The organism is Streptomyces albidoflavus (assembly GCF_000719955.1).
Classification (GTDB): domain Bacteria; phylum Actinomycetota; class Actinomycetes; order Streptomycetales; family Streptomycetaceae; genus Streptomyces; species Streptomyces albidoflavus.
Window position 1 is genome coordinate 108617 of the sequence record NZ_JOII01000011.1, and the last position, 48696, is coordinate 157312.

The window sequence follows — 48696 nt, forward strand, 5'->3', positions numbered from 1 at the left end:
AGTACAGCGGGGGCAGGGTGCCCATCGCGAGGAGCGGGCCGAGCGGGGAGAGCGGGAGGAGGACGCCGATCACCGCCAGTCCGAGGGCGGCCCGGTGGACGGGCCCGGTGGACCGGCCCTCGGCGGCGTGGCGGCCGCCGCGCAGGATGACCATGACCAGGGCCTGGGTCAGCAGGTTCTCGGTGAACCAGCCGGCGTGGAACGCCTCCTGGGAGGCGTGGGTGTCGTGGGTGGTGAGGGCGAGGACGCCGAAGGTGGCCACGTCGGCGGCGGCGTTGATCAGGCCGAACCCGGTGATGAACCGGAGGAAGCCGCGCGGCCGCAGCCGGATCGGGCGGCGCAGCACGGCGCGCGAGGGGCGTTCGTAGGCGAAGGCGAGCTGGGCGGCGTCGAAGCAGAGGTTCTGGACCAGCACCTGGGCCGGGAGCATCGGCAGGAACGGCAGCAGCAGGGCGGTGGCGAGCATCGCGAAGACGTTGCCGAGGTTGGAGGAGAGGGTGATCCGCAGGTAGGTGCCGATGTTGCCGCCGCTGTGGCGCCCGGCGGTGATGGCCCGGTCGACGGCGGCCAGGTCCTTCTCGGCGAGGACCACGTCGGCGCTCTCGCGGACCGCGTCCACCGCCCCGCGCGGGCAGAGGCCGACGTCGGCGGCGTGCAGGGCGGGCAGGTCGTTGACGCCGTCGCCGAGGAAGCCGACGGTGTGCCCGCCGGCCCGCAGCGCGGCGACGACGCGGGCCTTGTGCCCGGGCCCGCACCGCGCGAAGACCGTCGTCCGCCGGGCCACGGAGCCCAGTTCGGCGTCGGTGAGCCGGTCGGCCTCCTCGGCGGTGAGGACCTGGCCGGGGTCGAGGCCGAGGTCGCGGCAGACCTGGGCGGCGGTGCCGGGGTGGTCCCCGGTGAGGATCTTGACGCCGACGCCGCGCCCGGCCAGTTCGCCGAGGGCGTCGGCGGCGGTCGGGGCGAGGGCGTCGCCGAAGGTGAGCAGGCCCCGGAAGGTCAGGCCGCGTTCGTCGGCGTGGGTCCACTCGCCGGGCCGGGCGTCCCGCTCGGCGACGGCCACCGCGAGGAGCCGGGAGCCGGCTGCGGCCTCGGCGGCGGCGAGGCCGAGCAGCCGCTCCCGCTCGTCCGGGCCGAGGGCGCACCGGTCGAGGACCTGCTCGACGGCGCCCTTGACGACGAGGGTGTGGCGGCCGAGCCGGCCCGGGGTGCGGACGACGGCGGTGGACAGGCGCCGGACCGGGTCGAAGGGGAGCGCGGCGATGCCCTCGGGCCCGTCGGCGGCCTCCTCCCCGGCGGCCTCCAGGACCGCTTCGTCCAGGGCGTCCGGGACCGGCAGGTCGGCGAGGTGCAGCGTCCACCAGGCGTTGGCGGCGGCCCACCGCAGCACCTCGGGGTCGTCGCGGCCCTCGGCGTCCAGGGCGCGGGTGACGACGGGCCGGTCCTGGGTGAGGGTGCCGGTCTTGTCGAGGCAGAGCACGTCGACGGCGCCGAGGTCGTGCAGGGCGGGCAGCCGGGTGACGATGACCCGGTGCTCGCGGGCGAGGCGCGAGGCGCCGCGCGCCAGGGCGGTGGTCACCACCACGGGCAGCATCTCGGGGGTGAGCCCGACCGCGACGGCCACCGCGAACGGCAGCGTCTCCAGGCCGCGCCCGTGCAAGGCCGCCCCGGCGACCAGCACCAGCGGCGGGGTGAGCAGCATGAAGCGGATCAGCGTCCAGGAGATGCCGTGCACCGACCGGTCGAAGGCGGTGAACCGCCGCCCGTCGCCCGCCCGGTGGGCGGCGGCGAACCGGGTGCCCGCGCCGGTCGCGGTGACCAGCGCGGTGGCGCTGCCGTAGGCGACGCTGCTGCCCTGGAAGCAGAGGTGCGGCGGCGCGAACGGGCCGGGCGGCGGCGCCCCCGGCTCCTGCACGGCGTACTTCGCCACCGGCGCCGACTCCCCGGTCAGCGCCTGCTGATGGACGCTGAGCCCGGTCGCCCGCAACAGCCGTACGTCGGCGGGGACCAGGTCGCCGGGCCCCAGCCGGACCACGTCACCGGGGACCACCTCGCCGACCGGGACCTCCCGCGCCTGTGGCGCGGCCTCGTCACCGGCCCGGCGGACCACGGTGGCGGTGGTCGGGAGCAGGGCCCGCAGCAGGCCGACGGAGCGGTCCGCCCGGTGTTCGCCGGTGACCCGCAGGACGCAGCTGACCAGCACCAGGGAGCAGATCACGGTGGCCGTGCCCCAGGCGGCGACGACGGCGGAGAGCACGCCGAGGCAGAGCAGCACGGTGGTGAAGGGGTCCCGCAGGCTGCGCAGCAGGCGGCGGCGCCGGGTGATCCGGCGCCGCGCCGGCAGCGCGTTCTCGCCGTGCCGGGCGAGCCGCCGGGCCGCCTCCTCCTCGGTGAGGCCGCGCGGGCCGCTGCCGTGGGCGCGCAGCAGCTGGAGCGAGGTGAGCCGGGTGGCGTCCGGCGGGGCGGGGGGCTCGGGGGCGGGCGGCTGGGGTGGTACGGGTGCGACCGCCCGGCAGGCGGCCGCCCGCTCAGCCACCGGCTCCACGCAGGCGCCCGGGCCGGCCGGCCTCGGCGGCCTCCTGCTCGGCGAGCCGCCCGACCATCGACTGGACGACGGTGACCACGTCCGGGTCGTCGACGAAGTAGACCTGGCGGCGGCCCTCGCGCCGGGAGCGGACGAGTCCGGCCAGCTTCAGCTTGGTCAGGTGCTGGCTGACGGCCGGGAGCGCCCCGCCGACCCGCTGGGCGAGCCCGCTGACGTCGCTCTCCCCCTCGGCCAGCGCCCAGACGATGTGCAGCCGCGCGGCGGACGACAGGAGCCCGAAGGTGGTGGCCGCGGCGGCGAGCACCTCGCCGGACGGGTCCTGGAACCCGGTGTCCTGCGCCACTGTCGCCCTCCTTCTCCCGCCTCGCCGGCCCGCCACCCGGCGGCGGGGCCAGTCTAGGCGGCGCCTCCGACAGGCCGGGCCGCCGCCAGGTGCGGGCAGAGCAGGGCCGGGTCCGCCTCACCCCGCCCGCCGCACCACCCCCGCGAACCGCCCGGCCACCGCGCCCCACGCCTCCGCCGCCCCCGGCTCGTCCGCGAGCGCGTCCCGGTGCAGCGCCTCCCGCTCGTACCCGTACCGCCGCAGCCGCTCCTCGTTCCACCGCAGGATGCCGGCGGCCTCGGCCTCGGGGTGGAACTGGACGCCCCACGCCCGCTCCCCCACCCGGAACGCCTGGTACGGGCAGCCCTCGCTCTCGGCGAGCCAGCGGGCGCCCTCGGGGAGGCGGGTGATGGCGTCCACGTGGTTCTGGATCGCGGTGGGGCGGGGTGGCAGGCCGGAGAAGAGCGGGTCACCGGCGGAGTCGGGGCGCAGCCGCAGCGGGGTCGAGCCGAACTCGGGACGGCCGTGCTCGCCCCGCACCTCGCCGCCCGCGACCTGGGCGAGGAGCTGCCCGCCGAGGCAGATCCCGAAGTACGGGGTTCCCTCGTCCAGGGCCTGCCGGGCCAGCGCGCGGGTGGGGGCGAGCCAGGGCGCGCGGTCGTCCTCGTCGGGGAGGTAGCCGCCGCCGAGGACGAGGAGGGCGGCGTGGTCGAGCCGCCGGGGCACCGGTTCCCCGTCGTACGCCCGGACGAGGACCGGGGTGACCCCGGCCGCCGCCAGCCAGGGCGCCCACCGGCCGGGGCCGCCGCGCGGGAAGTTCTGGATGACCAGTGCCGTCGTCGCTGTCGCCGTCACGCCCGGGTGCCCCTTCGCCGCCGCATCGCCGCCGGAGCGCCCGGTGGCCGGCCGCCCAGTACACAGCGGCGCGGCCGGAGGAGTCCACCCCCGGCCGCGTGCGCCCCGGTACCCGCCACCGTCACAGGGCGGGCCGGTTCAGGGAGGTCCGCTCAGGCGGCGGGCCGGTCCGTGCGTTCGACGACGTCCGCCTGCTCGGGGCTGCCCACGAAGACGTGCTGCCGGGAGTGGCTCAGGAAGGCGAAGATCCACGACACCAGGGCACGCGCCTTCTGGCTGGCTCCGGAGAGCAGCGCCAGGTGGACGGCGAGCCAGACCAGGAAGGCGGCGGGCCCGCGCACCAGCCGCCGGCCACGGCCGAGTTCGGCGACGGCCGAGCCGCGCCCGATCATCGCCATGTAGCCCCGGTCCTTGTACCCGAACGGCTCGGTCGGCCGCCCGGCCCGCTGGGCGAGGATGTTGCGGGCGGCCCAGCCCCCCGACTGCTTGGCGACGGAGCCGAGCTGCGGCAGCCGCTCGTCCCGGTCGTCGGTGATGTTGGCGGCGTCCCCGAGCACGTACACGCCCTCGTAGCCGGGGACGGTGAGGTCCTTGGCGACGTCGATGCGCCCGCCACGGCCCTGCGGCATCCCCGACTCGCGCAGCAGCTTCCCGGCCTTCAGGCCGCCGGCCCAGATGACCAGGTCGGCGTCCATGGTGGCGCCGTCGGCGAAGCTGAGCCCGTCCTCGCGCACCTCGGTGACGGCCGAGCCGAGCTTGAGCCGTACGCCCCGCTCGACCAGCCGGCTGGCCGCGTACGCCTGGGACTTCTTGCTGAACCCGCCGAGCGTCCGGTCGACCATGTCCACCAGCGCGACCGAGCACCGCTTGGCCAGGTCGCCCGCGAAGAGCTTGGGGACGACGTAGTTGATGGCGTCGGCGATGGCCCCCGCGGTCTCCACCCCGGTGGGCCCCGCCCCGACCACGGCCACGTTCATCGACTTCTGCTCGGTGTCCTTGTCGGCCTGGTCGAGCAGGGCGACCAGCTTGGAGCCGAGCCGGGTGGCGTCGGTGGCGGAGTAGAGCGGGTACGCGTTCTCACGGGCGCCCGGGGTGTCGAAGAAGTTGGCCTCGGCGCCACAGGCGACGATCAGCGCGTCGTCGGCCTCGTACACGGTCCCGTCGGTGAGGGTGATGGTGCGGCGGCCGGGATCGACGGCGGCCACTCCGGCAGTGAGCACCCGGACCGACGGCTGCCTGCGGAAGATCGACCGCAGCGGCCTGGCCAGCTCGGACACCCCGATCTGGGCGGTGGCCAGCTGGTAGAGCAGCGGCTGGAACTGGTGGTACCCGTGCACGTCCACCAGCAGGGTCCGCACCCCCGCACGGCCGAGCTTCGTGGCGGCTTCGATGCCCGCGAAGCCGCCTCCCACGACGATGACCTCGTACGTCTCTGCCATGCCTTCACGCTATGCCCGCTCCCCCGGGGGTGCATTCCGGGTGACTTCGGAGAGTGAGCGGCCCGGCACCGTGCCGGGTCCGCCACGACGCCGGTGAACTGCGGCGCGCGGGTCCCGCCGCGCCGGGGAACTACCCCTCCCCGTAAGGCGTTTGAGGACTATGGAGACCAGAATGCGGAAGGGCTACCAAGGGACCGGACCCGGCGCGATCACCCCGGACGGATGCGCCGTCGAGCTGTACTCCCGGCTGCCGATCGGCACGGAACCGGAGATCATCGCGGCGGCGATTCCGCCCCGGGCGCACATCCTGGAGCTGGGGTGCGGCGTCGGGCGGATGACGCACCCGCTGGTGGAGCGCGGGTTCACGGTGACGGCGGTGGACGAGTCGGCGGAGATGACCGACCGCGTCCTCGGCGCCCGCACGGTGTGCAGCCCCATCGAGGAGCTGGAGCTGGGCGAGCGGTTCGACGTCGTCCTGCTCGCCTCGTTCCTGGTCCACGCGGGCGACGCCGAGGTCCGCCGCGGCCTGCTCCGCACCTGCCTGCGCCACCTCGCCCCCGGCGGCACCGTCCTCATCCAGCGCGAGGGCGAGGACTACCACACCGACGTCCCCCGCGAACGCGTCGACCCGGCCGGCTTCACCCTTCGCATCGCCTCCGACGAACCGATCGGCGACGGCGTCCACCGCGTCCGCTGCGAGTACCTCTTCCCCGACGCCGAATGGACCCAGACCTTCCTCTCCCGCCCGATGACCCGGCAGCAGTTCGAGGACGCCCTGTCCGAGGCGGGACTCCAGGTCGACAGGTACCTGACGGAGGACCGGATCTGGGTACGGGCGGTGGCGGCGCCGGGCGCGTCCCAGTCATGACCCCCGTCTGACGGGGCACGATGTCGGCATCATCGCGAGGCGGACGACGAGGAGTGCTCCCATGATCGAGGCCGAGAACATCAGGGACTGGCGGGACCACAACGTCGTGGACGCGGAGGGGAACAAGATCGGGACCCTGGAGTCGGTCTACGTCGACACGGTCAGCGACAGCCCGTTCATGATCGGCATCGTGATCGGCCTGCCGACCCGCCGGCGCATCACCTTCGCGCCCCTGGAGAACGCGGTCGTCGCCCCCTCGTACGTGAAGGTGGCGTGGCCCAAGCAGCTGGTGAAGGAGGCGCCCACGATCAGCACCGACGGGGAGCTCCTCGCCGAGGAGGAGCGGGGCATCTTCGACCACTACGGCCTGGAGTTCGGCGTGGGCCACAGCCGGCGGCTGGCCCGGCGGTGAGTCCCGGCCGGGGCCCCGGTGGCCCCGGCCCGGCCCGGGTCAGCCCTGGAGCTGCTTCGGGTCGACCACCTCGTCCGCCGGGGGCTCCTCGGCGTCGACCTTCTTGTTGTAGTCGGTGAGGGTGGTCTCGCCCGGATTCTCGCCGCCCTTGTTGACGGCCTTGAGAATGTACGGCTCGCCCTCGGTGGCGACGTAGAGGATGAATTCCTCACCGTTCTCGGCCTTCTTGGTGAGGGTCAGGGCGGATTCACCGTTGACCTCGGTCTCCTTGCCCTTCTTCATTCCCTTGCGTTCGGACTTGTCGCTGTCGAGGGCGGCGACGACGGCCTGCTTGTCGCACATTCCCTCGGTGCCGGCCTCGTCCGCGTCGGACTTGACCCACTTGCCCGCGAGCTTGTCGACGGCCTCGTCGGAGGAGGCGCCCTGGGCCTTGAGGATGTTCTCCCAGAACGCCTTGTCGGCGCGGACGTAGACGGCCTGGCCGACCTGGAGCACGTCGGCCTTGGCCTCGGGGCCGGTGAGGGTGCCGGTGCAGTTGTCCTTGTTGTCGACGCTGAAGTCGAGCTTCATCTCCTGGCCCTGCTGCTTGCCGGCGCCGGTGATGTGGACCGACTCGGCGTCCCGGGTGGCCTTCACGGCGGCCGCGGCTATCTCGTCGGCGCTCTTCCCGGCGAACGGGCCCTTGTCGTCCGAGCCCGCCGAGCCGCCCCCGCCCTCACCGCAGCCGGCCAGCACGGACACGCCGAGCGTGACGGCGCCGAACAGGACGAGAACCTTCTTCGCGGACATAGAAATCCTCCCGTGGAAATACTGCAAAGCGTGAGCACGAGCGTGAGCGTGAAAGCGCGGGGGAGCCGGTCCCGGAATTCACCGGGACCGGCGGAATCGCCCGCTGAAGCCCACCTGCCCGCGATGCACGTGAGGATTCCGGGGAAATTTCGTGCCGTCGCGATCGCGCCACGAACGAGCATGTCCGGCCAGCTCTCCGGAATTGCGGAATGAAATCCTCCGCCTATTCCCCCTCACCCCCGCCCGGCCACCACCTCCGTCGGCTTCGCGCATACGCAGAAGAGGTTGGACTCCGGGTCGGCGAGGATCACGTAGTCGTCCTCGGGGTCGTCCGTGACGTGCTCGACCGGGCGGGCGCCGAGCGCGGTGAGGCGGGCCACCTCGCCCTCCTGGTCGTCGGTGTAGAGGTCCAGGTGCATCTGGTCGCGGGCGGTGACCGGGGTCAGGGCCCGTTGCAGCGAGAGGTTGACCCGCTCCCCGTACAGGACGCGGAAGTCGTCGCCGGGGCCGGTGGAGGAGGGGGCGAGGTCGAGTGCCGCGCACCAGAAGCGGGTCATGGTGTCGAGATCGGCGCAGTTGATGACGGTGGAACCGAGTCGGATACCCATGGCGCCCCACCTTCCCCGCCCGGCGCGACACGACCGCGCAGCCGCGCCGGACGCCGCTCCGCCGTCCCCACGACCAGCCCGGCGACCACCGCGACCGCCCCCACCAGATGGCCCGCGCCGGGCGCCCCCGTCCCGAGCACGGCGGTGGTCGCCACGGCGCTCAGCGGCACCAACCCGCTGAACAGCACGGCCCGTTCGGCGCCGATGAGGTCCAGCGCGGTGAACCACAGCACGTACGCGACGGCCGTCGCCACCGCCCCCAGCCAGACCACCGCCGCCAGCTCCCCGGGCGTCGGCAGCACGTACGCCCCGGTGGCCACCACCCCGGCGAGGCAGAGCGGCACGGCGGCCGTGCAGGCGTACGCGGAGACCCGGAGCGCCCCCAGCGGCGCCACCAGCGGGGCCGCGACCAGCGCGAAGACGACCTCGGCGGCGAGCGCCACGACCGCGAGCGCCAAACCGGCCCCGCCGGCCGGCGCCCCCAACCCGTGGGCCGCCGCGACCCCGGCCGCGACCAGCAGCCCGGCCACGACGACCCGCCCGTTGGGCCGGGCGCGGGCCAGCAGCGGGGTCAGCACCCCGACCACCAGCGGGGCGGTGCCGACGACGACCCCGACGAACGCCGGGTCGGTGTGGTGCCCGGCGGCGGTGGCGGCGACGTTGAAGCCGACCATGCCGAGGCCCGCCAGGACCAGGACGCGCAGCCACTGCGCGGGGGTGAGCCGGGGCGCGGGGCCGGGCGGCCCGAACCGCCGGACGAGGAGGTGGAGGAGGACGGCGGCCAGCCCGAACCGCAGGGCCTGGCCGGCGAAGACGGGATGGTCGCGGAGGGTGCCGAGCACGGCGACGGAGCTGCCGGCCAGCGTCATGGAGAGCGCGGCGAAGGCGCTGCCTCGAATCATGCGCCGAAGCTAAGGTGACGCGGTGGCACCCCACGAGGACCAATCAACCGCCGGTGTAGGTGGACCAATTGAGGCCCTGACGGCGTCCGGGCTGCGCGCCCTCACCGGCGACGCGGCCACGCTGCCGGGGCCGGGCGGCCTCGGCGTACGGCTGGCGGCGCGGCTTCGGGAGCTGATCCGGGCCGGTGGGGCGCTGCGGCCCGGCACCGTGCTGCCGCCGACGCGGGCCGTGGCGGCGGAGTTCGGGCTGTCGCGGGGTGTGGTGGTGGCGGCGTACGAGCAGTTGGCCGCCGAAGGGTTCCTCGCGGGGCGGCAGGGGGCGGGGACGCGCGTCGCCGATCTGGGGCCCGGGGCGCGCCCCGCGCCGAAGGCCCCGCCGCCCGAGGAGGCCGCCCGGCCGGGCGTCCCGGACCTCGGCGGGTTCCCGCGCGGCCGCTGGCTCGCCGCCTACCGGCAGGCGCTGACCGCGATGGCCGACGGTGACCTGGGGTACGGCGACCCGCGCGGCCACGCCCGGCTGCGTACCGAACTCGCCGCGCACCTGCGGGCGTTCCGGGGCGCCGACGCCTCCCCCGACGGCCTGCTGGTGGTCGGCGGCGCCGCCGACGGCCTGACTCTGCTGGCGGACACGCTGGCCGCGGGCGGGCGCCCCCGGATCGCGGTGGAGGACCCCTCCAGCCCCCGCACCCGCGCCCTGCTGCGCCGGCGCGGCCTGGAGGTGACCGGCGTACCCGTGGACGGGGAGGGGCTGGCCGTGGACGCCCTGCGGGAGCCCGGACGGCTGGGGGCGGTGCTGCTGACCCCGGCCCACCAGTACCCGGCCGGGGTTCCGCTTTCGGCCGGGCGGCGGCAGGCGCTGGTGCGGCTGGCCCGGGAACACGGGGTCCTGCTGATCGAGGACGACTACAACGGGGCGTTCCGCTACGACCGCGAACCGCCCGGCTGCCTCCAGGGCCTGGCCCCCGACGTGACGGCGCTGCTCGGCTCGGTCAGCAAGACCCTGGCCCCCGCCCTGCGCCTGGGCTGGCTCCTCGCCCCGCCCGCCTGGGCGCCCCGCCTGGTCCACGACCGCGCCCTCACCCACCCCACCGGCCACACCCTCGACCACCTCGCCTTCGCCCACCTCCTCCACACCGGCGACTACACCGCCCACCTCCGCCGCACCCGCCGCCGCTACCAGTCCCGCCGCCTCCACCTCACCACCGAACTGGCCGCCGCAGCCCCCGGCTTCACCCCGCTCGGCACCCCGGGCGGCCTCCACCTCCCGGTCGCCCTCCCGCCGTGGTCCCGCGAGGCGGAGGTCCTGACGGCCGTACGCGCCGAGGGTTACGACGTCCAGGGGCTCGGCGCGTGCGCCCTCACCCCGCCGCCGCCGGACCGGCCCGGCGGCGGCCTCGTCATCGGCTTCGCGGCGCTGACCCCGGCTGCGATCACGCACCTGGTGGGCGTGGCACGGGCGGCCGGCGGGCCCCCGCCGTCACCCGGCGCGCCCCCTCCGCCAGGATGAGGACTCCGCCGGCCCCGCAGGCTCGCGCGCACCCCGTACCCCTTCGTGTGGCAGGCCCTGGCCGCCAATCCGCACACGCCGGCCGCCGCCCTCGTGGAACTGGCCGGGGCCCGCGACAGCCCCCACAACGACAACGCCCGGAAGTCGACGCCGCCGAGGTGGCCGCGCCCGGCCGCCCGCTTACCGCCTCCCCGGCGGGGAACACGCGAGGACGGAGGGGAACACGGCGGAAGGATGAGACATGCGCGAGGACATCAGGACCGTACGGCTCTTCGCCGCCCTCCTCGTCGCGATGGGCGTCTTCGGCACCGTCGCCGGCGCGATCGCCACGCACTCCGTACCGATCGCCCTCGGCGTGATCGCCACGCTGAGCGGGGTGCTGCTGACCGTCTTCACCTGCGTAGCCCGGCGGCGGGCCGCCCGTGTGCCCTAGGAGCCCCGCGCCTCGTCCAGCGGTACGCCCAGCCGCCCCGCGACGGCGCTGAGGGCGTCCCCCAGCGGCAGGGCGACGCGGGCGACGGCGTGCCGGTCGCCGCGGGTCGGGTCGCGGTTGACGATCAGTACGGGCTGCCCCGCCTGGGCCGCCTGGCGGACGAACCGGAGTCCGGACATCACCGTCAGCGAGGAGCCCAGGACCAGGAGCGCGCTCGCCTCGCGGACCAGCGCCCGGCACTGCTCGGCCCGCTGCGGCGGCACCGCCTCGCCGAAGAAGACCACGTCCGGCTTGAGGACGCCGCCGCAGACGGTGCAGGGGACCACCTGGAAGTCGCCGACCTGCGCGTCGGTGAGGTCGGCGTCGCCGTCCGGGTTGATCCCGGCGGCCACCGGCGCGAACCCCTGGTTGGCCTCCTCAAGGCGGAGTGCCAGCTCACGGCGGTCGCTGAAGTCGCCGCAGTCCAGGCAGACGACCCGGTCCAGGCGCCCGTGCAGGTCGACGACGCCCTCGCTCCCCGCGGCCTGGTGCAGCCCGTCGACGTTCTGGGTGATCACGCCGGAGAGCAGACCGTGCCGCCCGAACGCGGCCACCGCCCGGTGCCCGGCGTTGGGCAGGGCCCGGCCGAAGGTCCGCCAGCCGAGGTGGCTGCGGGCCCAGTACCGGCGGCGGGCGGCGGGGTCGGCGGTGAAGTCCTGGTAGGTCATGGGGGTGTGCCGGCTCAGGCTGCCGCCCTCGCCCCGGTAGTCGGGGATGCCGGACTCGGTGGAGATGCCCGCCCCGCTCAGGACCAGCACCCCGCCCCGCTCCAGGGCCTCGGCGACCGGCGCCAGGTCCGTGGTGCCCGGCGACGGCTCCTCGGTGGGGGTCCAGCTCAGGGTGGGTCGCATCCGCATGCCTCCAGGGTACGGAGGCGGCCCCGGTATCGCCGGGGGTGCGTTTCCGGCCGTAATCACTGACAGGTGCATGACCATGAAGCGGAAGCGGCAGAGGTCCCTTGGCCCGGCGCGGAGCCGAGCCCCCCTGACTGAAGGGACAGCCACAGCCATGCTGCACTCCCGATGGTTCAAGACGGCCGGCGCCGCCGCGGCCCTCACCCTGGCCACCGCCACGGCCGCCTACGCGACCCCCGCCCCCGCCCCGGCCCCGGACCTCACGGCCGCCGCGGTGACCCTCCGCTACGACGACAGCCGCGCCGCCGGCTGGGAGGCGGCCATCGCCGCCGGGGTCGCCAACTGGAACGCCTCCGTCAGCAACGTCCAGCTCGTCGAGGCCGCCCCCGGCACCCGCGCCGAGATCCAGATCATCGCCACCAGCGGCTGGCCCCAGGCCACCCTCGGCCCCGTCCGCCCCGGCGGCACGGCCAGGGTGGAACTCGGCAGCCAGGCCGTGACCGAGGGCCACGACAAGACCCGCATAGCCGCCCACGAACTCGGCCACAGCCTCGGCCTCCCCGACACCAAACCGGGCCCCTGCAGCCAGCTGATGTCCGGCTCCACCGGCGGCACCACCTGCAAGAACGCCACCCCGAACGCCACGGAACGCGCCCGCGTCCAGTCCCTGTACGCAGGCGGCTTCACGTTCCTCGTCCCGGCCGACGGACGGGTGCTGGTGGACGCGCCGTAACGGGGCGCCCCCACCGGACGACCCCCGCGCGCCCCGGCCCCCACCGCCCGGCCGGAGGCCGGGGCGCGCGAGGAGCACGGCCCCGCCGAGGCGGCGGGAGGCGGCCCGGGGGACGCCCTGTCCGGCCCCGCCCGGCCCGATGGGACAATCCCGGAATGGCAAATCCGCAAGTATTCTTCGACATAGAAGCGAACGGCACCTCCCTCGGCCGTGTCACCTTCGAACTCTTCGCCGACGTGGTCCCCAAGACCGCCGAGAACTTCCGCGCCCTGTGCACCGGCGAGAAGGGCAACGGCAGGCAGGGCAAGCCCCTCCACTTCAAGGGGAGCGGCTTCCACCGCGTCATCCCCGGCTTCATGTGCCAGGGCGGTGACTTCACCCGGGGCAACGGCACCGGCGGTGAGAGCATCTACGGCGAGAAGTTCGCCGACGAGAACTTCCAGCTCAAGCACGACACCCCCGGCATCCTGTCGATGGCCAACGCCGGCCCGCACAGCAACGGCTCGCAGTTCTTCATCTGCACCGAGCCCACGCCGTGGCTGGACGGCAAGCACGTCGTCTTCGGCAAGGTCGTCGACGGCATGGACACGGTCAAGGCCATCGAGTCCCACGGCTCCCGCAGCGGCAAGACCTCCGCGACCCTGACGATCAGCGACTGCGGCCAGATCTGACATCGCCCGGCAACCACCCCGGCCGACGCGGGCACGAGCGCGCGGCGGTCGGGGGGCGGCCGTTCAGCCGCCGGGGCTCATCCCTTGCCGACGTCCAGCACCGCACGCGCCTCGGGTACGTCCGCGAGCTGCTTGAGTCTCTCGGTCACCACACGGACGCGTTCAGTGGTCCGTTTACTGGCCACGTCTGAGGACAGCGAGATCACATGCCCGGCGATCACGGCCGCTTCCTCAGGCTCGTTGGCGTCGGCGTAGCTGGATCTCATCAACCTGTCGTACGCCGAAGCGAATCCCGCGCGTCCCTGCAAGAGGGCCAGCCGGTGCCCCTCGGGTGGCCTCCCGATGCCGGCCCCGACACGTCCGTCAGCCGCGAGCCCTGGCAAGCGCGACCAGACCGGCGAAGCTCTCTCGGGACAGGGTGAGGTGAGGGCCGTTCTGCACCTTGCTGTCCCGCACCAGGAACTCACCCGTGGCCAGGGCGTGGGCGGGGGCCCACTCGACACACTGGCCGCCGTCGCCACTGCTGTAGGAGGAAGCGGTCCAACGAGGGGTTTCGGTCATCACTGGGTCTCCTTCTGTGGTGGTCCGATCACGGCCACGGATGCCGCCGAGTAAGCATTCCCCTCACGCTGGAATACCGACACACACCCGACAGCAACCGAAAGCACCGCCGCACTCCGAGACGGAGGCGACGGCGCCTTCAGCACTGAACGTCAGCCGTGCGACTTGGCGAGCGCCACCAGACCGGCGAAGCCCTCCTGGGACAGGGCGAGGTAAGGGCCGTTCCGCACCTTGCTGTCCCGCACCAGGAACTCACCCGTGGCCAGGGCGTGGGCGGGGGCCCACTCGACACACTGGCCGCCTTCGCCGCCACTGTAAGTGCTCTTGACCCACTGGTCGGGCCGCAGCCCGTATGCCCTACTCATGTGGCGTACTCCTCCGAGATATCTCTGATGAGGGCCAAGGACTCCTCCGGGGCTCGCGCCGAGGCTCGAAGGTGTTCGTAGGCCGTGCGCGCGTCGTCCACTACGGCCGCCGAGTCCGACACGTGCCCCTGCCCTCCGGCCTCCGAGTACAGGACTGTCGCCCCGTCATCCGGTGTAAGCAGGGTAAACGGTAGAGACGAGGCCGGGGCACCCGCAGTGAAGGGCAGAACCTGGACTGTGATGTGAGGGTTTCCCGCGTCTGAGGCAAGGCTGCGAAGCTGCGCCGCCATAACGGCACGGCCACCCACACACGTACGCAGAACCGACTCGTGCAAGATCACCCACAGCATTGGCGGGGCGTCCCTCGTCATCACGTCGCGCCGGGCCAGCCGGGCCTCCACTCTGAGCTTGATCTGCTCCTCGGTCTCACGCGGGTGGGTGGCCCTGAACGTGGCTGCCGCGTACTCCGAGGTCTGCAACATGCCCATGATCAGAGCGTTGGAGTAGTCCTCGATGCGACTGGCCTGTTTCTCCAGGTTGATGTACGGGATGAACCAACCAGGGTGTCCGCCTTCGCTGATCCACGCCAGCAACCGCGAAAAGGAACCGGAGGTATTAAAGAACCGGTCGCACCCCTCCGCGAAGGCCGGAGACGGCATCGCCTTACCGTTCTTGGCCTTACTGACATAGGGCTCCTTGTAGCCGGTGAAGTCGGCCAGTTGCCGTTGACTGGCGCCCCGGTGGAGCAGCGCAGCCGCTAGCTCGCGCCCGAACCATTCGAGGCCGTTCGCGGGCTGATCGCCCTGACTGGGTGACGCATCGATCACGAGTCCCACTTCCACTCTTTCCAAATGCGTTGGAAAGGCTCCAGACCTGTTGAGCGTACCGCCGCCCGCGTCACTCTGTGTTCACTGTCGATAGCTCAACCACAACCCAGTGAACCGTGAGGACACCACTCTCATGACCCCCGAATCCCAGCCGTCCACCCCCACCAATGACCCCCCCACCCCTTGCCGCACCTGCCAGGAATTCACCCTCGCGGAAGCCGTCGCCAACGGTGAGCGGGACTGGAGCAAGGCGACCGACTGTCGAGTACTGCGCAAGCGGCACCAGGAGGCGGGCGAGTGCCTGGGCCGGGAGGCGGGGTGAGCGGTGTGGAGTCGGGCCCGCCGGAACCCGAGTTCAACCCGCTGCGGTACCCGCCCTGCGCCTGCCCCCTGCATCGCGCCGAGCGCGAGCCCGAGCAAGAGACGGATCAGGAGCCCAGGTCCGAGCCCGGCGAGGACTCCCCCTCCCTGCGCGAACTCCGCGCCCACGTCACCGAGGAGAACCGCCTGCGCCGCTGGCTGCGGGGATCGTCGTGAACGGGGGCGTCGAATATCTCGCCGAAGTCCACGCGGGTTCCGGCGCCGTCCGTTTCTTCCTCGGCGGGACTCTCGCCCCCACCCGACGCCTCGCACTCCGCTGGTTACGCCGCCAGGCACACCGCTTCGCGGACGGGCTCGACCCCGACCCGCGTACCGCGAAGGTCCCGGCCGGCGCCCTGCGGCCCGTACCGGCGTACGCGGGTGATGCCCCGGCCGAGCTTCGCCGTTGGGCCACCGATCTGGCCGAACAAGACCGCGCAGCCCAGCAGTTGGCCACCGGCTGCACCTACCTCTTCGTCGCCCGCGAAGAGGCGGCCTGGTACCTGCTCGCCGCCCGTCCCCTGCTCACCGCTCCCCCGGCTCCCACTCCAGCAGCCGCACCTTCGCCACCGTCCGCACATGTCTGCGCATCGCCGCCGCGGCCCGCTTCGCCTCCCCTGCCTCGATGGCGTCCAGGATGGCGTGGTGCTGGGCCAGTGACCGGTCGGGGCGGCCCGGCTGGCGGAGGGATTCGCGGCGGCTCTCGGTGATCTGGTCGGTGAGGGAGGCCATGAACTCGGCGAGGAGGGGGCTGTGGCCGGCCTCGGTGACGGCGGCGTGGAAGAGGCGGTCGCCCTCCTCGCCGTGGCCGCCGGAGGCGATCTCCCCGGCCATGTGGGCGAGGGCGGCGCGCAGGGCGGTGAGGTCGGTCTCGGTGCGGCGGGTGGCGGCGAGTTCGGCGAGTTTGGTCTCCAGGGCCTCGCGGGCCTCCAGTACGTCGGGGAGGCGGCGCCGGCGTTCGACGAGGCGCTCGACCGGTTCGTGGTCGAGGGTGTCGCGGAGCAGGTAGGTGCCGCCGCCGTGCCGGGTCTCCACCAGGCCCTGGACCTCCAGGACGACAACGGCCTGCTTGACGGAGGCGCGGCTGACCCCGAGGCGCTGGGCCAGGTCGCGTTCGGCGGGCAGGCGGTCGCCGGCGGCGAGGCGGTGCTCGGCGGCGTAGGCGCGGAGGCGTTCGAGAACCTGCTCGTAGAGGCGGGTACGGCCCATCGGGCGCAGCGCGTCGTCGGTCATGCGTAACCCCTGTCCTCCTGCTCCCCCGGGCGCCCGGAGCGTAACACCGGGGCCCGGGGCGGGCCTTGCGCCGGCCTTGATCCGTACCCGGTGGCCGAGTGGCTGAACCAATTCGTGCGCGACCCGTTGACACCCGGCGCGCCAGGGCCGAGCGTGGTCCAGCCACTGGGCCAATGAGGCGTTCCGCTTCGTCGGCTCCGGGTCCTTTCGGGCTCAACACCCCACTGGACCCCGTGACATGACCCATTGGGACCCATGGGACGGGAGCCCCTGATGTCTGCCGAACTACTCTCCATCCTGGTGCTGGCGGTGCTGTTCGTCGTCGGCACCACCCGCTCCGTGAACATGGGCGCGCTGGCCTTCGCCGCCGCCTTCGGGGTCGGCACGCTGGCCGCCGGGCTCGACGCGGACGGGATCTTCGCCGGGTTCCCCGGTGACCTGTTCGTGGTGCTGGTCGGCGTCACGTACTTCTTCGCCATCGCCCGCGCCAACGGCACCACCGACTGGCTGGTGCACGCCGGCATCCGGCTGGTGCGCGGCCGGATCGCGCTGATCCCCTGGGTGATGTTCACCGTCACCGGGGTGCTGACCGCGATCGGCGCGGTCAGCCCGGCGGCGGTCGCCATCGTCGCGCCGCTCGCCATGGGCTTCGCCGCCCGGTACGGCATCAAGCCGCTGCTGATGGGCGCCCTCGTCGTGCACGGCGCCCAGGCCGGCGGTTTCTCGCCGATCAGCATCTACGGCTCGACCGTCAACGGCATCCTGGAGCGCGAGGGGCTGCCCGGCAGCCCGATCGCCCTCTTCCTCGCCAGCCTCTTCGCCAACCTGGCCATCGCCGCGCTGTTGTTCGTCGCGCTGGGTGGACTGCGGTTGCGGGGGCGGGACTTGGGTGACCTGGGTGACGAAGAGGCCAAGGAGGCCAAGGAGGGCGCTGGCGGCTCCGGCGGGACGGGCGGGACGGTCACCGGCACCCGCGCCCGCACCACCCCCGACGCCGGCCTCCTGCGCCTGACCCCGGCCCGGATCGCCACCCTGGTGGGGCTGGTCGCGCTGGTCGTCGCCGTGCTCGTCTTCGACCTGGACGCGGGGCTGACCGCGATCACCCTCGCCGTGCTGCTCGCGGTGGTCTGGCCGGAGGACAGCAAGGCGGCGGTGGCCCACATCACCTGGCCGACCGTGCTGCTGATCTGCGGGATGCTCACCTACGTCGCGGTGCTCCAGGAGATGGGGACGATCGACTGGGCGGGCGAGCACGTCGGGTCGATCGGGATTCCGCTGCTGGCCGCGCTGCTCTTCTGCTACATCGGCGCGGTCGTCTCCGCCTTCGCCTCCTCGGTCGGGATCATCGGGGCGCTCATCCCGCTCGCCGTGCCCTTCCTGGAGCAGGGCGAGATCGGCGTGGTCGGGATGGTGGCGGCGCTCTCGGTGTCGGCCACCGTGGTCGACGTCAGCCCCTTCTCGACCAACGGCGCGCTCGTACTGGCCGCCGCCGAGGACACCGACCGCGAGCGCTTCTTCCGGCAGCTGATGCTGTACGGCGGGGCCGTCACGCTGCTGGCCCCGCTCGTGCTCTGGCTGGCGCTGGTGGTGCCCGGCCTCTGACCTGGGTAACCCTGGTCAGGAGGCGCCGCCTGGCCAGGGCGCCCCCGCCCGCCCCCGACCGGCGCAGCACCACACCCGCCCGACCCGAGGAGAACCACCCGTGACCTCGTCCGCCACACCCGAGACGGCATCCCTCTTCCCGGCGCTGCACACCCCGCCGGTCCCGCCGAAGCCCGCCCTCCGCTTCGGCGACCGCACCCTGGAGTACGGAGAGGTGGCCCGCCTCGCCGGGGCGCTCGCCCGTGAACTGCCGCTCGGCCGCCGGGTCGCCGTCTGGGCGACGCCGAGCCTGGAGACCGGCGTGGCGGTGGTCGCCGCGCTGCTCGCCGGGGTGCCCGCCGTACCGCTCAACCCGAAGGCGGGGGCGCGCGAGCTGGCGCACATCCTCGCGGACAGCGATCCCGCGCTGGTGCTGGCCGCGCCCGGTGAGGTGCTGCCCGAGGAGCTGGCGGGGCTGGCCCGCCGTGACGTGGCGACCGACCCCGAGGCCCTGCCGGGCGCCGTGGCGCTCCCCGCCGAGCCGGGGCCCGAGGCGCCCGCGCTGATCGTCTACACCTCGGGCACCACCGGCCCGCCCAAGGGCGTGGTCCTGCCCCGGCGCGCCCTGACCAGCACGCTCGACGCGCTTCAGGACGCCTGGCAGTGGACGGCGGACGACGTCCTCGTGCACGGCCTGCCCCTCTTCCACGTGCACGGCCTGATCCTCGGCGTCCTCGGCCCGCTGCGGCGCGGCGGCTCCCTGGTCCACCTGGTCCGCTTCTCCACGGACGGGGTGCGCCGGGCGCTGGAGGAGGGGGCGACGCTGATGTTCGGCGTCCCGACCATGTACCACCGCATCGCCGAGGAGGCCGCCGGGGACCCGGCGCTCGCCGCCGCCCTCGCCAGGGCGCGGCTGCTGGTCTCCGGCTCGGCCGCGCTCCCCGTCCACGACCAGGAACGCATCGCCGCCGCCACCGGCCGCCGGGTCGTCGAGCGGTACGGGATGAGCGAGACCCTGATGAACACCAGCGTCCGCGCGGACGGCGAGCCCCGCCCCGGCACGGTCGGCGTGCCGCTGGCCGGGGTGGCGCTGCGGCTGGTCGAGGACGACGGCAGCGAGATCGCGGAGTGGGACGGCGAGACGGTCGGCGAGATCCAGGTGCGCGGGCCGAACCTCTTCACCGAGTACCTGAACCGTCCCGACGCCACCGCCGAGGCGTTCGACGGCGACTGGTTCCGCACCGGCGACATGGCGGTCCGCGAGCCCGACGGGTACGTGCGGATCGTCGGCCGGCGCGCCACCGACCTGATCAAGTCCGGCGGTTACAAGATCGGCGCGGGCGAGATCGAGAACGCCCTGCTCGACTTCCCGGGCGTCCGCGAGGCCGCCGTCACCGGCGAGCCCGACCCGGACCTCGGCGAGCGCGTCGTCGCCTGGCTGGTCACCGACGGCGGCCCGGTCGACGCACAGGCGGTCGCCGACCACGTGGCCCGCCAGCTCGCCCCGCACAAGCGCCCCCGCGTCGTCCGCCACCTCGACGCCCTGCCACGCAACGACATGGGCAAGATCATGAAGCGGGCCCTGCATGGCTGACCGCGACGCCCTCACCGCCCGCGCCCTGATCGCCTCCCTCGACCCGGACTACGTCGAACTGGGCTTCTTCGGACCGGAGTTCACGGACGGCCCGCTGGAGTGGTCCGGCTACGGCGCCGCCCGCGAACGGGCCCGCGCACGCACCGGCGAACGCGAGTCCGTCGTCTGCGCCACCGGACGGGTGAGGCCGGGGCCGGGTGCCGCGCCCGCCCCCGAAGCCGTCCTGATCGCCTTCGAGTTCGGCTTCCTCGGCGGCTCGCTCGGCGAGGCGACCGGCGACCGCATCGAGGCGGCGTACGCGCACGCCCGCGCCCACCGGCTCCCCGTCGTCTCCCTGGTGGCGACGGGCGGCAGCCGGATGCAGGAGGGGATGCGGGCGCTGACCCAGCTCCAGCGCGTGGCCCGGCAGACCGTGCTGACCCGGCGGGCCGGGCTGCCGCAGCTCGCGGTGGTCCGCGACCCCACCACCGGCGGCGGCTGGGCCACCCTGGCGGCCGGTGCCGACGTGGTCCTCGCCCTGCCGGGCGCCCAGGTCGGCTTCGCCGGCTCCCGGGTCCGCCCGGCCGACGCCGACCCCTGGGCGTACACCGCCGAGGGCCAGCACGCGGCCGGGCACATCGACGCCCTCACCGAACCTGTCGACCTGTCGGACGTACTCGGGCGGTGGCTGGCCCTGCTCGCCGGCCAGGCCGCCCCGGCCCGCCGGGCCGAACCGCCGCACGCCCTGACCACCGGCCCCCTCCCGGCCGACGGCGCCGAGGCCGTCCGCCGCACCCGCTCCCTCGAACACCCCCGCGCCGACGCCTACCTGGACGACTACTTCGACTGGCGCGAGGAGATCCGGGGCGACCGTACCGGCGCCACCGACCCCGGTATGCGCTGCGGCTTCGGCCACCGCGACGGCCGGACCGTCGCCTACGCCGCCCAGTGCGGCACCGCCACCCGGCCCGCCGGATTCCGCACCGCCGCCCGCCTGGTCCGCACCGCCGACCGGCTCGGCATCCCGGTCCTCACCCTCATCGACACCCCGGGCGCCGCCAACGACGCCGCCGCCGAACAGGGCGGCGCCGGGCCCGCCATCGCCGACCTCTTCGCCGCCGTCGCCGAGGCCGAGGTCCCCGTCACCTCGCTCCTCGTCGGCGAGGGCGGCTCGGGGGGCGCGCTGGCACTGGCCGCCCCCGGCCACCTCTGGGTCACGCCCGACAGCTACTTCTCCGTCATCGCCCCCGAACTGGCCGCCGCCATCCTCAAGCGGCCCCCGGAGGAGATCCCGGCCACCGCCGACGCGCTGCGGCTGCGCCCGCAGGACGCGGTGGAGCTGGGGGTGGCGCGGGGGGTCGTGCCGGGCCCGGCCTAGCAACGCGCGCACGTGCGGGGCGCCCCGGCCGGACGCCCCGCACGTGTCTCCCCCGCTCCCCCGTGTCCCCCGTGTCCCCCGTATCCCCGCAGGTCAGATGGCGGGCACGGCCGCCCCCGTGTTCCGCATCAGCCGCATCAGCACGCGCAGGGTGGTCGCGTACTCGGCTTCGGAAATGCCCTGGTGCATCTCGGCGCCCCATTCGGGGGCCCGTGCCTTGAGGTCGGCGCGGGCCGCGTCGCCCGCCTCGGTGATCCACAGCCGGCCGTCGCCGTCCCGGGTCACCCAGCCGGAGGCGAGCAGGACCTCCGCCTCGGCGGCCAGATCGTCCTCGGGCCGCAGGAACGACACCATCGCGGACCGGAGTTCCTCGACGGTCCTCCCCTGCCCGTCCTCGGAGACGTCGTTCGCCGACAGGAACCGCAGCATCCAGAACCGGGGCTGCGTGAACCCCACCTCGGCCTGCTTCCGCCGCACGAACCCGATGGTCGCCTCGTACGCCAGCTTGGTCCAGTACGGGGCGGGCTGGGACGCCAACTGCGCGTCGGCGTACTGCACATCAGCGGTCACGGTGCTGTCCCCTCGTCACGGCGACCCCAGGTCGGGCCGACGCGACCCAACGTAGAACCTCGACCAAGGTTGAGGACAAGGGCGGCCGGAGAACGCCGTACCGACGGCGGGCTTGCGTCTCCAGCGGGTGGAGACCCGAAGGTGGGGGCATGGACGACCATCCCCTCCACCCCATCGGCGAGCTGTCCCGCCGGACCGGCACCCCGGTCCGGACCATCAGGTTCTACTCCGACGAGGGCCTCCTGCCCCCGGCCGGACGCTCCCCGTCCGGCCACCGGCTCTACGACGAGGCGGCGGCCGGGCGGCTGGCGCTGGTGCGGACCCTGCGCGAGCTGGGGATCGGCCTGCCGGCCGTCCGGAAGATTCTCGACCGGGAGCTGACGCTGCCGGAGGTGGCCGCCGCGCACACCAAGGCCCTGGACGCGCAGATCGCCGCCCTGCGGGTACGCCGTGCCGTGCTGGACACGGCCGCACGGCAGGGCACCGGCGCGGAGGAGATCCGCGCCCTGCACGAACTCGCCCACCTGTCACGGGGCGAGCGGAAGTCCCTCGTGGACGCGTTCCTCACCGCCGTCTTCGGGCCGGAACCGGGCCTGCCGCTCGCGGGGGTCGCCCGCACGCTGACCCCCGAGCTGCCCGACGAACCCGACGCCGCCCAGCTGCGGGCCTGGCTGGAACTGGCCGCGCTCACCCGGGACCCCGGTTTCCGCGCCCACCTCCGCGGCCTCTGCCAGGAGGCGGCCTCGGGGACGGGCACCCCGGGCGTCCCCCGCCCCGACCTGACCGCGACCGTCCGCGAGATCGTCGCCCCGGCCCTGGCGACGGGGCTCGCCCCCGACTCGCCCCGGGCCGAGGAGATCCTGACCGTCCTCCTCGCCCGCTGCGCGCCCCTGCCCGGCGGCGCGGAGGCGGAGCGGGTGCGGGGGCTGACGGCGAGGCTGGAGCGGTACGCCGACCCGCGCCGCGAGCGGTACGTCCGGCTCCTCGCCGTGGTCAACGGCTGGCCCCCGCCCAGCAGTACGCGCCCGGCGCTGACCTGGGCCACCGAGGCCCTGCGCGCCCGGCGCGGAACGGAGCCGGTCAGTCCGCGAGCAGCGACCGGTGCATGATGTGCAGCCCGACATACCCCTCGCCCGGATGCCGGAACCCCTCGGGCAGCGTGCCCAGCACCTCGAAGCCCAGTGACTCGTACAGCTTCACCGCGCGGGTGTTGGTCTCCACCACGGCGTTGAACTGCATCGCCCGGTACCCCTCGGCCCGCGCCCAGTCGATGGTGTGCGTGCAGAGCGCGCGGCCCACGCCCCGGCCGCCGTGCGCGGGGTCGACCATGTAGCTGGCGCTGGCGATGTGGCTGCCGTTGCCCATGTGGTTGCGGTTCATCTTGGCGGTGCCGAGGACGGTCCCGGAGTCGTCCACGGCGACCACGGTGCGGCTCGGCGCCTTCACCATCCACCAGCCCTCGGCGTCCTCGCGGGAGAGGTCGAGCGGGTAGGTGAAGGTCTCGCCCGCGCGAACGATGGACTCGAAGAACGGCCAGATGGCGTCCCAGTCCTCGGTGCGGGCCTCACGGATCAGCATCCGGCCATCCTCGCCGACGAACGACCAGGTGGTCCACGGTATTTCCCGGGCGGACACGGGCGTGCCCTTGACCTCGACTCCGCTTGAGTTTCTAGCTTCGGCCGGGCACGACGACCGACGCCGAACCGTTCCCAGGAGCCCGCATGCCTGCCACCGAGGCCGTCCCCGCCGCCTACCGCCACGCCGTCGTCCCGCACCTCCTGGTCGACGACGCCGACGCCGCCCTCACCTTCTACCAGCGGGCCTTCGGCGCCGAGCCGCGCTTCCGCCTCGACGGCGACCAGGGCGAGGTGGTGCACGCCGAACTCACCGTCGCCGGGGCCGTCATGATGCTCGGCGACGCCCGCGACACCCTGCGCTCCCCGGCCGCGCTCGGCGGCACCCCGGTCATCCTGCACGTCTACGTCCCCGACGTGGACGCCCTCACCGCACGGGCCACCGCCGCCGGGGCCGAGCTGCTGGAGGGCCCCGCCGACCAATTCCACGGGGACCGCACGGCCATGCTCCGCGACCCCTTCGGCCACCTGTGGATCTTCCTCACGCACCTGGAAGATCTCACCCCGGAGCAGATCGCGGAGCGCCTGGCCGAGGCGGACGGCACCGCCGGAGCCACCGGCTGACCTCGGGGAACCCGGTGACAGCACGGCGCGCGCTCCGTACGCTGGCCCACGGTCCGGCCCCGTCCGGGCCGTGCCGTGCCGTCCCGCCCGCCCCGGAGGAACCCGTGTCCGCCACTCCCGGCCCCCTGAGCGACGTCTCCCCGACCACCCTCGCCGACCTCCTCGGCCGCGAACAGGTCATGGACTTCGGGCTGCGGACGCTCTGGCCGACCCCGCCCCGGGTCGCGGGCCCCGCCTTCACCGTCCGCTGCGCCCCCGGCGACCAGCTGATGCTGCACGCCGCGATCTACCGGGCGGCACCCGGTTCGGTCCTGGTGGTCGAGGGCGGCGGCACCGAGTACGCGGTGGCCGGGGGCAACGTCTGCGCCGTCGCCCAGCGCCGGGGCATCGCCGCCTTCGTCGTGGACGGCGTCGTGCGCGACCTGGCCGAGATCCGCGCCTCCGGCTTCCCCGTCTTCGCCCGGGGCGTCGTCCCCAAACCCGGCACCAAGAAGGCGGCGTTCCCCCTGAACGAGGAGGTCCGCTGCGGCGGCGTCACGGTACGCGCCGGTGACCTGGTCGTCGCCGACGAGGAGGGCGTCGTCGTGGTCCCCGCCGCCCGGCAGGACGAACTCCTCCAGGCGGCCCGCGCCAAGAAGGCGAAGGAGGCGGCCCAGTCGCTCGACGCCTGGGAGACCGACCACTACGCCCGCATCCAGCAGGCCCTCGACGCCCAGGACTTCACCGGCTGAGGCCGGTCCCGCACACCCGAACGGAGCCCCGCATGCCGCTGCGCTGCGCCCTGCTGAACGACCACCAGGGGGTCGCCACCACGGCCGCCGACTGGTCCCCCGTCCTGGACCGCGTCGAGCTGACCTCCTTCCCGGACCATTTCGGCACCGAGGACGAACTCGCCGCCGCGCTCGCCGACTTCGACATCGTCGTCACCCTGCGCGAACGCGTCCCCTTCCCCGCCTCCCTCTTCGCCCGCCTCCCCCGCCTACGCCTGCTGGTCGCCTCCGGCATGCGCAACTCCGCGATCGACCTCGCGGCGGCCCGCGCCCACGGCGTCACCGTCTGCGGCACCGCCAGCTACTCCACGCCCCCCGTCGAGCTGACCTGGGCCCTCATCCTCGGCCTCGCCCGCAACCTGGTCGCCGAGAACACCGCCCTGCGCACCGGCGGCCCCTGGCAGTCCACCGTCGGCGCCGATCTGCACGGGCGCCGCCTCGGCGTGGTCGGCCTCGGCCGGATCGGCTCCCAGGTCGCCCGGATCGGCGCCGCCTTCGGCATGGAGGTCGCCGCCTGGAGCCCCAACCTCACCGAGGAGCGCGCCGCCGAGCACGGCGTCCGCCTCGCCCCCGGCCTGCCCGAACTGCTGGCCGACAGCGACGTGGTCACCCTCCACCTGAAGCTGGGCGAGCGCAGCCGGGGCATCATCGGCGCCCGCGAACTGGCCCTGCTGAAGCCCACCGCGTACCTCGTCAACACCTCCCGCGCCGCCCTGGTCGACCACGACGCCCTCCTCGCCGCCCTGAACGAGGGCCGCATCGCCGGCGCCGGCCTCGACGTCTTCCCCACCGAACCCCTCCCCGCCGACGACCCGGTCCGCACCACCCCCCGCCTCCTGGCCACCCCGCACCTCGGCTACGTCACCGAGCGCACCTACGCCACGTACTACCGCGAGGCCGTCGAGGACATCGCCGCCCACCTGGACGGCACCCCGGTACGCGTCCTCGGCTGAGCCCCGCCCGGCCCCTCACCCGGTCAGGTCCCGCAGGTGCGGCACCGCCCGGGTCAGTTCCCGTACGCCCCAGGCGATCAGCGCCACCCCCGCCAGCTCCGGCACCACCCACCAGCCGCCGCGCACGCTCTCCTCGAAGACCACGACACCGAGCAGGAGACTGATCGAGGCGTCCCCGATGGTCAGCGCCGGCTGCGAGGCGGCGAGCGGCCCGGCCTGCAGGGCGTTCTCCAGCAGCAGCACGGCTGCGACCCCGGTCACCGCGAACCCGTACGTCTGCCAGGTCGTGAGGAACGCGATGAACCCGTCGTCGGCGAGCGTGCCCGTGGCCGACTTGAGCAGCGCCGCCGTCAGGGCGTTCCCCACGGCGGCCGCGCAACCGAGCGCCGCCGCCCGGAACAGGGGCGACCGGTTCACCCGCGAGGCCACCACGGCCAGCGCCATCGCCCCCAGACACCCCACCAGCACCGGAATCCACCGCGTCATCGGCGCATCGGTACGCGCCCCCGCCGGCGCCGCCGCCCCCAGCACCGCGACCAGCCCCACCACCACCGCCGCCACCGCCCACCACCCCTCACGCGGCAGCCGCCGGTGCAGCAGCGGCACCCCGATCAGCAGCGCGAACGGCAGCTCCAGCACGAACACCGGCTGTACCAGCGCCAACGGCCCGTTGACCAGCGCCAGCGCCTGGAACAGGGCGGCCCCCACGACCCCCGCGATCCCCAGCAGCCACACCGGCTTCCGCGCCAGCTGCCGCAGCAGCCGCCACCCGCCGCCCGACGCCACCTCGGAGGCGGCCTTCCGCTGGAAGGCGGTACCGGCGGCATTGCTGGCAGCCCCGAGGACGGCGAAGAGGACGGCGAGGACGAGCATGGGTGATCCGTGCCCGGACGGGGGCGGCCCCTCCCCGGGCAGCGGGGATTGCCGCCGATCGGAGCAGGCGGCCGGGGCGGGTGCGCCCTCACCCCCTCTTGGAGACGAGCCGGCCCAGCGGGTGCGCCTCCCCGCCGAGCGCCCGCCGCACCGCCTCCCACTCCTGACTGCCAACGCCGAGGACGTGGCGCAGGTACGCCGTGGTGACCTCCTGCACCAGGGCGACCCGGGCCGGGTTCTCGTCGGTCGTCTCGGCCACCTCGTACCCCGAGATCCCGCCGAGGAAGTGCTCCGCCCCGAAGAGCGTCAGCAGACTCTTCTCGCCCGGACTCAGTACGTACGGATCGGCCGTCCACTCCGGCCCCCGCACGGTCAGCGGCGAGGCGTCCCGGTCGCCCGCGACCACCAGCGCCGGGGCCGTCATGTGCGCGAACTCCGGGCCCCGCAGCCAGGGCAGGTTCCCGGCCGCGAACGGCGTCAGGGCGTCGCCGCCCCGGCCCGCCGTGGCCAGCAGCACCCCCGCCCTGACCCGCGGGTCGGACAGGTCCTCCGCCCTTCCCGTCTCCGGGTCGAGGACGCGCAGCCCCAGCAGCACCCCCGCCGTCTGCCCGCCGAAGGAGTGCCCCGCCACGGCGATCCGCTCCTGGTCGACCCGCCCGGCCAGCCCCGGCACCTGCCCCACCAGCACATCGAGCCGGTCGAGCACCCGCCGCACATCCTCGACCCGGTACCGCCACAGCCCCGGCCGCCGCGGATCGTCCGCCGCCAGCCCCACCGTCTTCGCGTCGAGATGCGTGGGCTGCACCACCACGAACCCCCGCGCCGCCCAGTAGTCGGCCAACGGCCCGTACCCCTCCGACGACGCCCCGAACCCGTGCGCGAACACCACCACCGGCAGCCCCCCGCCCCGTGACGGGCGCCGACACCCGCACCCGCAACTCCTCCCGCCGCCCGGGCACGGACAACCCGAGCGGCTTCACGGAAACAACAGGAACCGGGACGGGAACGGGAACAGGGACGCTGTCCATATGAGCCACTTCTCTCCACCAGCGATCAAAAGGTCGGGTCGGTCTGTCCCGAGTTACGCTAAAACCTGACGCTGACGTCAGAGGCAAGAGAGGCACCGGACCCATGATGCGCATCGGCGAACTCGCCACCCGGACCCACGTCAGCGTGCGCGCCCTCCGCTACTACGAGGAACACGCCCTCCTCACCGCCGAACGCACCCCCAGCGGCCAGCGCCACTACCCGGAATCCGCCGTCGCCCGCATCCACCTCATCCAGCAGCTCTACGCCGCCGGCCTCTCCAGCCGCACCATCCGGGACCTCCTCCCCTGCGTCCTCGACGGCCGGGCCACCCCCGAACTCCTCCACCGCCTCACCGCACAACGCGACCACCTCACCACCAAGCTCGCCGCCCTCACCGCCACCCGCGACACCCTCGACAGAGTGATCGCCAACGCGGAGACCAGCTTGCGAACGGGGGAGGCGTGCGGCGGCGGGGAGTGACCGGCCCGCGCTCCGGGACTCGGGGCCGGGGCTCAGGGCCCGGACGGCCCCCGCATCTCGTCCAGGCCGACGCCTCGGCGAGGCAGATGCATCCACCCCTCGACCGGGGCCAGGGCCCGCTCGTCGCCGGGGGCAGGCCCCTCCGTCAGCCCGAGCGCGACCGCCCGCGCGACGACGGCGGAGATCAGCGCGTCCAGGGCATGGTCATCGGCCACACACCGCCCGCGGACCTCCCCGGAGAGGTCGAGGCCCAGTCCGGCCTCCAGAGCGGCGAGGACGCGGCCGCGCGCCGCCTCGGCGCCCTCGCCCTTGCCCTTGTAGGTCCCCTCGGGGGCGATGCCCCACATGATCAGCGCGTACGCCGGATACACCTCGGCGACGGCCCCGGAACCGTCACGCGGCACCGCCCGCCCCTCCTCGGCCAGCCGCGCCAGCAGACCGGCCCCACGGATCGCGAGGACGCCGAGCTTGTCGACGGAGACCGACAACGGCCGCCGCCTCCCCGCCCCCGTACGCTTCCACGCCACGTCGTCGGTGAGGCGGTGCGTGAAGGTGTTCCCGAGCCCCGGACGCCCGTCGGCGCACGCCTCGTGGTGCGCGAGCGCCGGCAACTCGGCGCCGCTCCGATGAGCGGCGACCAGCTCGGCGAAGGCGACCGGCCAGCCCAACGGCGCGTCGATCCCGCTCTTGTCCGCACTGCGCATCGCCGCCAGCAGATCGTCGTCATCCCTCGCCGGGAGCAGCTCGACCACGGCCCGCCGCCCCCACGTCACGCGGCACACCCCGGTCGTCCCGGTCCTTCCGGCCAGGTCCACCCCGACCGTCACCCGCGCTTCCCCACCGCCACCCACGCCCCGCTCAGCCCGCACCTTCGCTCTTGCCTTCGTCCTCGGCCCTGTCTCCGCGCAGGCGCCGCGCCCGCTCGGCGATGCCGCTCGCGAGCTTGTCCCGTACGGTCCCGGCCCGGTCCAGGGTCTCGTTGCCGACGGCCCTGGCGGCCGCCACGCCCATCGCCCCGGTTTCGAGCGCCCGGTCCCTTGCCTGCACGGCGGCCTCCCTCCACCGCCTCGCCTCGGTGTACCGACGCCCGGCCCGGTCGGCCACACGCTCCTGGAACTCATGGACGCCGACCACGACCTGGTTGCTCGCCTCGACCACGGCCGGGGACTTGGCCGGGTGCAGCAGCACCTTCGCGTTGGCCGCCCCGGCCGCCACGTTCATCCTGGTCACCAGCCGGTCGGTGCACCGCAGGATGAGCTCCTGCCGGTCCCGCCGGGCCTCCCTGAGCCCGAGGCGATGCCCGTTCAGCTCCTCCGGCGACACCTCCCGCACCCGGTCGAGTTCGAGCACCGCCACCGCGTCCTGCAACTGGAAGCAGCGGGCGAGGACAGCGAGCCACTCCCGCACCGCCGGCTCGGCCTCACGCACCGTCGCCGCGAGTTCCCCGATCTTGGCCTGCCGCTCCATCTTCTCCGCGAGCGCGTCCAGCTGCCGCAAGGCGTACGCCTGGGTCTCCGCGATCGTCGCCGGCCCGCCCTGCACCTTCGACCACGTGACCTCGTCGACCCCGCCCCGCTGCCGGCGCACGGTCATGGCCTCCTCGATGACGAGCCCCGTACCGATCATGCGGGACAGCACCCCGTCCTTCTGGGCCCGCAACACGTCGTCGACCTTGGCGTCGATCGCGTCGAGATACTCGGTGATCTCGTCCATGGCCTGCTCCATCGCCACCTGCGCCAGCAGCTTGGCGACGTTGGCGAGAGCGACCGGGCTCCCCACGACCGACCGGGACCCCCGGGCGAACTCGACGAACCCCTTGATCTGCCCCCGGTCCCCCTTCAGCACACCGGTACTGACCCCCGTCGCCGCACTCTCCCGCAACCCGTACTTCTTCACCTGCTCCGCCGACCCCGCCGTCAGCTTCACCCACCGCCCGGACACACCGGCATCCCCGTCCACCCCCTCCTTCACCACCGCGGCCCCGGCCCCGACCACCCCCTTGATCCACCCCGACCCGACCTTCCTCCCCACCAACCCCTCCGAGACAAGAAACCGCTCGACGTCCTCCCGCCCCCCGATCACCGCCAGCCCGTCACCATCACTGACCAGCTGAACCTCGTCCTTCATCGCCCACCCACCCGCTCCGGAGCTCTCCTGAACGAACAAGACTATCCACCCGAACCCAACAGGGGTCCCGTTCAGCCTTGTTGAACAACTCCCGAGAACGACAAAGGCCCAGATCAGAAATCCTCTGACCTGGGCCTCACCGGAGCCGCCTTCGGGATTCGAACCCGAGACCTACGCATTACGAGACCAAGAGTGATCGTGTTGCGTACTGCCTCGTCATGCTGTCCGGTGACGTTTATGCTGATCAGAGCATGTGCAGCAGGCTGACCTGTGCCACCCCGTGATGCCCCGCCCAAAGGCGTCTGTCCACCGGCTGTCCACCGGCGGGGAAGCCGAAAGGGTCACCGAGGGCACTGCGCGGCCGCAAGCGCAGCCTCTGACGAGACCAGACGGGCACATATAGGCGCTTGTCCGACCTCGACAAAAGCGCCTTTGCCCCCGAGTTCCTGAGCTTTCCTGCCGAGCGACGCCTGCACAAGCCAGAAATGTCGGCGACCCATTGCCAACACCCGCCCACCGACCTCCCCGAGATCGTCCGGCTGCTCGGGCTGCCGCCGTAGATCGAGCAATGCTACGTACAGATCAAGGACGAACGCGGCTGGGCCGATATCCAGGTCCGCTCCGACCTGCAACCCTTCGCGTTTCAGGGTATGTGACGCCGCCCTGCGGCGTATTACCAAATGGGACGCCATGGAGGGATCGAGTCTCCTGCCAGGGTTCGGGTGATGGCCGCGAGCTCAGTTCGTGGAACCTGCAGACCGACCTCATGGAGTTGCTTGGTCAGTTGTGCTTCCAGTTCGTGCAGGATCCTTCCCGCTACGACCAGGTGCTCCAGCGCTTTCGCCGTCAGCACGACGAGCTTGCGTCGGCCACCGGCGGGGTGCGGTTGGCGCTCGACGTATCCCCGCTTCTCCAGGTCGTCGAGGATCTGGCCAGCGGCTTGCTTGGTGACCCCGAGTTGCTCGGCGAGTTCACTGCTCGTTGCGCCGGAGCCGCGGAGCACCTGAAAAACCAGACCGTGCATGGGGCGGAGTTCGGCGTAGCCGGCGGAGTCCAGGCGGCTCACGAACTCGGAGAGGACCAGTTGGAAGGCCATTCCGAGCAGGAAGGTGAGCTCGGTGCGCTCAAGAGGGTCGTTGGTCTCCATCGGTTCATCTTGACACACGCCTGTAAAGTAGCTTTACTCGCTGCAAGTAAAGAAGCTTTACACAGGAGGATCCATGTACGTGGTCAGCGAGAGCGAACAGCGGACGACCACCACGCCCGCCGGTGCGATGTTCGGCCTGGCAGGCCCGAGCCAAGGTAGTGCCGAGGTCAGCACTTGGCGGGTGGAACTCGGCGCGGATACATCCACCCCGGTGCACATCATCGACCGTGAGCAGGTGTGGATGCCCTTGTCGGGTGAGTTCGAGGTCGAGGTGGACGGCAAGACCGAACAGGTCAAGGCCGGCCAGGCACTCGTTCTTTCCGCCGGCGCGGTACGGCAGCTCAAGGCCGTCGGCGGCCCTGCTGAGGCGTTGGTCACCATGGTTGTCGGAGGTAAGGCCATGATGCCGGGCAGCGACAAGAAGATCCCGCTTCCCTGGGCGGAGTGACATCACTCCCTTGAGCAGCCCGACCAGGCCCCCCGATGGATCTGGTCGGGCTGTTCGCTGCTCCGGGCCTTGTCCCGCTGCCCCGGCGTGAGCGCGAAGCCGGAGACGTCAGACATCAACCGCAACTCCACCAAGGACAGTTATGGACCCCGAAGTCAGCAGCGTGAGCTGTACTGAGATTTGTGGAGTCCCTGATGCCAGGGTTACGGTCCTGGCGAAGGAGATCCACCAGCACCATGCCAGCACCCCGTAAGTACCCCGATGAACTTCGTGAGCGGGCGGTCCGCGAGGTCCGCGCCACCGGCCGCCCGATCGCGCATCTCGCGAAGGACCTCGGCATTCACAAGGAGGCCCTGCGCGGCTGGGTCCGCCAGGCAGAGGCCGACTATGGCGAACGCAACGACCGGCTGACCACAGCCGAGCACGACGAGCTCAAACAGCTCCGCAAAGAAGTAGCGGAGTTGCGGCGGGCCAACGAGATCCTCAAGGCCGCCTCGGTGTTTTTTGCCCAGGAGATCGACCGTCCCCGGACGAGGCCGAGCAGGTGATCGACCACCTGCGTGACAACGGTCTCGGGGCCGATCCCGTCTGCCGGGTGCTGGGCCTGTCGCCGTCGACGTACTTCGCCCGCAAGAAGCGGCCGAAGTCGGCCCGTCGGCTCCGCGACGAACAGCTCGTGCCGGTGATCGAGCAGGTCCACGCCGAGTCCGCCGGCACGTATGGGACCCGTCGGATCACCCGCGCCCTGCGGCGCAAGGGTGTTGAGGTGGCCCGCTGCACCGTCGAGCGGCTCATGGCCGAACACGGACTGGAGGGCGTGATCCGTGGCCGGCGGCGCCGCACCACGATCCCGGAGCCGTCGGCGCCCCGACCGCCGGACCTGGTGGACCGCAACTTCACCGCGGCGCGGCCCGATCAGCTGTGGGTGGCGGACGTGACATATGTCCGCACGTGGTCGGGCTGGGCATATGTGGCGTTCGTCCTGGACGTGTACTCACGGATGATCGTCGGCTGGCAGATCGCCGACCACATGCGGACCGAACTGCCCCTGGACGCCCTGGAGATGGCGCTCTGGCGCCGACGCATCAAGAAGGACTCCGGCCTCATTCACCACAGCGACAGGGGCTCGCAACATGTGTCGATTCGCTACACCGACCGACTCGCGGACATCGGCGCCTCCGCGTCGGTCGGTTCCGTCGCGGACTCGTACGACAATGCCATGGCCGAGGCACAGAACGGCACTTTCAAGGCCGAGCTGATCGAGATGCAGGGCCCCTGGAAGGACCCCGCCCAGGTCGAACGGGCGATCTTCCAGTGGATCACCTGGTACAACGAAGAACGCCTGCACTCCGCGCTCGACTACGTGCCACCCGCCGAGTACGAACGCGGCTTCTGGCAGCGCCAGGAACGAGTCCCCCAATCCGCCTGAAACAAGATCACCGGACTCTACGAAACTCGGGGCAGCTCAGCCGACCGAGTCCGGAGTGATGCCGTATATCTCGCTTCGAGGCGAGCCCGGCGCACCGCACACAGGCAGTACGCCCGGCGCGGCCCGGTCGATCCGCGGCAAACCATAAGGGAGTTGCTGCGCCGGGGCGGTGAGCCGGCCGGCCTGCGCCGCCGCGCACGTACCGAACGATCCCGGCAGGTGTCCTGCTGGATGTGAACGCGGCCCGTACGCCGACCTGCTGTTGCTGTTCGCGCACGCCTCCACGCACGGTGGTGCGGAAGAGCGGCGCCATACGGAGGCATTCACGATCAGCTCCCGGCCAACCCGGCCCCGACCGGCCACCGTCTGGTCCGGCGTGATGCCGGGCAGTTCGCGGGCGACAGGTCTGCATAACGTGAATGCGCGAGCACGGTGCCATTGCCGAGGCCGGCAGGAGCAACCACCCGGGAGGGGTGCGATGTTCGACAGCGATGGCGTGGGCGTCTTCCGCGGGATGGACGTCGGCAAGACGGCCCGTCACGGCCACGGCTCACCCCGGCCAGGGCCTCGGCACTCGGACACTCCCAGGTTCACTGCGCCAAGGGGGTTCCTTCGGCGTGAGCAGTCCTGAGGAGTGTTCAGCGTGGAGCATCGTCCACGGTCACGACGCGGTTCTGGTAGGCCCACACGGCTGCTTGCAGGCGGGACTGCACACCGAGTTTGGGCAGCATACGGGCGAGATGCGACTTGACGGTGGTGACCTCGACGACGAGTGCTCCGGCGATCTGCTCGTTCGACATACCCTGCGCCAGTAACAGCAGGATGTCTCGCTCGCGGGCGGTGAGGACGTCGATCCCCCGCGTCGCTGTCACAGGTCGCAGGCGCCGTCGTTCCACATACTCGGCGACGATACGGCGGGTCAGAGTGCGGTCGAGAGTGCCGTGTCCCGCGGCGATATGGTGGATCGCTCGCAGAATCTCCTCGGGGTCGGAATCCTTGAGCAAGAACCCGGCGACCCCCGCTTCCAGCGCCCGGAAGACGTAGTCATCGATGTCGAAGGTGGTGAGGATCAGCACCGGGACGGCTGGAGACGCGTCGGGGCCGCAGATGCGGGCCGCGACGTCGATGCCGTCCATCTTCGGCATCCGGATGTCCAGGCACGCGACGTCCGGAACCAGTTCGGTGGCCAGGTCGAGGGCTTCCGCCCCGTCCGCGGCGACACCGACGACCTCGACGTCCTTCTCCGCGTTCAGCAGTGCGCTCAGGCCGGCGCGGACGAGAGGCTGGTCGTCGGCAAGAAGGACTCGGATCACGTGAACTGCTCCGGGAGGTGGTGCCCGCTTTCGCGGGGGATGCTTATACGGGTCTCCCACCCGTCGTCGTCGGTCGGGCCAGCGCCGAAAGATCCGCCGATGAGGGCGGAGCGCTCTCTCATGCCGATGATGCCGTAGCCAGTACCGCGTGAAGCGGGACGGGCCTGTGGGCCGGGCGGTGCGTTGCGGACGGTGATTCGCAGCGTGCGCGGGTCACGGTCGTCCACGGTGACGACACAGGGGGCGCCGGGCGCATGGCGTGAGGCGTTCGTGAGCGATTCCTGCACGATGCGATAGGCGGCCAGCTGACCCAGCAGGCTGACCCCTGCGCCCGGCTTCCGTCGTTCATCGCTGCGCAGATCGAAGTCGACCTGGGCTCCGGTGAGACGGGCCGTCGCGATCAGGTGGGGAAGAGTGGCGAGGGTTTTGACGCCCTCGTCTTGGTGACCGACGTCGCGGAGCAATCCCACCAGACGACGCAGGTCATCCAGGATCGCGTTGCTCTGCTTGCGGATCTCCAACGCTCCGGAGTGGGCTTCGCCCGGTGCCGAGGCGGTCTGCCGAGCGACGACCGAGGCCATCAGCGAGATGCCGGACAAATGGTGGGCGGCGATGTCGTGCAGCTCCCGCGCCATCGCCGCCCGTTCCAGAGCGATCGCCTCACCGATCTTGGCATCGCGCTCACGGGTGACCGCCGCCAGCGTTTCCTGCTGCGCGGCCCTCGTCGCGCGTTGCGCGGCGATCACGGAAGCCGGCAGCAGTGGCAGGCCGACCACCAGGGCCGCCTGAAGCAGCGCCTGCATCACCAGGCCCCACCCGCCGGTGCGCCCGTCGGCGCTGCCGTTGACGAAGTGGGCGGTCGACACCAGTACGCCCGAGGCCAGGGCCCACCGGCACACATCCCGCCAGGCCCCGGTCAGCCCGGCCAAGAACGCACCGACCAGAACCGGCAGCGCGGTAACAGTGAACAGTCCGCTGGGAAACACGGCCGCCAGGACCAGGCAGAGTCCGGCCACGCAGCCCAACGTGGCGGTCACCTGATGGCGGCCCCACAGCAGGGCCACCGATTGCAGGACGAGCGTCACGGCCGTCCCCCACCAGGCGGCCATGCCGAGTGGAGCTCCGGTGAGTGACGGGTCATCACGCGCCAGCAGCGCGATGATCCACAGGAGGGCCAGCGCGCTCAGCGCGGTGGTGACAGCGGTCGCTGCGGAGCGGGTCATGCTGGGGCGCCGCGCGGTCGTCACGGCTCGATCATAGTGAGGTCCCGGTCATACCCCGCGCGGCGGGCGAGCGGCGACGCATCCCCGTGGTCCGGCGGGACGGCAGGGCCGTGGCCGAGACGGCCGCGGGTGGTGATCACGATCACCGCCGCGGCAACAGAGGCACCGGTCCCCATCGCGACGAGGGCGAGCTCCCCGTCCAGGCCGGGAAACATCTCGGACCACATGACGGACGCGAAGGTGTTGACGCCGACATGCATGAGCATGGACAGCGGCAGACTCTGCCCGGTGCGGTTGAACACCCACGACATCACGATGTTGAACGCGACGCAGAACGTGAAGAAGGCCAGAGGCCGCGTCCAGGACGCCTCGGGGTAGCCGCCCCACTCGGTGAGGAACAGCGGGAAGTGCCACACACCCCACAGCGGGCCCAGGACGAAGGCGGCGCGCAGCGGCGAGAACCGGCTCTGCAGGCGGGGAAGGGCGAAGTCGCGCCACCCGGGTTCCTCGGCCAGACCGGTCGTGATCATCTGGAACAGCAGCATCGGCACGAAGGCGGTGAGCGCTGCGGCCGAAGGGGCGGCGACCTGCCCGCCGGAGAACGCCAAGCCGGTCAGGAGCATCCCGGCAGGGACGCTGAGCAACGTGATCGCGTACCAGCGCCCGCCGACCCGCCACCGCCACAACCGGCGCGTCCAGGCCCGCAGACCAGTCCGGCCGTCCACCAGCGCCGTCATCGCGAACGCGGCACCGATCGGCCCCAGGTAGGCGCCCGGGAGGACCCCCAGCACTTGAGTGGTCCCGAGAATCGCGGGAAACCGGTAGTCCCAGATGCCGAGGCCGTTCTGCGACAGGATGTACGGCACCCATGCCACCCAGCTCAGCCCGTTCGCGAGGAGGAAGAAGTAAGTCAGCGGACGCGCTCGCGCCATCGCTCGGAGCCGTGCCGGGAGGCGGTCGGGGACCGGGGTTCGGGGGAGGCTGGCTCTGTTCTCTGTCATGACGGGAACGCTAGGTTTCCTCGCCCGACGGGCTCTACGGCCCGATGGTTGCATCAAGGCAGTGCATCCAAAGGATGCAAACCCGCTCCGCGCGGAGGAGTGCGACGCGTAGGGCGGCCGCGGGAATCCTCCTCACATCGAGGCTCGGGCCGGTGGTTCCACACCCGTCATGCGGGTGCACGAACGTCGGGGCCTCCGGTCCGGGGCACGGATCGGCACAGGAGACGCGTGAGTAGGGTGACTATTTGATCGATCATTTATCGGTCTCTATTCGGAGGGCAAAAAAGGGTGGAAAAAACGGAAAAATAGGTCAGCGAGTGACTGTGGTCACCGGCGGCAGTCGGGGCATCGGCGCGGCGATCTGCCTGCGACTGGCGGCCGAGGGGCACGATGTGGCCGTGGGGTACCGGTCGGATGCCGAGGCTGCCGAGGGCGTGGCCGAAAGGGTGCGTGCGCTGGGGCGGGCGGCTGTGGCAGTCGCGGTCGACACCGCCGACGCGGCAGACGTGGACCATATGTTCGATATCGCCGCCGAGCGCCTGGGGCCGGTCACCGGGCTGGTGAACAACGCCGGCGTGAGCGGGCCGGTGGGGCCGCTGGCCGAAGCCGATCCTGAGGGGATGGGGATGCGGCAGGCCCTGGAAGTCAATGTTCTCGGATACCTGCTGTGTGCCCGCCGGGCCATCGGCGAGATGACGGCGGGCGGGGCGATCGTGAACATCTCCTCCGCGGCTGCGACCCTCGGCAGCCCCCGGCACCTACGTTCACTACGCCGCGGCCAAGGCCGCCGTGGACGCCATGACGGTCGGGCTGTCCAAGGAGGTGACGGCCGACGGCATCCGGGTCAACTGCGTCGCTCCGGGAGCGATCTGGACCGATTTCCACGCCGACCCGCAGCGGCCCGCCAAGGTCGCGGCACTTGCCCCTATGGGCCGCGCCGGCCAGCCTGAGGAGATCGCCGGAGCGGTCGCCTGGCTGCTCTCGGACGACGCCTCCTACGCGACCGGCACGGTAATGCGGATCGCCGGCGGGATGTGACCACGGACGACTCCGGCGCCTCGGACAAGGCCGGCGGCCCCTCTCACCGTGAGTCCGTTCCCATGCAGGGCCGTACCAGCGCTCCCGTGCGACTCTCGAACGCGATGCTGGGCAAGGGTGTCGAGCGGAGAGGCTCACTGCTCGGGGGAGCTGGTGCGCCCTGACGGTCATAGTCAACCTGCGGTGCGGAGGCATGAACACCCAGCCCGCCGGTCGCGGGCTTCTTGCGCGAGTCCGGCGTCCGGCACGTGCGCGCGTCAGCGTGCTTCGGTGGCCCGGCGGTAGGCGCTGGGCGTGACGCCGCGGGTCCGTTTGAAGGCCACGCTGAACGCGAACGGGTCACTGTAGCCGACGGTGCGGGCAATGGACGCGACGGTAGCGGAGGGCTGCTCGGCCAGAAGGTCCGCGGCGAGTGTCATGCGCCAGTGGGTGAGATAGGCCAGCGGCGGTTCACCGAGTAGCTCGGTGAACCGCTTGGCCAGTGTCGAGCGGGACACCCCGGCACGCCGGGCCAGCGCGGCCACCGTCCAGGGCGCGGCCGGTTCGGCGTGCAGCAGGCGCAGGGCCTTGCCGGCCACCGGGTCCTTCTGCGCGGACCACCAGGCCGGGGGTCGACGACCGGGCTCGTCGAGCCAGGTGCGCAGCGTGCACACCAGCATCCAGTCCAGGAGCCGGTCGAGCACCACCTGTTGGCCCGGTTCGTCGCGGGAGACCTCGACGGCGAGGTGATCGAGCACCGGGTCGCCGTCGCCGCCGGCGGGTACGCGCAGCACGACGGGCAAGCTGTCCAGCAGCCGGCGGCCGATCTCGCCGCTTACCGGGTAGGCGCCGATGACCAGGGTCGTTGTGCCGTGCCCCGCCCCGTCCTCGCCGGGTTCGTGCCAGCCGAGCCGGTGGCGGGTGCCGCCCTGCTCGGGGGTGGCGCACTCCGCGCTGCAGACGAGGGGTTCGACGGTGGTTGCCGGGTCGTCGACGAAGGTGAAGGTCGCGGGGCCGCGTACCACGACCGTGTCGTGGGGGCCGAGTCGTTCGGGCGGATAGCCGTCCAGAACGATCCAGCCGGCGCCTGTGAGAACGGTGCACAGCGTCAGTGGGGGCCCGTCCACGAAGTGCAGGGACCAAGGTGGGGACAGCGTCGAACTACCGAACAGTGAGCCGTGCGCTCTCACGCCTCGAAACAGCTCGCTGCTGATGTCCACCCCACCAGAGTAGACGATTACAAAGGCAAGGCGGCTCTTCACCCATGGGAACGTCCGGGCGGCCCGTGTTGAGTGGAGCCATGAACACACACACTTGTCTTGTGGTTGGCGCGACCGGCCGGACGGGGCGCCGTGTCGCAGCCCGGCTGCGACTTCGCGGCATCCCGGTGCGCGCGGCCTCCCGGTCCAGCCAGGTCCACTTCGACTGGTCCCAGCCGGCTGGCTGGGACGCCGTCCTGCACGGCATCTACGCGGCCTACGTGGTGCCCCCGCCGGTGCCGGGCCCGGTGCACGCATTCGCGGCGCGGGCAGCGGCCGCCGGGGTGCGACGGCTGGTGCTCCTCTCCGGCCGCGGTGCGGACGGCTGGGGCGGCTCCATGTTCGGGCGCAACATGGTCTCCGCCGAGGAGGCCGTCCGCGGTGCGCCTCTGGAGTGGACCGTGCTGCGAGCGTCCAACTTCGCCCAGAACTTCGGCGAGGACGTATTCCACGCACCGCTGCTCGCCGGCGAACTGGCGCTGCCGGCCGGGGACGTTCCCGAGCCCTTCGTCGACGTGGAGGACATTGCGGACGCTGCAGTCGCGGCACTGACCGAGCGTGACCGGCACGTGCGGCAGGTCTACGAGCTGAGCGGGCCCCGCCCCGTCAGGTTCGCCGAGGCCGTCGAGCTGATCGCGCGGGCATCCGGACGGACGCTCACCTACCGGCAGATCACCTGTGACGCGTACGTGGCGGAGCTCGTCGGGCAAGGCGTAAGCCGGCACGAGGCCGACGAGGTCGCCGAAATGTTCGCGTTGATGGCGGGCGGCTCGGTCTCCGAGACGACCGGCGACCTCACCACCGTGCTGGAACGCGCGCCGCGAACCCTCGAGGAGTACGTCGTCCGCGCGGCCGCTGCCGGCGTCTGGAATGCCCCGCAGTGAGGCGCCGACCACACCCCGGCCGCTCACGGACCGCATCCCCGCACACCCACACCCGCGAAGACCTCCGAAACCCGGCCCACACCTAAGGACGTACCGCCATGAGCACAGACGAGACCTCTCGCACCCTTCTTGTCACCGCGCACCCCGACCCCGGCTCCCTCACCCACTACATCGCGGAACGTCTCAGCACAGCCCTGCGCCCCGGCGCCGTCGAGGCCGCAGACCTGCACCAGGAGGGCTTCGACCCCCGGTTCACCTCGGCGGACCGTCGCGCCTACCAGGAGGGCGGCGGCCACCCACCCGACGTGGTTCGCGAGCAGCAGCGCCTGGATTGGGCGACCGACCTCGTTCTCGTTTTCCCTGTGTACTGGTGGTCCGTACCAGCCCTCCTGAAAGGGTGGATCGACCGGGTCTTCGTCAACGGCTGGGCCTTCGAGTACGCCGCCACAGGAGGAGTACTGCCCAAGCTCCAGCGACTCACGACGCACCTGCTACCGATAGCAGGCGCCGACGCCGGCGCATACGAGCGGCACGGCTACGAGATGGCGCTGCGCACACAACTCACGCACGGTCTCATCGACTACGTCGGCAGCCAGCGCGGAGCCACCGCCTTCGTCCACGACTCCGAACAGCCCTCCACCGGGGCCGCCGTAGACCACGCGGTCCGCACGCTGGCCAGCGCCGTCGGAGCCCCTGTTTCCCGTTCCTGACCCGGGGCCCGGTGGAAGTGGGCCGCAGTGGCTATCCGTCCCTGCCGGGTCCGAGGTGTTCGCCCAGGAACCGCTCCACCGCGCGGTAGACGGCGGTCAAGTTCTCCGGGTTCTCGATGGAGTGCCCCTCGTCCCCCATGAGGATGTACTCGACGAGGGCTCCACGCGCCCGGAGGGCATGGACCATGTTGTCGGATTCCGCCTGCGCCACTCTCGCGTCGTTGGCGCCCTGGGCGATGAGCAGCGGTGTGCGGATCTGGTCCACCCGGCTGATCGGTGAGCGGGTCAGCATGTCGGCTTCCTGGTGCGGATCCGCAGGGTCGCCGACCCAGCGGAACCAGTTGGCGGCAAGGGCCGGCCGGACGAACTCCGGCTGATTGCGCAGGAAGTTCGCAAGGTCGGAGACCCCGAAGATGTCCACGGCGGCGGCGAAGACGTCGGGGGTGAAAGCGGCGCCCACCAGCGCTGCGTAGCCTCCGTAGGAGCCGCCGAGGATGGCCACCCGGTCCGGGTCCGCGTATCCCTGGGCAACGGCCCAGTCGACCCCGTCGATCAGGTCATCGTGCATCTTGCCGGCCAGCTCCCCGATACCGGCCTTCATGAACGATTTGCCGTACCCCGTGGAGCTGCGGAAGTTCACCTGCAGGACCGCGTAGCCCCGATTGGCCAACAGCTGGACCAGAGGGTTGAAACCCCAGCTGTCCCGGTCCCAGGGGCCGCCGTGCACGAGCAGAGCCAGCGGCAGTCGGTGCGGCTCCACCCCGAGCGGCAGCGTCAGGTGCGAGGGAAGCGCAAGACCGTCCCGAGAGGTGATCGTCACCGGTGTCATAGACGCCAGTTGCTCGGGATCCAGGTGACCACGGGGACGGAACAGGAGCCGGCTCTCGCCTGAGGAATGGTCGTAGTAGTACGCGGCCCCAGGATCGCGGTCGTGGGTGAAGCTGACGACCCACCGCTGCCCGGTCTCGTCTGACGAGATGTCGGCCAGGTCGCCGGCGGACAGTTTCTCCAGGTTTTCCAAGACCTCGGCGAAGTGCGGGTCCAGCGCCTTGATCACCTGTCGTTCCCCGAGATATCGAACCCCGATGAGTTCACCGGTACGCCGACTGAAGATCAGAGGGGAGGGCAGCGAGGGAAACACGCGGGCCCGAGTGTCCAGGTCGTAGCGCGGGTGAGAGTCAACCACAGTCTCTTCACCAGTCACCGTGTCCAGCCGGACCACACGAAGCCTGTCCGAGTCCTGGTACGAGCCATGGAGCACACCACTTCCGTCAGGAGTGACCTCCAACGGATAGACGCCCAGCGGATAGTCCCCACCCTCGAACCACGCCAGGTGGCACGAGGTCTGCGTGGACTCGTCCCACCGTGAGAGCCGTAGGTCGCCTCGTTCGCTGACCTCGCTGGTGAGGGGGCCCGCACTGCCGCCGTAGAAGAGAGTGACGGCCGCGCCCGCGGTGTTCTCCGCGAGCATCCGCAGGTCACCGGTGGCGATATCCAACTCGAAGAGGTCGAACACAGCGGGATTCCGGCTGTTGGAGGAGAACACCGCCTTCCCCGGCCGAGAGGTAGGAAGCTTCAGATCTGTGATGCGCGCACCGGGAAACGGCGTCAGGTCGACAGCCGCTGCGTCCGGGACGTCGAGATCGACTCGGTACAGGTGACTGTTCTCGTCGCCGCCCTGATCCCGGGTATAGAGCAGCCACCGCGGATCATCCGTCCAGTGATAGCTCAGCAGGTTGCGGTCCTCAGAGGTGACCCGCCGCGCCTCCTCCGGCGCTTCGACACTCCCGACCCACAGGTTCAGACGGTTCTCCCAAGGAGCCAGATAAGCAATCTTTGTGCCATCCGGCGAGATAGAGGCCCTCGAACGCCTTGGAGGCGCGAAGAACTCCTCAACGCTGATGATCGTCGGCAATGCCATATCAGTCCTTCCCGTTGTTACGCCGGACAGCAACGGCAGAACCCCGGCGGTGGCAAGGAACCTGAGCGGGTACGCAACCTTGAGTCGCCGCCTTCCCGCAGCCACAGCTGTCACTTAGTGACAGTGTCACTAAGTGACAGGTTGTGTCAACTGTCGCTGCGGACAGTCGGCCAGATACCGGGAGACGGTGAGCCTGCACGGCATGGATGCCGTATCGACTCTCCGGCGGGCCGGTCGGGCCGGAGGTTCAGGTCGTCCCGGGCCAGGATCCGGTGGACGGTGGCAGCCGGCACCCAGAGATCGGGCCGAGTTCGCCCGGGTGCCACACGGGCGGCGACAGGTCATCTCCGAGGGCCGACCAGCGCATGGGCGGTGATGCATGCCGACGGCCATCAATACAGCGGGGCAACTGGCGGGCGCAGCGTCGGGCGGGGCCAGGGGCCAGCCGGCGAGCCCGTCCGGGTCGGACGGGGCAAAGAGGGCGACGGCCGACCATGCGACGACCGGCAGCCAAGCATGCTGTGCGCCGAACAGGGCCGCACCCAGGGCCGCGAATCCGGTCAGCCCGGCCGCATTCCAGGCCAAGAAGCCGACTGTCGCAGCCTTCACACACCCCAGGCGCGAGCAGTTCCTGGCAAGGTTCCCACTCCCGCATGACCTCCGTCTCATCGCCACCGAGGGCCCCTGCCATCGGTCCGGCCAGCGCACCCACCCGGGCAATCGGGCCGCCGCTGATTTCCTCATGGTCGACCTCCTGTAAGGCGCCGAGGCGGCCGCGGGTGCACCCGCACCCTGATGCCGCCGGCAGGCGGGTCAAGGCGGCCGGTAAACACTCGACCAATTCGCCTTCCCCCCTGACCGCAGCCCCTCAGCCAGGCCGTGCGGGCGCATGCAGTGCGTGGCCGCACATGATCGCAGCGACGGCATGAAGCACCGGCCCATAGAAAGCGCGTCCGCCGAATCGGACGTCGCCGTGACCGATGCGAGTACACACGCCTCCGGACGGGCTGCGCGCAGCCCGTCCGGAGCGGATGGAGATCGGAAGTGCCGAGTCAGGTGCGCTTGGCAGGCAGCAGTCCCGCCACCTTCAGCCGCTTGTCGGAAGCCCGGGCGGCCCAGGCGACGACCAGGACTCCGAGGGCGAGGAGCGGGTAGCCCATGGCGATCTTGGCGAAACCCAGCGAGCCGACCTCGTCGGCCTGGTAGAGGTACTGCTGAACGGCGAATCGAGCACCGAAGATGACAGCCAGCACCAGGGTGGCGATGTCGTAATAGAGCCGCGAACGCCCGTCCGCACGCCAGACAACACCCTTACCGGTCGTCGCGTTCCAGATCAGTCCCGCCAGAGGCCAGCGCACCACCACAGAGACAACAAAGGCGACGGCGCCGGCCAGGCTCGCCCAGATGCCGATGAGGAAGAAGTCCTTGGCGGACCCCGTATACCAGGAGACGCCGGCTGCGACGGCTACGCCGAACACGCCGCCCAGCGCCGGCTGGATCGACTCCCTGCGCACCAGCCGCTGCGCCGCGATGCCGCCGGCGACCAGGAGAGCGGCCAGGATGCCGACCTTGAGTCCGCCGACGCCGTTGGCGACGACGAACACCAAAGCGGGCAGCGCCGAGTAGACGACACCTTTGACTCCGCCCGCCTGTTCGAGCACCGTCTCTTTCCCCCGACCTGCCTCCCGCGCGACAGCCGCCTCCCGGGAACTCGTGTCCTGCATAGCGATCCACACCTCTGGGTCAATTTAAGCGTCAGCAGCTTGCGTTGACGTCACTAAGTGACACATTGCCATTAAACGCCAGTCGTCGCCACCCTGCCTGATGTAACCCACGCCACAACCCCGCGAGATCTCGCACAGTGAGTCGCTCGTCATCAGGGCTGGCCGCCGGGTGCGCACGGCTGCTCGCCGTCGCCCGCCAGGAGAGGGCGCGAGGCCTCGATGGCAGTGCTCGCGCGGTTCGGTGGGAGCCTAGGCCCGAGGGGTCGTGCGCGCGCTACGGACGGCGATGAGGGGCAGCGACCAGGGGAGACAGACAGCGCAAGCTGGCGCGCGCCGTCGGCAACCCACCTACGACGTCGCCTGCTGATGTCCGGCTGAACGGAGAACCCAGGCCGAGTGACTGCGACGAAGGGTCCGCACGCCGCAGCCGACGACGACCCGCGCTTGCTATGGATCGAGCCGCCCGCGTGGCGCTCGTTCATCGGACCGGCCCCTCGAGGTCGCCGCCACGGTTCCGGACGGAGGAGCTACTCAGCGGACTCGATCACGTCGTGGTCCTGCCTGCCCGGCTCGCAGCACGGGCGCTGCGCACTGCACTAATCTGCCATGCTCTTGAACGGATGAGCTTCGTCGAGCAACCGACCGTCGCAGGCCCTTTCATCCAGTCGGCGAACGAGCCGGCGCGTTCGGCGTCACAGGTACTGCCCTTGCCGAGCATCGTTGTTCCGCACTCCGGCGTTCGGTTAGTCGAGCGTCCGGTTCCATGGAGTCAAGCCAGTGACGCTGGTCGAGCGGTCGTGTCAGGCAACGACGGCCAAGAGCCCCGGCCGTCGTTGCCTGATCCGTGCCCCGCTGCCCACACCCTGACGCTCCTGAGGAATATTGCACGTATGACTACTGTGTTCTCTCGCATCATCACTGGGGAGTTGCCCGGACTCTTCGTCTGGCAAGATCCGGAAATCGTCGCTTTCCTCTCCATAGCTCCGTTGCGGCCTGGCCACACCCTTGTGGTGCCACGACGTGAGGTCGATCGGTGGACGGACATCGACGGGCCCCTCCTGACGCGTTGCTTCGAGGTGGCCCAAGCCGTGGGGCAGGGGGTGCAGCGGGCCTGGAACGCTCCGCGCGCCGGGCTCGTCGTTGCGGGCTTCGAGGTACCGCATCTGCATATACACGTCGCGCCGGTCTGGGACATGACCGACTTCGATTTCAGCAAGGCCAAGCAGGAGGAAAACCCGTCGGCGCTGACCGGAGCAGCGGTAAAGCTGCGTGCCGCCCTGCTGGAACTGGGTTATGAACAGGCTCGGGGCTGCACCTCCGGAGCATGAACGATCACGCAGCCTGTCGGTATCCGTTCGAGGCTGACGTGGCATCACCAAGAGGCCGGGCCGCGTCCGCTCGCCACCCAGGAGCACACGGCTCATGCCCCCCGTTCGCCCTCAGCCCTCCACACCTGTGGGTGGGCAGTTGCAAGGATCGGCCAGCCAGGAGGGGCGGGGTGCGTCGGAGGCTGCTGACGTGGGTCCGGTACACCTCGCCCCCCCTCGAGATCGACGGACCACACGGACGACTCCTTGCCCAACTCCCCTCCCTCCGGCCCGGCGCCCTCGGCGAGGGGGGCTCGACGCCGTCCACGCTCTACAGCTCCTTCTGGGTGAGTTCGCAGACCTCCACCCCGCCCTCAGTACGCTGCACGGCGACACCTTCGGGCGCCGACTCGGCGGGTACCTCGGCGACGTGGACCGGGTCACCCACGGCGCCACCGGTGGCCGTGCGGACGGCATCGGCGATGAAGGCGAAATTCTCGTCACCGAGCTTCCGGGGATCAGTGCCGTCCAGAAGGCCTGCTCCCACGTACTCGTTGAGGACTCGTAGGGCGGCAGAAGCAGCCGCGGCGTGCAGACGTACCTGCAGGTCGTCGTGCTCACGTCCGAGCCGGGTCGCGATGACTGCGGCCAGTTCGTGTTCGACTTGATCGCATGCCATCAGCCAGGCCGTACGCAGGGCCGGCTCGGTATCACCCAGTCGCATCATCTTCACGCCCAGCCCGGCATCGGCCTGCTCCTGCGTGTCGATCTCGCTGACCAGCCGCTTCGCCTCCGTGGCAAAGTGCTCCTCCAGCGAGCGGTGCAGCGGCCAACTGCGCAGAGTGGCCAGTTCCCACTCCACGCTCTGCGCGATGATCGGCTCTGCACAGCTCTCCTTGCTGCGAAAATGGCGCCAGATGGTGCGGGTCGACAAGCCCACCGCCTCAGCGATCTGGTCACCGCTCGTCCCGTCGACGCCCTGCGCCCAGAACAGACGTGCAGCCTCCCGCGAGATCTCCAGACGTACACGACGACGACGCTGCTCGCTCATCCCACCGCGGCCGCGCCTGGCCGTGGCCTCTTCCTCGGCCATCTCTTCACCACCCGTTCCCATAATTTTCACCTTGCGCCACATTGGCACTAAGTGACGTTTTTCGCCAGTCTCTCGCGGCACAGCTCCAGCATTGCCCGGCCCCGATTCGCAGCCCGAGTGGACCGACAGGTGGATCTCGCCGCGAAACCGGTCAGGTGCGACGACCGCACCCCGGGAAGTGCGCCCGAACGACTTCACAGCACACTGCCGCGGACCCGAAGTCGACCGAGCCCCTCGCCGCGTGGCCACGCGGCCACACGGCGAGCCAGGATGGCGGGACCCACTTGCCACACTCGTCACTTAGTGACATTGTCACTAAGTGACAGGATGGTGGTCGGCCGATTCCTTGCAGGGGTGACCTACGCGTGTGAGTGCCGCCCTTCCGCGTCTGCCCGCACCAGAAGCCAGGAGTACTTCATGAGGAAACGATCAGCCGCAACCGCCGCAGCACTGATCACGGCCTGCGCCGTGACCGGCGCCCTCACGGGGGCAGCCGTCGCCACGCCGGGCCGGGTGACCGACGGCAACCGAGCAGAGAAAACAGTTGTTGCCACGGCCACCCGTTCGGTGACCCATGAGGAGAATGAACGGGTGCCGGAGGGGGCGCGCTGGACCCAGCACTACTTCCCCTCCTCGGACGGCTCCGGGACCGAGCTGCATGCTGATGTGCTGCTTCCTGCGGACCTCCCCGAGGGCGCGAAAGTTCCCGTGATCATGTCGGCCGGCGCGTACTTCGGCCATTCGGGGGAGATGGAGGTCGAGGAGGAGCATGCCGGCCCTTCGGAGCGCTTCCAGGACCTCCTGGAGGGGGCCGACCTGTTCGGCAAGGGGTACGCCTTCGTCATGGTGGACACGCGCGGCTTCGGCGGCTCCACCGGATGCCTCGACCTCGGCGGGCCAGGAGACCAGGCCGACGTCAAGGCCGCGATCGACTGGAGCGCGAAACAGTCGTGGTCCACCGGAGCGGTGGGAATGTACGGCAAGTCCTTCGACGCCTACACCGGCCTCCTCGGCAACAACGCGAAGAACGACGCGCTGAAAGCAGTAGTCGCCCAGGAGCCAATCTGGGACCTGTATCAGCACCTGCACTCCAACGGTGTTCCCCGCCCGAACAGCGTGCAACTACCCACCAGCTACAACCGCATCGCCAGCCTGGCCCAGTTGCCGGACGAGGACGAGCACTACCGGACCAACTCCGCGTACGAGACGAAGCACCCCGAGTGCCTGGCACTCAACTCCTTCGGCCCTACCATCGGCGACCCGGAAGACCCTTACTGGAAGGACCGCAGCCCCGCCGAAAAGGCGAAGGGCACCGACACACCGCTCCTGTTCACCCAGGGCATCGCCGAGACCAACACCCTCCCCGTGGGGATGCAGGAGTTCCTCCACAACCACCGCGGCCCGCAGCGCGCCTGGATCGGCCCCTGGGACCACGTACGCGGCAACGACCGCACGCAGGAAGGGAAGTTCGCGATGGGCCGCGCGACCTGGTTCAAGGAGACAATGTCCTTCTTCGACGAACACCTCAAGGACATAGATCCCAAGGTCACATACCCGAACTACGCCGTCCAGGACAACCTCGGCAACTGGCGCGCCGAGAAGTCCTGGCCCACAGCGAACCGCTCCGCGAACCTCCGACTCGGCAACGGCTCGTACCTGGACAGCGGAGCAGGCTCACAGCCCACACCACCGGAAGAGGAAACCGGTCGTAATGCCGGAAGCTTCTTCATCTGGTCCGAACCTCTCAAGGCAGCCACCCGAGTCACCGGCACACCCAGGATCACCCTGACGGCCAGGGGTGAAGGCAACGTCATGGTCAAGCTGCACGACGTAGGCCCCGACGGAAACGCCGTCGCATTCGACGAGCGAGTCTCCCGCCTGGACCAGGACCACCTGAACATCAGCCTGAAGTCGACCGACTGGACCCTGCGAGCCGGCCACCGCCTCGCCGTGGAAATCGGTTCGGTACGAACCGGCGACTGGCTCGACACCCCCTCCAAGCAAAAGATCCAGATCAGCAACGCCCGCCTCCATCTGCCCCTGGACCACCCGGCCGAAGACACCGCCACCGACGGCGACCGAGCCCCATGGATCGACACCTACACACAGATCAACGCCGCGAAGCCGACGCCAGGCCCCGCCACCTTCACCGTGCCCCCAGCCGATACACGACGCTGAGGAACGCCACACCGCTTGGCATCCTGATCACGCCAGTCTGCGAGAGGCTGTCAAACCATCGACCCTGTCTCACTGCCTCCGAAGCAGATCCCTAAGGGCTGTCCCGTAACTGCTGGTCACAGATGAGATGATCTTGGCGTGGCTGGTGTGATCACTGCGTCGGAGCCGTCCTGGATTGCCCCGTTCAGCG

General features: G+C 71.6%; 49 protein-coding genes and 3 pseudogenes (1 of these 52 running past the window's edge). 25 read left to right on the top strand and 27 right to left on the bottom strand.

Features of this window, described 5'->3' with window-relative positions:
* The 4 genes from mgtA to IF45_RS0114835 form a co-directional block, all read right to left on the bottom strand.
* A protein-coding gene (gene mgtA, locus IF45_RS0114820; protein ID WP_003949741.1) for a magnesium-translocating P-type ATPase crosses the window boundary here: on the bottom strand, positions 1-2542 show its 5' portion. Its footprint begins 89 nt before the window's first position; 2542 of the gene's 2631 nt are visible here — the first part of the coding sequence; the start codon lies at positions 2540-2542; its stop codon lies off the left edge, out of view.
* A complete protein-coding gene (locus IF45_RS0114825) occupies positions 2526-2885 on the bottom strand; it encodes an ArsR/SmtB family transcription factor (protein WP_003949740.1) in 360 nt (119 codons plus the stop codon). Before IF45_RS0114825 ends, mgtA begins: the two co-directional genes overlap by 17 nt.
* A 117-nt stretch (positions 2886-3002) precedes the next feature.
* Entirely contained in the window at positions 3003-3719 is a 717-nt protein-coding gene (locus tag IF45_RS0114830; protein ID WP_037638065.1) for a type 1 glutamine amidotransferase, read from the bottom strand.
* 152 nt (positions 3720-3871) lie between these two features.
* Positions 3872-5158 (bottom strand): NAD(P)/FAD-dependent oxidoreductase, encoded by a 1287-nt coding sequence (locus IF45_RS0114835; RefSeq protein WP_003949738.1) that lies wholly within the window; start codon positions 5156-5158, stop codon positions 3872-3874.
* Positions 5159-5330: 172 nt separating this feature from the next.
* Between IF45_RS0114835 and IF45_RS0114840 the strand changes: the two genes are divergently transcribed.
* Positions 5331-6026: a class I SAM-dependent methyltransferase gene (locus tag IF45_RS0114840; protein WP_003949737.1), complete on the top strand. Its 696-nt coding sequence runs from the start codon at positions 5331-5333 to the stop codon at positions 6024-6026.
* A 61-nt stretch (positions 6027-6087) separates the two neighbouring features.
* Complete coding sequence (locus tag IF45_RS0114845) at positions 6088-6438, top strand: hypothetical protein (RefSeq protein ID WP_008406012.1); 351 nt, start codon at positions 6088-6090, stop codon at positions 6436-6438.
* A gap of 39 nt (positions 6439-6477) precedes the next feature.
* Here IF45_RS0114845 and IF45_RS0114850 read toward each other — a convergent pair whose 3' ends face one another.
* From IF45_RS0114850 to IF45_RS0114860, 3 genes are all read right to left on the bottom strand, one after another.
* The gene (locus IF45_RS0114850) at positions 6478-7227 is read right to left on the bottom strand and encodes a hypothetical protein (protein ID WP_003949735.1); all 750 of its coding nucleotides are present in this window, start codon (positions 7225-7227) and stop codon (positions 6478-6480) included.
* A 233-nt stretch (positions 7228-7460) separates the two neighbouring features.
* Positions 7461-7835 (bottom strand): VOC family protein, encoded by a 375-nt coding sequence (locus IF45_RS0114855; protein ID WP_030307819.1) that lies wholly within the window; start codon positions 7833-7835, stop codon positions 7461-7463.
* Entirely contained in the window at positions 7781-8737 is a 957-nt protein-coding gene (locus IF45_RS0114860) for a DMT family transporter (protein WP_008406010.1), read from the bottom strand. The genes IF45_RS0114855 and IF45_RS0114860 overlap by 55 nt, the downstream gene beginning before the upstream one ends.
* A gap of 22 nt (positions 8738-8759) precedes the next feature.
* On the opposite strand from IF45_RS0114860, the gene IF45_RS0114865 reads away from it, so the two are divergent.
* Entirely contained in the window at positions 8760-10244 is a 1485-nt protein-coding gene (locus tag IF45_RS0114865; protein WP_030307822.1) for an aminotransferase-like domain-containing protein, read from the top strand.
* 241 nt (positions 10245-10485) lie between these two features.
* Positions 10486-10677: a hypothetical protein gene (locus IF45_RS0114870; protein ID WP_003949731.1), complete on the top strand. Its 192-nt coding sequence runs from the start codon at positions 10486-10488 to the stop codon at positions 10675-10677.
* Here IF45_RS0114870 and IF45_RS0114875 read toward each other — a convergent pair.
* Positions 10674-11567 carry an NAD-dependent protein deacetylase gene (locus IF45_RS0114875; protein ID WP_030307824.1) on the bottom strand — a complete coding sequence of 298 codons (894 nt, stop codon included), beginning with the start codon at positions 11565-11567 and terminating at the stop codon, positions 10674-10676. The two genes, IF45_RS0114870 and IF45_RS0114875, sit on opposite strands and share 4 nt — an antisense overlap.
* A gap of 157 nt (positions 11568-11724) precedes the next feature.
* Between IF45_RS0114875 and IF45_RS0114880 the strand changes: the two genes are divergently transcribed.
* Together IF45_RS0114880 and IF45_RS0114885 are read left to right on the top strand one after the other, a co-directional pair.
* Positions 11725-12303, top strand: coding sequence for a snapalysin family zinc-dependent metalloprotease (locus IF45_RS0114880; protein ID WP_003949729.1), 579 nt, complete (start codon positions 11725-11727; stop codon positions 12301-12303).
* A gap of 155 nt (positions 12304-12458) precedes the next feature.
* Entirely contained in the window at positions 12459-12974 is a 516-nt protein-coding gene (locus tag IF45_RS0114885) for a peptidylprolyl isomerase (RefSeq protein ID WP_008406003.1), read from the top strand.
* A gap of 77 nt (positions 12975-13051) precedes the next feature.
* Here the strand turns inward: IF45_RS0114885 and IF45_RS0114890 are convergent, their stop codons facing one another.
* The 4 genes from IF45_RS0114890 to IF45_RS0114905 form a co-directional block, all read right to left on the bottom strand.
* On the bottom strand, positions 13052-13240 hold the full coding sequence (locus tag IF45_RS0114890; RefSeq protein WP_030307826.1) for a hypothetical protein: 189 nt from the start codon (positions 13238-13240) through the stop codon (positions 13052-13054).
* Positions 13241-13337: 97 nt separating this feature from the next.
* Positions 13338-13535, bottom strand: coding sequence for a DUF397 domain-containing protein (locus IF45_RS0114895; protein ID WP_030307828.1), 198 nt, complete (start codon positions 13533-13535; stop codon positions 13338-13340).
* Positions 13536-13687: 152 nt separating this feature from the next.
* Positions 13688-13900, bottom strand: a complete 213-nt coding sequence (locus IF45_RS0114900) for a DUF397 domain-containing protein (RefSeq protein WP_030307835.1) — start codon at positions 13898-13900, stop codon at positions 13688-13690.
* Entirely contained in the window at positions 13897-14727 is an 831-nt protein-coding gene (locus IF45_RS0114905) for a helix-turn-helix domain-containing protein (RefSeq protein ID WP_030307837.1), read from the bottom strand. The genes IF45_RS0114900 and IF45_RS0114905 overlap by 4 nt, the downstream gene beginning before the upstream one ends.
* A gap of 133 nt (positions 14728-14860) precedes the next feature.
* Between IF45_RS0114905 and IF45_RS0114910 the strand changes: the two genes are divergently transcribed.
* The 3 genes and pseudogenes from IF45_RS0114910 to IF45_RS33920 form a co-directional block, all read left to right on the top strand.
* Positions 14861-15049: a hypothetical protein gene (locus tag IF45_RS0114910; protein ID WP_030307839.1), complete on the top strand. Its 189-nt coding sequence runs from the start codon at positions 14861-14863 to the stop codon at positions 15047-15049.
* A complete protein-coding gene (locus IF45_RS0114915) occupies positions 15046-15264 on the top strand; it encodes a hypothetical protein (protein ID WP_030307841.1) in 219 nt (72 codons plus the stop codon). The genes IF45_RS0114910 and IF45_RS0114915 overlap by 4 nt, the downstream gene beginning before the upstream one ends.
* A pseudogene (locus tag IF45_RS33920) lies at positions 15261-15650 on the top strand (hypothetical protein); the annotation flags it as partial. The gene IF45_RS0114915 and the pseudogene IF45_RS33920, both read left to right, overlap by 4 nt.
* Here IF45_RS33920 and IF45_RS0114920 read toward each other — a convergent pair.
* Complete coding sequence (locus IF45_RS0114920; protein WP_003949721.1) at positions 15613-16320, bottom strand: FadR/GntR family transcriptional regulator; 708 nt, start codon at positions 16318-16320, stop codon at positions 15613-15615. The pseudogene IF45_RS33920 and the gene IF45_RS0114920 sit on opposite strands and share 38 nt — an antisense overlap.
* 273 nt (positions 16321-16593) lie before the next feature.
* Between IF45_RS0114920 and IF45_RS0114925 the strand changes: the two genes are divergently transcribed.
* The 3 genes from IF45_RS0114925 (at position 16594) to IF45_RS0114935 (ending at position 20852) form a co-directional block, all read left to right on the top strand.
* Positions 16594-17922: an SLC13 family permease gene (locus IF45_RS0114925; protein ID WP_030307843.1), complete on the top strand. Its 1329-nt coding sequence runs from the start codon at positions 16594-16596 to the stop codon at positions 17920-17922.
* A 100-nt stretch (positions 17923-18022) separates the two neighbouring features.
* Positions 18023-19495, top strand: a complete 1473-nt coding sequence (locus IF45_RS0114930) for an acyl-CoA synthetase (protein WP_008405987.1) — start codon at positions 18023-18025, stop codon at positions 19493-19495.
* Positions 19488-20852 carry a carboxyl transferase domain-containing protein gene (locus IF45_RS0114935; protein ID WP_030307846.1) on the top strand — a complete coding sequence of 455 codons (1365 nt, stop codon included), beginning with the start codon at positions 19488-19490 and terminating at the stop codon, positions 20850-20852. Before IF45_RS0114930 ends, IF45_RS0114935 begins: the two co-directional genes overlap by 8 nt.
* Positions 20853-20945: 93 nt before the next feature.
* On the opposite strand, the gene IF45_RS0114940 is transcribed toward IF45_RS0114935, so the two are convergent.
* Positions 20946-21410, bottom strand: a complete 465-nt coding sequence (locus IF45_RS0114940; RefSeq protein ID WP_030307853.1) for a winged helix DNA-binding protein — start codon at positions 21408-21410, stop codon at positions 20946-20948.
* Between the two features lie 161 nt (positions 21411-21571).
* Between IF45_RS0114940 and IF45_RS0114945 the strand changes: the two genes are divergently transcribed.
* A complete protein-coding gene (locus IF45_RS0114945) occupies positions 21572-22531 on the top strand; it encodes a helix-turn-helix domain-containing protein (protein WP_030307855.1) in 960 nt (319 codons plus the stop codon).
* On the opposite strand, the gene IF45_RS0114950 is transcribed toward IF45_RS0114945, so the two are convergent.
* Complete coding sequence (locus tag IF45_RS0114950) at positions 22503-23000, bottom strand: GNAT family N-acetyltransferase (RefSeq protein WP_003949715.1); 498 nt, start codon at positions 22998-23000, stop codon at positions 22503-22505. The genes IF45_RS0114945 and IF45_RS0114950 overlap by 29 nt on opposite strands.
* Positions 23001-23143: 143 nt before the next feature.
* On the opposite strand from IF45_RS0114950, the gene IF45_RS0114955 reads away from it, so the two are divergent.
* The 3 genes from IF45_RS0114955 (at position 23144) to IF45_RS0114965 (ending at position 25343) form a co-directional block, all read left to right on the top strand.
* On the top strand, positions 23144-23620 hold the full coding sequence (locus tag IF45_RS0114955) for a VOC family protein (protein WP_003949714.1): 477 nt from the start codon (positions 23144-23146) through the stop codon (positions 23618-23620).
* 104 nt (positions 23621-23724) lie between these two features.
* Complete coding sequence (locus tag IF45_RS0114960) at positions 23725-24351, top strand: RraA family protein (protein WP_030307857.1); 627 nt, start codon at positions 23725-23727, stop codon at positions 24349-24351.
* Positions 24352-24383: 32 nt separating this feature from the next.
* Positions 24384-25343, top strand: coding sequence for a D-2-hydroxyacid dehydrogenase family protein (locus IF45_RS0114965; RefSeq protein ID WP_030307859.1), 960 nt, complete (start codon positions 24384-24386; stop codon positions 25341-25343).
* Between the two features lie 15 nt (positions 25344-25358).
* On the opposite strand, the gene IF45_RS0114970 is transcribed toward IF45_RS0114965, so the two are convergent.
* The gene (locus IF45_RS0114970) at positions 25359-26216 is read right to left on the bottom strand and encodes a DMT family transporter (protein ID WP_030307860.1); all 858 of its coding nucleotides are present in this window, start codon (positions 26214-26216) and stop codon (positions 25359-25361) included.
* Between the two features lie 88 nt (positions 26217-26304).
* Positions 26305-27244: pseudogene (locus tag IF45_RS31395) on the bottom strand (alpha/beta hydrolase family protein).
* A gap of 103 nt (positions 27245-27347) precedes the next feature.
* On the opposite strand from IF45_RS31395, the gene IF45_RS0114980 reads away from it, so the two are divergent.
* The gene (locus IF45_RS0114980) at positions 27348-27725 is read left to right on the top strand and encodes a MerR family transcriptional regulator (RefSeq protein ID WP_037638070.1); all 378 of its coding nucleotides are present in this window, start codon (positions 27348-27350) and stop codon (positions 27723-27725) included.
* Between the two features lie 32 nt (positions 27726-27757).
* Here IF45_RS0114980 and IF45_RS0114985 read toward each other — a convergent pair whose 3' ends face one another.
* The gene (locus IF45_RS0114985) at positions 27758-28552 is read right to left on the bottom strand and encodes a DUF429 domain-containing protein (protein ID WP_030307864.1); all 795 of its coding nucleotides are present in this window, start codon (positions 28550-28552) and stop codon (positions 27758-27760) included.
* A gap of 31 nt (positions 28553-28583) precedes the next feature.
* Positions 28584-29852 carry a hypothetical protein gene (locus IF45_RS0114990; RefSeq protein ID WP_030307866.1) on the bottom strand — a complete coding sequence of 423 codons (1269 nt, stop codon included), beginning with the start codon at positions 29850-29852 and terminating at the stop codon, positions 28584-28586.
* Between the two features lie 407 nt (positions 29853-30259).
* Here IF45_RS0114990 and IF45_RS33320 point away from each other — a divergent pair, with 407 nt between their 5' ends.
* Entirely contained in the window at positions 30260-30412 is a 153-nt protein-coding gene (locus tag IF45_RS33320; protein WP_162473210.1) for a hypothetical protein, read from the top strand.
* Positions 30413-30525: 113 nt separating this feature from the next.
* Here the strand turns inward: IF45_RS33320 and IF45_RS0114995 are convergent, their stop codons facing one another.
* Positions 30526-30999, bottom strand: coding sequence for a MarR family winged helix-turn-helix transcriptional regulator (locus IF45_RS0114995; RefSeq protein WP_003949705.1), 474 nt, complete (start codon positions 30997-30999; stop codon positions 30526-30528).
* Positions 31000-31072: 73 nt separating this feature from the next.
* On the opposite strand from IF45_RS0114995, the gene IF45_RS0115000 reads away from it, so the two are divergent.
* Both IF45_RS0115000 and IF45_RS0115015 read left to right on the top strand, forming a co-directional pair.
* Complete coding sequence (locus IF45_RS0115000; RefSeq protein WP_003949704.1) at positions 31073-31447, top strand: cupin domain-containing protein; 375 nt, start codon at positions 31073-31075, stop codon at positions 31445-31447.
* 236 nt (positions 31448-31683) lie between these two features.
* A protein-coding gene (locus tag IF45_RS0115015; RefSeq protein WP_370443953.1) for an IS3 family transposase occupies positions 31684-32876 on the top strand; the annotation gives its coding sequence in 2 pieces (ribosomal slippage) (positions 31684-31948 and positions 31948-32876; 1194 coding nt in all).
* A 638-nt stretch (positions 32877-33514) separates the two neighbouring features.
* Here IF45_RS0115015 and IF45_RS0115020 read toward each other — a convergent pair.
* From IF45_RS0115020 to IF45_RS0115030, 3 genes are read right to left on the bottom strand one after another with little or no spacing between them, the layout of a single operon-like run.
* Positions 33515-34189, bottom strand: a complete 675-nt coding sequence (locus IF45_RS0115020) for a response regulator (RefSeq protein ID WP_003949701.1) — start codon at positions 34187-34189, stop codon at positions 33515-33517.
* Positions 34186-35436, bottom strand: coding sequence for a sensor histidine kinase (locus IF45_RS0115025; RefSeq protein WP_226660265.1), 1251 nt, complete (start codon positions 35434-35436; stop codon positions 34186-34188). Before IF45_RS0115025 ends, IF45_RS0115020 begins: the two co-directional genes overlap by 4 nt.
* Complete coding sequence (locus tag IF45_RS0115030) at positions 35433-36344, bottom strand: CPBP family intramembrane glutamic endopeptidase (RefSeq protein WP_003949699.1); 912 nt, start codon at positions 36342-36344, stop codon at positions 35433-35435. The genes IF45_RS0115025 and IF45_RS0115030 overlap by 4 nt, the downstream gene beginning before the upstream one ends.
* A 374-nt stretch (positions 36345-36718) precedes the next feature.
* On the opposite strand from IF45_RS0115030, the pseudogene IF45_RS31400 reads away from it, so the two are divergent.
* Positions 36719-37451, top strand: a pseudogene (locus tag IF45_RS31400) (SDR family oxidoreductase).
* Positions 37452-37708: 257 nt separating this feature from the next.
* On the opposite strand, the gene IF45_RS0115040 reads toward IF45_RS31400, so the two are convergent.
* Positions 37709-38650 carry an AraC family transcriptional regulator gene (locus IF45_RS0115040; RefSeq protein ID WP_030307868.1) on the bottom strand — a complete coding sequence of 314 codons (942 nt, stop codon included), beginning with the start codon at positions 38648-38650 and terminating at the stop codon, positions 37709-37711.
* 80 nt (positions 38651-38730) lie between these two features.
* Between IF45_RS0115040 and IF45_RS0115045 the strand changes: the two genes are divergently transcribed.
* Together IF45_RS0115045 and IF45_RS0115050 are read left to right on the top strand one after the other, a co-directional pair.
* Positions 38731-39573: an NmrA family NAD(P)-binding protein gene (locus IF45_RS0115045; protein WP_003949696.1), complete on the top strand. Its 843-nt coding sequence runs from the start codon at positions 38731-38733 to the stop codon at positions 39571-39573.
* A gap of 98 nt (positions 39574-39671) precedes the next feature.
* Positions 39672-40283 carry an NAD(P)H-dependent oxidoreductase gene (locus IF45_RS0115050; protein ID WP_003949695.1) on the top strand — a complete coding sequence of 204 codons (612 nt, stop codon included), beginning with the start codon at positions 39672-39674 and terminating at the stop codon, positions 40281-40283.
* Between the two features lie 31 nt (positions 40284-40314).
* On the opposite strand, the gene IF45_RS0115055 is transcribed toward IF45_RS0115050, so the two are convergent.
* Together IF45_RS0115055 and IF45_RS0115060 are read right to left on the bottom strand one after the other, a co-directional pair.
* A complete protein-coding gene (locus IF45_RS0115055; RefSeq protein WP_003949694.1) occupies positions 40315-42204 on the bottom strand; it encodes a S9 family peptidase in 1890 nt (629 codons plus the stop codon).
* Positions 42205-43256: 1052 nt separating this feature from the next.
* Entirely contained in the window at positions 43257-43928 is a 672-nt protein-coding gene (locus IF45_RS0115060; RefSeq protein WP_008405917.1) for a DUF3159 domain-containing protein, read from the bottom strand.
* 890 nt (positions 43929-44818) lie between these two features.
* On the opposite strand from IF45_RS0115060, the gene IF45_RS0115065 reads away from it, so the two are divergent.
* A complete protein-coding gene (locus IF45_RS0115065; protein ID WP_030307871.1) occupies positions 44819-45256 on the top strand; it encodes an HIT family protein in 438 nt (145 codons plus the stop codon).
* A 310-nt stretch (positions 45257-45566) separates the two neighbouring features.
* Here the strand turns inward: IF45_RS0115065 and IF45_RS0115070 are convergent, their stop codons facing one another.
* Complete coding sequence (locus IF45_RS0115070; protein WP_049978650.1) at positions 45567-46328, bottom strand: TetR/AcrR family transcriptional regulator; 762 nt, start codon at positions 46326-46328, stop codon at positions 45567-45569.
* A 417-nt stretch (positions 46329-46745) separates the two neighbouring features.
* Here IF45_RS0115070 and IF45_RS0115075 point away from each other — a divergent pair, with 417 nt between their 5' ends.
* On the top strand, positions 46746-48506 hold the full coding sequence (locus tag IF45_RS0115075; protein ID WP_008405913.1) for a CocE/NonD family hydrolase: 1761 nt from the start codon (positions 46746-46748) through the stop codon (positions 48504-48506).
* Positions 48507-48696: the final 190 nt, after the last annotated feature.

Bases quoted from the DNA above. Each gene is read 5' to 3' on its own strand.
- IF45_RS0114900 (WP_030307835.1), bottom strand. From the start codon at position 13,900: ATGAGTAGGGCATACGGGCTGCGGCCCGACCAGTGGGTCAAGAGCACT.
- IF45_RS0115065 (WP_030307871.1), top strand. From the start codon at position 44,819: ATGACTACTGTGTTCTCTCGCATCATCACTGGGGAGTTGCCCGGACTC.
- IF45_RS0114895 (WP_030307828.1), bottom strand. From the start codon at position 13,535: ATGACCGAAACCCCTCGTTGGACCGCTTCCTCCTACAGCAGTGGCGAC.
- IF45_RS0114920 (WP_003949721.1), bottom strand. From the start codon at position 16,320: ATGACCGACGACGCGCTGCGCCCGATGGGCCGTACCCGCCTCTACGAG.
- IF45_RS0114875 (WP_030307824.1), bottom strand. From the start codon at position 11,567: ATGCGACCCACCCTGAGCTGGACCCCCACCGAGGAGCCGTCGCCGGGC.
- IF45_RS0114945 (WP_030307855.1), top strand. From the start codon at position 21,572: ATGGACGACCATCCCCTCCACCCCATCGGCGAGCTGTCCCGCCGGACC.
- IF45_RS0114840 (WP_003949737.1), top strand. From the start codon at position 5,331: ATGCGGAAGGGCTACCAAGGGACCGGACCCGGCGCGATCACCCCGGAC.
- IF45_RS0115075 (WP_008405913.1), top strand. From the start codon at position 46,746: ATGAGGAAACGATCAGCCGCAACCGCCGCAGCACTGATCACGGCCTGC.
- IF45_RS0114855 (WP_030307819.1), bottom strand. From the start codon at position 7,835: ATGGGTATCCGACTCGGTTCCACCGTCATCAACTGCGCCGATCTCGAC.
- IF45_RS0114970 (WP_030307860.1), bottom strand. From the start codon at position 26,216: ATGCTCGTCCTCGCCGTCCTCTTCGCCGTCCTCGGGGCTGCCAGCAAT.
- IF45_RS0115050 (WP_003949695.1), top strand. From the start codon at position 39,672: ATGAGCACAGACGAGACCTCTCGCACCCTTCTTGTCACCGCGCACCCC.
- IF45_RS0115055 (WP_003949694.1), bottom strand. From the start codon at position 42,204: ATGGCATTGCCGACGATCATCAGCGTTGAGGAGTTCTTCGCGCCTCCA.
- IF45_RS0114910 (WP_030307839.1), top strand. From the start codon at position 14,861: ATGACCCCCGAATCCCAGCCGTCCACCCCCACCAATGACCCCCCCACC.
- IF45_RS0115030 (WP_003949699.1), bottom strand. From the start codon at position 36,344: ATGGCGCGAGCGCGTCCGCTGACTTACTTCTTCCTCCTCGCGAACGGG.
- IF45_RS0114885 (WP_008406003.1), top strand. From the start codon at position 12,459: ATGGCAAATCCGCAAGTATTCTTCGACATAGAAGCGAACGGCACCTCC.
- IF45_RS0114880 (WP_003949729.1), top strand. From the start codon at position 11,725: ATGCTGCACTCCCGATGGTTCAAGACGGCCGGCGCCGCCGCGGCCCTC.
- IF45_RS0114890 (WP_030307826.1), bottom strand. From the start codon at position 13,240: ATGAGATCCAGCTACGCCGACGCCAACGAGCCTGAGGAAGCGGCCGTG.
- IF45_RS0114835 (WP_003949738.1), bottom strand. From the start codon at position 5,158: ATGGCAGAGACGTACGAGGTCATCGTCGTGGGAGGCGGCTTCGCGGGC.
- IF45_RS0115000 (WP_003949704.1), top strand. From the start codon at position 31,073: ATGTACGTGGTCAGCGAGAGCGAACAGCGGACGACCACCACGCCCGCC.
- IF45_RS0114965 (WP_030307859.1), top strand. From the start codon at position 24,384: ATGCCGCTGCGCTGCGCCCTGCTGAACGACCACCAGGGGGTCGCCACC.
- IF45_RS0114990 (WP_030307866.1), bottom strand. From the start codon at position 29,852: ATGAAGGACGAGGTTCAGCTGGTCAGTGATGGTGACGGGCTGGCGGTG.
- IF45_RS0114955 (WP_003949714.1), top strand. From the start codon at position 23,144: ATGCCTGCCACCGAGGCCGTCCCCGCCGCCTACCGCCACGCCGTCGTC.
- IF45_RS0114995 (WP_003949705.1), bottom strand. From the start codon at position 30,999: ATGGAGACCAACGACCCTCTTGAGCGCACCGAGCTCACCTTCCTGCTC.
- IF45_RS0114860 (WP_008406010.1), bottom strand. From the start codon at position 8,737: ATGATTCGAGGCAGCGCCTTCGCCGCGCTCTCCATGACGCTGGCCGGC.
- IF45_RS0114935 (WP_030307846.1), top strand. From the start codon at position 19,488: ATGGCTGACCGCGACGCCCTCACCGCCCGCGCCCTGATCGCCTCCCTC.
- IF45_RS0114980 (WP_037638070.1), top strand. From the start codon at position 27,348: ATGATGCGCATCGGCGAACTCGCCACCCGGACCCACGTCAGCGTGCGC.
- IF45_RS0115060 (WP_008405917.1), bottom strand. From the start codon at position 43,928: ATGCAGGACACGAGTTCCCGGGAGGCGGCTGTCGCGCGGGAGGCAGGT.
- IF45_RS0114950 (WP_003949715.1), bottom strand. From the start codon at position 23,000: ATGCTGATCCGTGAGGCCCGCACCGAGGACTGGGACGCCATCTGGCCG.
- IF45_RS0114870 (WP_003949731.1), top strand. From the start codon at position 10,486: ATGCGCGAGGACATCAGGACCGTACGGCTCTTCGCCGCCCTCCTCGTC.
- IF45_RS0114850 (WP_003949735.1), bottom strand. From the start codon at position 7,227: ATGTCCGCGAAGAAGGTTCTCGTCCTGTTCGGCGCCGTCACGCTCGGC.
- IF45_RS0114845 (WP_008406012.1), top strand. From the start codon at position 6,088: ATGATCGAGGCCGAGAACATCAGGGACTGGCGGGACCACAACGTCGTG.
- IF45_RS0115045 (WP_003949696.1), top strand. From the start codon at position 38,731: ATGAACACACACACTTGTCTTGTGGTTGGCGCGACCGGCCGGACGGGG.
- IF45_RS0115070 (WP_049978650.1), bottom strand. From the start codon at position 46,328: ATGGCCGAGGAAGAGGCCACGGCCAGGCGCGGCCGCGGTGGGATGAGC.
- IF45_RS0114925 (WP_030307843.1), top strand. From the start codon at position 16,594: ATGTCTGCCGAACTACTCTCCATCCTGGTGCTGGCGGTGCTGTTCGTC.